A 57,671-nucleotide genomic window follows, 5' to 3' on the forward strand; every position below is an offset into this window, starting at 1 on the left:
CGAGGCTATAAACCTTGCGGCAGCGGGAGGCATCTTCGTCCCGGCGAGCAGTGTCCTTTCCATGCGGCACCTGATGGATTCGGGCAGCCGCGACAGACAGCCTTTGACAGGCATTTTCACACTCAGGCAGGCCGAGGTTGCCCAAGCGCTCCGGCGCGGCAAGGCGAACAAGATTATCGCCTACGAACTGAACCTGCGCGAAAGCACCGTGAAGGTCCACATCCGAAATATCATGAAGAAGCTGAAGGCGACCAACCGCACGGAAGTCGCCTACAAGGTCAACGATCTCCTCGCCGAGGGAACTCTGGCTGAAGAGTGGACCAGGCATAACACTGCCCGCCTTGGGTGAATTCCGCGGGCTGTGTTCGAGGTCTTCGGCACGATCGGCAGTATTGCCTAGCTGACTGTGCGGGTTAATTGCTACCGCGGAATCGGCTGCTCAATCTGCGATCTAAGCAGGCTCGGGGAAGGTGTGTCTGCCTACCCATCCTATGGCCTCCTCGATCGTATCGAAATTCTTGTGCTGCCCGCTCAGCAGCCCGAACCCCGTCTCGAGGAACCATTTGCCTTTCGTGGAGTAGGCTTCCTCGTCGATCTGGGTGAGGACCGCCACCAGTTGGTCACGTTTCCTATTCGGGATCTCGTATTCGATCGCGAAAGACGTTCTGGGTCGGTTGGTTGACCTCCCGTTGGTCCTCGGGATCAACCCGGGATCTGCATCCGTCGGCCACTGCTTATCGATCGGCTAGGGGCGGGGAAGTAGCTGTCTTCGAAATCAGCGGGTTCGAATGTGGACGAGTTTAATCGGAAGGGCCTCGGCCGAAGCCCGTGCCGCTTATCCAACGCTACCGCTAGGCTTTGGCAAGTGACCGCACAAGCCCGAATGACGATATGTCAGGACGGGAAAGCGGGTCTATCGGATGATGATTATTAGTGGTACCCCTTTTGTGCTTCAAGTAGATCTTGCAGATGGTGAGACTGCTGAGTTGCCATCTTTTCGTTCCCCGACGAGCCATTGCCAGAGGGGGGCGTAAGCATACCATGGTTCATCGCCCAAACTGCAGCCTGTGTCCGGTTGCGGACCCGAATCTTTCGAAGGATGGCCTTGACGTGTACCTTCACTGTAGCTTCGGCGATGTTAATCTCGCGCGCGATGGCTTTGTTAGATTCCCCTTCGATCAAGCGCCATAAAATACATCTTTCCCGATTTGACAAAATTACTTGTTCTCGATCCTCATTCTCCACTTTAACAGCCACGTGTGTTAACTCGTCAGTTACCGTGTCATGTTTCAGACCATGCCTTACGTCTTGAAGAAACGTCGAAGTTTCTGCAGGTAGCACCATCTGCCCTAGCATAACCAATTCGAGAGCTTTGATGAAAGTGTCGTAAGCAGCAGCTTTTGTCAAATACCCGTCAGCCCCCGCACGAAGAGCTGAAACTATATCGGTCGTTCGACAGTAATCGGCTAGCGCAACGACATGGCAGGTCGGGTAAATCGCTTTAAAGTCTGCAATTTGTGCGAATTCAGCATCCGCATCAATACCGCCGACATCTATGATGAGCAAGATGGGTCGGTGCTGGGGTAACGGCTTCTGCAGAAGATCGTGAACACAAGCCGCAGAGAAAAGAATACGAAAATTTGCTGCATCCAGGATTCGACTAAGGCCTTCTCGGAGTAACTCGCTCGGCCCGACAAGCACTGTGATAAAAGATTGCCTTGTCATCATGGCCTTCTCGCTCTGCGCGATTAAGATACACGCATCGATTAGGGCGCTCCACGCACCACCGCACAGTTTCTTTTTTTACCTTACGCTTGGAAGCCCTACCCCAAAATACCCTCTTAAGGCGTAGGGCAGCATCGTCGAGGCCTATCCGGATTCTCAAGCTACGGCCTTTTGGGGAAGGCACGAGCCCGGCTTTCAGCCGCTCCGGTAGCGGAATGATCGTGTTTGCAACTAGGAGCCGTAAATGGTGATCGGCTCGTTCTTCCAGGACCTGGATGATGAAGTTGGAAACGGCCCATCCTGCGAATGCATGTCGGAGCCGCAGGCGGTTCGAGACGCTGCGTCGGTAAACCAAGAGTTCCTCTTCGTTGCTTTCGATCGCTTTTGTCCCGTTTGCCATCAAAGAAGTTCTCCTGCAGCGCAGCAACCTGGCTATTGGACGAGTTCTCCCAAGGCCGCGCTTTATCCGGAAGGAGTGCCCACAAAGGGATAGTTGTGCCGCTGGCGGCGAAGCCTCACGATAAGGCAGAGCCTTGCCCGTCGACCCTCGACCAGTTCGGGACGGGACGGGAGGGCTTGAAAATGAAAGCCATATGCCATGGCCATGGATACAGAATACAATTCCGGGCCCGTCCCTTTCCCGTCACAGGCGGCCCCCCGCAGGGGAATAAAGGCCGTCCTGCTTGTCTTCGGGCTGTGCGGGGTCGCCGCCCTGGGAGGGGCCGCGGTCAGAAACGGGGGGGCCATGGAGGCTTCCAGAGCCATGGTACAAAAGGTCAAGGATGCCTCCGGAGCAGTGGTGCAGAAGGTCGAGGATGCCTCCGGCGCCATGATGCAGAAGGTCGAGGATGCCTCCGGAGCAGTGGTGCAAAAGGTCGAGGATGTCTCCGGAGCCGTAGTGCAGAAGGTGTCTGCTGCTATCTATAGCTGGCAAGAACATCCGGTCCAAGCCACGGCCGAACCCTCCCGCGGGATCGTGTCGAGACCGGATGCGTCGACCATGGCATCGGTCGAACGGAGCGCCGTCCCTGCGGTCCCCACTAGTGCCGAGCCCCCCAAAACCCTCAGGACGGGACCGGATGCGTCGACTATGGCGTCGGTCGAACGGAGCGCCGTCCCTGCCCTCCCCACCAGTGCCGAGCGCCCCAAAACCCTCGGCAAGGCGCCAGACGTGCCAACCGGAGCCCTCTTCGGCGTCGGCGATCGCCTCAAGGCCGTGTTCTACGAGCGCGTCGACGTCGAGGAAGACAAGTGGGGGCGCGCGTCCTCGGCCTTGCACGGCATCCTCCAGCGTCCGGAACTGAGCGGCGAATATATTGTCCAAGAGGACGGGACGATTTCAGTGCCCTTGCTTGGCTCCATTCCGGTCGCCAACCGGTCGACGCAACAGGTACAGGCCGAACTGGCGGAAACCTTCAATCAACTGCTGGGCCGCAAAGGACTGGTCAACATCCTGCCGCTGGAGCGCCCGCCCATTTACGTGCTGGGCCCGGTCAAGAATCCAGGCTCGTTCAAGTACGCGGCCGGCATGACGATCCTGCACGCGATCGCGCTGGCCGGCGGACTCGACCGGGCCGAGAGCGAGCCGTGGCAGAAGATCGAAGCCGTGCGTGAGACCCAGAAGCGGAGCGGGGCGATCGATGCCATGTTGAAGTTGCTCGCGCGCGCGGCGGTGCTGAAGGCCGAGCGCGACGGTACGGAACCCACTATCCCGCGCCAGTTGCTGGAGCTGGCCGGCGCGACCGAAGCTGCCAACCTCGTGAACGAGCAGAGCGACCGGCGCAAGGCCGTCGCCACGGCCCGCAAGGATCGCGAGCGCGCGACCATGCGCGCGCTGGAGGCGGCCAAGCAGGATGTTGCCGCTTATGCGCGCATGGAGTCGTTCGACGAACTCATCAAGCTGCGCCAGGAGCGCGTCGACAGCATGCGCACGCTCGTGGACCGCAAAGTTCTCAGCATGACGGTGATGGATCAGATCCAGAGTGAGTTGTCCGACGCGCAACAGCGTCGGCAGGACGCCCGCAACCAGTACGCGAGCGCCAAGCAGCGCCTCGCTTGGCTAGAGTCTGAGGTGTTGCGGACCCGGGCCGACCTCAGAAACGATCTGGAGGTCGAGATCGAGACCACGGAGACCCAGATCGCGGCCAATGTGCGCGAGTTGAACGCCAGCGAAGGCGTCCTGTACACGTTGCCGGTGACCCGCGCGCAGTTTGCGAAGGACGCAAACAGCGCAACTTATCAAATCGTGCGGCAATCGGCAGCCGGGCCGGTCAGCATCGAGTCCGATGGGATGACCCTGTTGCAGCCAGGCGACCTCGTCAACATCAGCGTGGGCGCTAGCGAGCCAAGAGAGCCGGCCGGTTCGCCGGTCCCGACCTTGCCGCTGACCGGCGAGAGCTTGCCGGCCGCGCGCAGACCTGGCGATGGTCTTGGAACGTCGCTTCTCGAGAATGGCATTCAACAATAGCGCTGCTATCCTGCGAGAAAATCGCGGCTATGCTCTCTCATGGCCGGGAGACCCGGCATGAAGACGCTGTCGATACTGCCAAGCTCAGCCTGCTCCTCAACGAACTGCGCTTGCCGCCATCAAGCGAAGTTGTGGGATCGAGATCCCCATCATATCGAGAATATCGAGACCAATCCAGCCCATCCGACGAATACGCCATAAAAGCGTTGTATCGGACGCCAGTGATCGGTTGTAAAATGCTTCACCAAGCGACCATTCATCACAGGCAACTTTGACGGGATCACTATAGTATGTCTGAATTTTCTCGATCCCCATTCCGGGCGTGGCTAACCATGTCGGAATATGATGGCATAACCGATCAACGTCGGTTAGCACTTTATTGAGACCGGTACCCGCCGCCGGATCGCTGGTAGCAAAACTGTCACCAGCCAATACCAGACCAGGTTGCTGTTCATGATTCTGCGCGGCGTAAAGATCAACGGGTCGAATCTGAATATCGCTTGACACGACAGCATCACCAAGGAGACGCTTCAATCGGGGCATTACCGAATACAATGCAGATAATGGCGATGTGCGCACTTCCTGACACCACGGATGGCGTATATCACCATGGTAGACGAACGCATTGGCGCGCATTCTTGAACCAATCGGAAACATGCTCACATAACCCATAGGCCCTGGCTTTTCCGCAGAATACGTTAAAGCTTGAAATTTGAAACCAGCTTTAGAGGTGAGATCAAAACCAACACTGATCGAGTGGCATTTGCTGATCTCGGATCGCGTGATCGCACCCCGGACGACATTGTTTAAGCCGGTCGCTACCACAATCAATCGGGTCGACCATGTGTCACCATTTGACAGGGTAATTTGCTGCCGGTCGGAACTCGTCGTTATTTTGGTCACTTTAGCGCAGATGAATTGGACACTATCTGGAATCTGGCGGCGAATAACATTTACCAAATCCTCATAAGCCACCCCATATTCGCAGGGCTCGCCGTGTTTCCCTTGCTTTTTACCAATGACATAACCGCGACGGGCCACCCATATCTCAGTCATCGGTGTCGCAGCCGCCAATACGGCATCCACCAGCCCGGTTTTTTTGAGCAAGTCGACTTGATCGCCATCGAGTTTTTCGCAGCGAAACTCCACCGGATAGACTTGATGGATATCAACAAGGATGGTCGAAATCCCCATCCGGCCAAGCATCGCAGCGGCTAACGAGCCGGCGGTACCACCCCCGAGGACCGCTACATCAATATTATTCAATTCCCGCTCCTTCGCCCACCACTTCATTGACAACACGATCATGACGGCGAACCAAACGGTGTCGAAGAAAATTCAAGACTCCGTCTTTTGCTGCAAAACCAAACCAGGGGCGCTTATTCATCACGCGACCAAACCGCGCAATCCACAGTTCGGTGAACAGCGTTGACGCGGCAACAATCCCCTCCATCAACCGGCCAGTCTCGCGAAGCAACTTGAACTGCTTCTCCTCAATCTTCTCGCAGCGAAAATCCTCCGGATAGGGATGATGCGCGTCGATCAGGACGACCAAGCATCCGGCTCGCCCGAGCGTCGCGGCGGCGATGGAGCCTCCCAAGCCGCCGCCGACAGTCCCAATATCTACTCGATACATCATAGTCTCCCGCAAAGTAATCGCATTATACTATACTTTTTCTAGAAGCTCGATGATTGTATCCCGCTCCAAGATCAAAAACTCGTGAACGGTCGGTCAGATAAACATGCGACGCAAGGATCGTCTTGTCTTACGAAGAACCTGCCGCAGCGGCGGCTTTAACAACGTCGTTTGATTATACCATGTATCCACATAATGGAGCGCCATTCGCTCCGCAATTACAATACGACCGCGCAAAGTTCTGCTATCAAAATGGAAAAACAAAGGCAGGTTGATATCTGACCATGAAAGCTTATAGGGTTCGTCGCCGATCGTAAAATCGAATTTCTGCATCTTCTGGCCAATGGCATATTGCATCATTTCCTGAATATGCTGACGCCCGGGACTGTATTTGGCGAACTCGTCCTCATAACTCGACATCACCAGTGAATAACTGGAGTTGAACCGGAGACCGAGACCCGTCGCCACCGGAATCCCAGCCACATCCAGCCGCGTGACATGGATGACCTCGCGCAAGCGAGGATTGGCGACAATCGCCAAGTAAAATTCGCGAAAACCCGGACGTGCGAACATATCATGAACACCCATTCGGGCATAGCTGCTCCGTTTTTGTTCGATCAACTTTGTAATGGTGCACTCGATCTCGGCCTGCTCTTGCACGTCTACAAAGCGAATCGCCCCGCCACCTTGCTTGGCGAGGTTTTTGGCCTTGCGCCGGTGGGTATGCAGCGTCGAATTCGAAAACTTTGACGCATAAAACCGATCCCAGTTCGCTTCCGGGAGGGTTGCGACATGTCCGCCGCAATTAGCCAACAAGACTGGCAAGTCGAGAAAGGGATTAGGTTGAGAGCCGACAACACTGGGCATATTGTAAAATTCAACAGCGTCGAAACGAAGTTGAGGATAGTCTTGAATCGCCCGAATTATGTCTTTCCACAGCCGGCCGAATTGCCCAGGTTTCACGTGATCGCTAAAATTTATCGCCAGGATGGGCGAATTATAATCGCACAATTCCGATCCTAACCAGACCAGCCGGCGGATCAGACCATGGCGTTCGATCGCCAATGGCAGAATAAAAACCGCCACGCCGGTATCGTCGAGACCCAGCACGATCACCGGAATCAGTTTCTCTTTGGAGCCGATGTGGCGATACCATTCCATCTGCCAATCAAACAATTGGAATACGGTACAATCCGCATGCTGCTCTAATGTTCTCCACTGAGCTTCCACCGCGTCCATATCGGTGAAAATTTGCAGAGCAATATTCGCGGTCGTCATTGGGGTGTCCAATGTAACAGAGGTTTTAGCCAGTCCTGCTGCTAGAGAATGTTCTGCTTGAAATCCCAAACCCAGCGCCATGATCGATGTCTCCTCAAGTCTGGAGCGGCGGCGCAGTCGGCCGTTCGTGCTGCGCGGGGCCGGCGGCAGAATCCAGTTTCACCGCAAAGGCCAAAATCAGGGCGGCACATGCACCCTCGATGCTGACGGCGAGCGTCCAGCCTAGGACCAGGCCTTGAAGTCCACCAAGCTTCGCCCCCGCGACCACGAAGCACAGCTCCAGCAATCCGCCAAGCGCGAACCAGCGAGATGCCTTGCGCATCCTGTCGCCCAACCGCGCCAGCGTACAGGCATGAAATTTGAGCGTTGATCCCAACAGGCTGAAGCCGAGGAAGCGCAGGCTCGAACCGGCGATCTCAGGATACGCTGGATTGAAGACCGCAAGGATCTGCTGCGAATAGGTGAAGACTATGACGGCGCAGACCAGCGAGAAGAGCAATGACGCCGTCACCGATACAAGGACATCGTGTCTGGATTGTTTCGGGCATGCCCTGATCACGGGGAACAGGACCGTGGCCATGGCTGCGGGAATCAATGACGCCATAGAGACCAGCATCCACAACGCCACGAAGGCGGCATTTGTGGTGGGCGACAGGAGAACCAGCACAAGGTAGGGCATGATGACGCTCGGGGCCTGCACGGCCACATCGAGCGCGTAATGGTCGACCACCTTGCGTCGGAGAATATGGAGCAGCTGAAAATCGGGGGCCCCAACAAGACGACGCGCGCCGCCCCGGGTCAAGAGATCGACGCCGACAAAGGACGCCAGCAGGCCGGCCACCCAGGTCAGAAGAAGCGCGGCACTGGACGTGTGGCCGGCGGCCGCAGCGCAGGCGATCAGCAGCAGCTTGAATGTGGAGAACAGCACTTGCCGGATCATCCTGCCGGTGCTGCGCAGGTTGCCGACGAAGGCCTGGTCGACCATCATGGCGAGAACCGTCAGGCCGCAGCCGAGGACGAATGCAACTCTTTGGAGCCAGCCGCCGATCGACTCGGTCGAGCTGTTGAGGTACGCATCTCCGAAGACAAATACCACGGCCAGGCCGACCCCCAGCACCACCCCGATGGACGCTGCAGCGGCCACGAGGCCGCGGTCCCTGCCTGGATGCCGTACGATTTCACCCATCAGCAGGGTCCCGAGCCCGCCCTCCCCCAGCAGGCCGACGAACGCCATCACGGACAGGAGGGCGGCGGCCTTGCCGATCACTTCCGGCGGAAACAGCCGCGCCGCGAGCCACCAATAGACAAACCCGAGACCGGCCGTTGCAATCGTTCCGATCGCCAGAGCGCTGGAATTCAGCACGAGCGCGGCGCTCTTTCGAAGCTCTCGTCGGGCGCGAATAATGGCCGTCCTGACGAGGTCTACCGGCAAGATGGCTCTCCCGAACCTTGCTGCGCCGGCACCGCTGCCCTGCTGGCGGCTGGGCGCAGGACGTCCCGGTAGACCTGCTCGATCCGGGTCACGACCGCTCCGGCCTTGAGGCGGCCGACCCTGGCGAGGCTTGTCGCCTCCAGGCGGGCGAGCAAGGCGCGGTTCTCCAGAAGGGTCTGCATTGCGTGGGAAAGGGCGTGCGCATCACCGGGCGGCACGAGAAGCCCAGTCTCGCCATGATCGACTAGATCCGGCATGCCGCCGACGCCGGTTGCAACGACCGCCTTGCCGGACGCCATCGCTTCCATGATGACCGTCGCGCAGGCTTCGGGCCCGACCGACGGCAGTACGCCGTACAGTGAGCGCCGCCAAGCATGCATGATGGCGGAATGCGGCCATGTGCTGAAGACGCGGACGTTCGGCGGAAACTCTGTTGGCGTATCGGCGACTCGGCGCCCGATCAGGACCAGCTGCGGCGCCCGCTCCAGGCCGGCATAGGCTTGCAGGAGAACGTCAATGCCCTTGAGGCGCATCATGTCACCGACGAACAGGATGAATTCATCCCGGGGTAGCTCCCGCAGGCAGGGATCTTCCGGGCCAAGTACCCCGACATCGTCGGGCACGAAGTTGGGGATGACCTCGTAGGGGGCGCTGCCTTCGGTCAGTCCGGTGTGACGCGCCACCGCGTGGCTCACCGCGATGAAGCGGTCCACCGCGCGCCGAGCGGCGAAGCTCGACGCCCAATTGCCCAAGGTGGTCGCGGCTGCCTTCACCGCCCCGTAATGCCTTGTAGCGCAGGGCAGGCACTTGGCCGGCGCTGGGCCACTGCAGAGATTGGCGCCCAAGTGCATGAAGTTCTTCTTGGCGCAGACAAGACCGTAATCGTGGAGCGTAACCACGAGGCGTGCCCCACTCAGACCTTTGAGCGGCAGGAAGGACGCGTAGATCCAGTTGTGGGCGTGGACGATGTCCGGCTCCTCCCGGGCGACCAGCCGCTTCAGGGCAAGCACCAGTTCGGGATCCGGAAAGGGCGGTGCATGGCGGCGCTCGGGATCGCTGTGGAGGCTCGACAGACGCTGGAGCGTGCCGCGCAGGCGATGCACGCGGACCGCGCCGTCCAGCTCGGTTTCGGGCGATCCGGGATGCATCAAGGTCCCGACGCTCACGTGATGGCCCCGCTGCGCCAACGCCGCGCCGAGGTTGCGGATGTGCCGCTCCTCTCCCCCGATCACCGGAGGATAGAACTGCGACAGTAGCAGGATGCGCATGGTCAGGCCCCGTTTCAGATGTGCGGCACCAGCGTCGAAACGCTGCGGTAGAGTCGGTTGTCTTCCGGCCGATAGAGCCGGGCATCCGCCTTCTGCGGGGTGGCCAAAACGGGCACCGGGATCTCCCGCGCCCAGCTCTCGCCCGGCGCGATGGTGAGCGATCGGAAGATGGCGAACGGTTGCCCGTCGAGGGTGATTTCCAGGTCCAACAGCTGAGTTTGAGTCTCGGCGCTCCTGATGCCGACGGTGATCCGGCCGGACTCGCCACTGGCCGACGACAACAACCAGAACGCGGTGTATTTGAATTCCCGGTAGGCCGCTTCGTCCCGGACGGCCAGCGCATAGGCTCCGGTCGCCACAAGCAGCGCTAGCATGAACGCGGCCCCCTGCCAGAGCCGGACCCGCGCCGGAGCCGGCCAGGCTGGCAGATCGGGAGTGTCGCGGCGGCCGGCGGCCACCAGTGCCGCGGCTGCCGTCACGCCCCACAACCACAGCGCCCAGCCGAGCGGCGTAAGGGAGCCCGCGGCGTTCAGGGCAAAGCCCCCGGCGATGCCGGCGGCGAGGCTTGCGCCGACCGCGTAGACGAAGTGTTGCAACGCGGAGCCCGTCCTCACGCCAATGGCCCGCAGCACCGTGTGGCCCGAGACGAGGAACACCATGGGCGCGCCCAGGGCAGTACGGATGAGCAAACTGTCGCTGACCGCAACAGCTGCCACCGCGGCCCCCGCCCACAGGCACGCGGCCAGAAGGTCCAGCTTGCTACAAATTCTCATGCAATCCCCTCACGTCATAGATGACGATCCAGCCGTTGTCGTAGATGCGGGTGACGCCCTTGATGTCATTGAACTTAAGCAGCTCTGCGCCCGAGAGCGGCGTTCCCCGCCGTTGCCACGGCTCGAAGTAGAAGCCGAGCACCGGCGGGGCAGTGGACAGACGCAGGTCCACCAGCAGGAAATCGATATCGCTTCTCACCAAGGCCCAAAAGTCGTCAGGCCCCAATGTCTCGTTCTCGAACACCCGCGAGGGAGGCACGCCTTCGACGATCTTTACTCTCACGTCCTGCCGCCCGTAGCTTGCGAGCAGCAGGCGATTTATGCGGTCGGATGTGAAGCGGTTGCCGGCCCCGAGCCAAACTTTGGTCCACAGCGCCGTTTCGATCCCCATGGATTCGATCGATTGCTGGTCGGCCGCCACCCTGTAGCGTCCACGTAAAGGTTCGATCGTAGCGCTCGTGACACCGCCCAGGACGATGACCGCCAGAGCAACGGCCGGTGCGATGCGGCGCCACCCGCGTAGCGTGCGGCCCTCCCAAAAGTGGACGACGCTCACCCCGACGACCAGCCCGACGGCGATGAATACGAACGTTCCCATGCGGTTGCCGATTTCCCATCCGCCGATGGTCAGCCGGAAAGCCACCGAGATCGGGAAGCCGAAGGCCAGCAGGCTGAGAAAAACGACGCGGCTGTCGCGCCATCGCCTCCCGAGAACATCCTGAAGCGGACGCCAACCCGTCCGCGCGTCGCTCGGCGTCGCCATGGCCAGCGACCGAAAGAATCCTGTCGCCAGCCCAAGTGCCAACAGCAGGATTGCGAGCAGCGTGGTCAGCCGCATGGCGAGGGGCTGCGGTGGCGCGCCGAGCTGGTCCGAGTTTGGGGCGCCCGTGATCTTTCCGAGCAATGTCTTGAAGCCAGTTTCGATGATGGGTCCGAGATAACCTGCGAGATGGTTGCCCCGCGCCTCCATCCACAGGATTGGCAGGGCGATTGCCAGCATCCCCGTGAAGCCCACTGCGATCCTCGCTTCGCTCCGCATGGAGGCGTCCCGGCGCAAGGCCTCGAGGAATGCCACCGCTCCGAGATAGATGGCGGCGTAGAAGGCCGCGAGGTGATGCGTGACCGAAAGGCTCATCAACAGCAGGGCGATCAGCCCAAGCGCCTTCAGCCGCTCTCGTCCGACGAGGTCCTTCGATGCTGCCTCGACGGCGAAGATCAGCACGCACAGCACGATGCCGAGGCTCTCGTATGAGAACATCGACTCGAACAGGACGAAGGTTGAGCAGCCCATATAGGCCAGACAGGCGATGGCCGCGATTCGCGGCGATCCGGTGATGCTTTCGAAGAACAGAAACAGGGCACCGATGAACGTGCCCTTGAGGACGGCCAACAGTAGCGTCCCCGCCACAAACAATGGCAATCCCGTCAGATTGACGGTCGCCGTCGAAACGATTTCCAGGGCGGGATACGTTGGCCCGATCGGGAGAAGCGGGTTCGACAGAAATAGCCGCCGTGCCGTCATAAGATCGTCGGCTGCGATCCAGTGCAAGAACTCGTCGTGGCCGATGAAGCTCGTCGGGGAATAGACTACCTTGCAGTAGAAAAGGGCTTCGGCAAGCAGGAACAGGAGGAAGACGCGCTCGCCCCTGGCTGTTGTCGGCCAAGCTATGCGAAGGCTGGTCGGAGCGACCAGGAGAACGATACCGGGCCAGAAGAGCAGCGGCGCCACGTCATAGCCCCGGCGCCCGGCGGCGTGCCCGGCCACGACCAGGAGCAGAGCCGTAGCGACCGTCAGGCACAGAACCGCGATCCATCCGGAGTTGGCCCGTTGCGGCGGGGTATCGGCGCTGCCCCCGCGAAGGTCGGGACCGATAACGGCCGAGACGAACCTTATCCCGGCCTGGAGCGGGTTGATTCTGCTTCCCGCGGTGAAATGAGCCGCCATCATCAGCATCATGCCCTCGTCGCAGGGGGCCACGATGTCACGCCGCCGGAGGGCAAGCGGACCGTGGATCGGCTGCTCAGGACCTCACAGTAAACGTCGTTCAGCGCTTGAGCGCAGGCATCCCAGTCCGGCAAAACCAAATCCGGGACCTCCCGATGGGCCCTCAGCTCCTCGGCCATGGCGGCGGCCAGCTCTTTCGGACCGGCGTTGGGCGGAATCGCCCTGCACAGGCCCTTGGCGGCCAGCTCCCGCAGCCCGGACGTGTCGCTGACAAGGACCGGACGGCGCAGCGACAGGGCTTCCATGACGGCAACCGGATGGGCTTCGTAGTCGCTGAACAGCACGAACAGCGCGGCGCTCGCCAGAAGGTCTGCCATTTTCTGCCGCTCGGATCCGGGGATAGCTTCGATAGTGACCCGCTTCTCGAGGCCGAGCGTCGCGACGAGGCGCCGCAATTCTCCCTCGTACGGGCCTGTTCCGACGATGTGCAGTCGCACGTCCGGTACCCTGTGGATCAGTTCGGGCAAGGCCCCAATCACCCGGTGATGGCCCTTATAGCGCTCCAGCCTGCCGCCCGAGACGATCAGGTGTGGATCGACCTTGATGCCGGGGCTCCCGGCTGGCATCGCGGCGCCGTTCGGGATAACGACAAACCGTTCCCGCGGCACGCCCATCCTCACGCTGAAGAAGTCGGCTTCGAATTCGGAGACGCCTATCAGCCGCGCGGCCCGGGCCACCAGCGGCCGGAGCAGCGCGTGCTGTGTGCCGCGCACGGCGTTGCGCAGCCGGGAGGAATGCCCGCCGCTGTGGAAGGTCAGGATGAACGGCAGGTCCCCGCGGACGGCCGCGAGCAGCCCGATCGGCGCCACGAAGGTGTTGTAACCTTGGAAATGGATCAGATCCCAAGCCCCGCGCCGGATCGCGGTATAAATGCCGGGCGCAGCATAAAGGTCCAGCTCCCTCGGCCAGGCCCGCACGCGCCGCACGCGCATGCCGCGCATCTCCTCCTCAACCGGCAACTCCCCCGAGGGATCGGTGGTGAGCACGTCGACCGAGTGGCCACGCGCCACCAAGCGGGCACCGACTTCCTGGATGTGAGTTTCGATGCCGCCTATGAGAGGATAGCAGCGGGCGGCAACCATCAGGATTCGCATCGGGTTTGTCCACCGCCATCACAGGCTGTCGCGCCCCGCCTGTGCTGTGGGTGCACCCTCTCGCGCAGGATGGTTTTCAGGACGCGCCAGCCGTCCGGGAGGGCGCGCAGATGGCTCACACCGCTGATGCGCGGAGCCTCGAAACTCGCCACCTCGACGATATTGAGGTGGTTCTTCAAGGCTCGCACGTTGATGAGGGTCTCGATCTCGAACCCGTCGCAATCGCAGTTCAGCGTGGCGACGTGCTTGCTCCAGAAGGCTATGTATCCGTAGCATAGATCGGAGAACCAACCGCCATAGAGCAGCCGCACGAACAGGGTCAGCCCCCTGTTGCCGAACATCCGGAACAGCGACATGTCACCGGTGCCGGCGCCCTGGATAAAGCGTGAACCCTTAACGAGATCCGCGCCGGCCATCAGCGCACTGACAAAAACGATCGCCTCCTCCGGGACCATGGAGCCATCGGCGTCCAGCATGACGATGATGTCGCCTGTGGCGGCCAGGAATCCCGCTTGCAGTGCAGCGCCCTTGCCCCGACGGGGCTCCATGACAACCTTCACGTCCTCGCGCAGGCGACGCGCGACCGCGACCGTATCGTCAGTCGAATGACCATCCACAATAATGATCTCATGCGCCCAGTTGGGGATGCGCGGCAGAAGCCAAGGGAGGTTCTCGGCTTCATTGAGCGTCGGGACGACGAAGCTGACTCGGGGCAGAGTCAGCGATCGCCGCAGCGCGAAATTAATCAGGTCGGGCGGCGATGTGGCACCGACGGGGGCGAGAATGCTGGAGAGACCGGCGTTCATGGCAGCGCTTCGAGGTCGTACGATGGGACCCATCCGGGGGGCATATTGTGCTTCCATGACCCCATGAGCTCCCCGAAAATCCGGTGCTCCACATCGCGCGCGCGCAAATGCGCGGCCAGCAACAAGCCGTCGCGACCAGCTCCAATGACCGCCACATCCACGGATGTGCTTGATCCAACCATATGCGGACTCCCGGCCATAATGAAACGAAGATGAAATGAAAGAAGATGGTACGCTTTCAGCCCCTAATTGCCCCCTAATCTTAGATTGCCCCCTAATCTTAGTTTGTTGTGCAAGCATTACTGATGCAGATCTGAAATGGAAGGGCGATAGATGATTAGGAAAAGGCAATAGATGGTTAGCTCTTTTGGGGTATCCCTTAAGGTTATTTCCAGTCCATACCACCTGCGCGGATAGCACGGCAGCGCCACTGATCATCTTCAGCAGCTGTGCTGGCGGCGTTGCCAAACCCGATTAGACCTCTGGGCCACCTTCAACGCCAGCGAGGACATCCATCGACCCGCGGCCGGCACTAGTTCACAAGCGACAATTTCTACTGAGCGAGCCGTGCGGAAGGCAGCGAAGGTCGTCGGCGCGAAGAAATGAACGTCCATCGCAACGCTGACATTGCCACTGGCCAGAAGCTGCGATGTGCAGGTGGGGCTCGCTCCTTCACTCGGCCGTGATATCCCAGCTTATTCTGTGCCCGAGAAAGGTCGGGCGCGCCACGGCCCTTCGCAGGCGGGGTACCTTGCGCTCGACCACCTGGGCTACGGGTGGGCTGACCCGGACGAGACCGGCCAAGAGAGGGACTGCCCACCCGGTCCCGAGACCGGCGCGTCAGGTACCGGCAAACGATAGGAGGTCGTGACCTCTCGCAAACCCCGGATATGCCCGAACAGGTCGATCACCTCCAAGCCAGACCGGCGGTTGTAGGTGTGACACCCCAACGCTCCGGACCAAATGCGACCGACCGGGGTCTGGGCAAACTCCGACGCCCCGAGCGCATCGATCTGGCAGAACGTCACCGCGCCGCCATAAACGCGCGCGCAATCTTGGACCGGGCGTAGCGTGCGTCCGCCGTGTCGGATGACGGCGCCAGCGGGGCGGCTGAGCCTGGCATCGATCAGGACGGGGTTGGCGGCATGGGGCGTCCAAGATCCGGTCAGGCTCTCGGCACGGTAGAGGCTGAGGACATCCCAGGACGTGGACCTCAACAGCCTTGGGCTGACGAAAAACCAAAACCCGCCCGCATGCCAGAGCGGCGTGGTATCGTAGCCCTCAATGCCTTCCATGAGGCAGGCCTCCCGCGTCCACCGGTAAGGGAATTCCACTGCCCGGTAGAGGCTGACATTTCTGGCCGCCCCCGATTCGGGGATCATCCAGATCTGCCCATCCTGCTCGAACACGAACGGGTACGAGAGGTGATGCGGTTCCTCCACGACGATCCGGGATGCGCCGGCTGTCCCGTCCCGGTTCACTGTCACGACCGCAATGCACCCCCGGTTCTTCGAGTAGAGGTACTGTTCGACAAAAATGAAATCCTGCCCCTGGTGCCGGAACGGGAATGGGTCGGCAAGGTAGCTGTCGGCATTTCCGGTGAGCACCCGGAAGGCTGCTTCGCCTTTGTCGAGCAGGCTCGCCGATTCATCGAAGCGCCAGCCAATCCCCCACATCCTGCCGCCCCTCGCCAGGACGTCCAAAAGCCCGATCGCCTTCGATGCAACCGTGCCGGTCGCTCTTGCAAGCGCCGAAAGCGCGCCAAACGAAGGCACTGCCATCCGTGGACCGGGGATACCGGACGCGGCTGAACCGGTTTCCTCGCACAGGGCTTTGAGGATCAGCGGCACAGCGCAGGAAAGGGCGCTGTCGAGCCTCGCTGCCAACACTTCACGGTCTCCACTGGCCGGACGCGCCGTCCACGGCCGCAACGGGCGCGCCGTGTCATGCAGGTCGACGAGTAGATCCTGACGATTCAACCAGGCTGCCACGATTCCGATCTCGCCGGGTGCGCCGTTGAAAACCGGGGTGAGCACGCGGCGCGCCGCCGGCAGCGATTCCGCCCCGCTCAGATCGATCACCACATCCACTTGGTCGGCCTGAGGCGGCGGCAGGCACCGCAGCGCCGCCTCGACGGGGTCGATGGCGCCGTTCCCACGAAAGCCATAGACCAGTCGTTCGAGTTCGAGCAGCAGACGGCAGATTAACGGCAGCGGGCGGCTACCGGCTGCCAAAGCGCAGGAGACTTCGTTGCCGGGCACCTCAGCGAGCGCTTCTGCCAGCCAGAGGTGCCACCGCAGTAGCCGGGACGGATCGAGACTCAGGCATATGCGCATTGTTGTTCTCACGGCGATTTCAAAAAGGACGCCAGCTCACAGCTTTGACGAGACCACCTCAGGCGATCCGCCTACACTGGACTCCGCCGCTGGCCGGCGAGCCAAAGGCGGCAGATGGAAAGCCGCAACGCGAGGATGGTTTCCACCTACTGCGGTTTCGGGGACTCGCCATGTGGGGAGCCGAACACTTGATTGGGAGATGCCTGACAGCACGGTCCATACTCGAGCGGCTGGAAGCGGCCAAGCACCACTATGCCCGAACAACGCCGGGCAGTGCGAGGTCAGAGGAGGTAATCCTTCGGGGTTCTTGTGCTATGCCTCCGGCAAGGGTCATGTGGAGGGATGATTATCGAATGGCAACGGGCGAAATACGGACTGCGCAGGGCGTGGTTGTGTGCGCTTGTGTTCGCGTTCGTATCCGTTCCGGCAGTCGCGTGCGCCGCGGACGATGCGTCGGCAACGTCCTTCATCGAGACTTCCGGAACGCACTTCACGTTGGACGGCAGGCCGTTCTTCGTGACCGGCGTGAACAACCACTATTTGACCTACGGGTCGCAGGATGAGGTCACCCGCGTTCTCGACGACGCGGTGGCGATGGGCGCGAATGTGGTCCGCACCTTCCTCCAGCCGGTGATCGGGTCGCTCGACGGAAGCAAGCCCACCATCTGGGATTGGCGGCTTGAAGGCGAAGCCAGCAATCTCGCGGTCAAGGGCACATACCTGCTCCACTGGGATCCGAGTCAAAACAGGATGGCGATCAATGACGGCGCCAACGGCATGCAGAAGGTTGATTTCCTCATAGCCGAGGCCGGCAAGCGACGCCTGAGGCTGATCATCGCCCTCCTGGATTTCTGGGCCTTCACAGGCGGCGCCCAGCAGATGCGGGCCTGGTATGGGAGCCGGGACGTCCCAGGCGTGCAGAGCCAATACAACGCCGACCTCAGCAAAGAGAAGTCGGAGTTTTTCTTCCAGGATCCGCGCACGAAGCGCGACTACAGGACCTGGATCCGCCACGTCGTGCAACGTGTCAACCCGCTCACAGGGCTCGCCTACCGGGACGACCCGACCATCATGGCCTGGGAGCTGATGAACGAAGGCAATGCCCAGCCTGAAGCTTTGCGGTTGGCCTGGACTGGCGAAATGTCGGCTTACGTCAAGTCCCTCGATTCCAATCACCTTGTCAGCTCAGGGCATGCCAACATTCTCGACCCGAAGCTAGCCGATTTGACGATCCCGACTCTCGATTTCGGGACCTGGCACGGCTACCCGCTCTATAACAAGCTGACGGTCCAGCAATTCAACGAGATGATCCCCGAGTTCTGCCAGCTGGCCGCCCGCGCCAAGAAGCCGGTGCTTCTGGAGGAATTCGGCTATGCCCGCTCCAATCAGAACGTGGCTGCAGCTTACGCCATGTGGCTCGACACGCTGACGCGTGATCGCAACTGCGCCGGCTGGATGGTGTGGCGGCTGGTATCCCGGCAGGACAGCGGACGTTATCCCGTCGACGAACACGACCAGTTCGATATCCGCAACGACGGAAGCGCGATTTGGAACATTCTCAAAGCCGCGACGGCCCGGGCGGCGCAGACCCGCGAGACCCGCCGGGCCTCAGAAACCATCCGGGAAGTCCCATGACCGAAGTCTCCGTCGTGATCTGCGCGCGCACGCTCGACCGCTGGGACGAGTTGAAGCGTGCGGTCGGGTCCGCCAGCACCCAAACGCGCGCCCCGCGCGATATCGTCGTAACAGCCGCAATTCAACAGGCCCGCGAAAGGAACCAGCAGCCATGATCGATGCGTCGGTTGTCATCTGCGCCTACACACTCGATCGCTGGGACGATTTGAACGCGGCTATCGCGTCGGTGCGCAACCAGACCAGCCCTGCCCGCGAGATCATTCTCGTCGTCGACAACAATAAGGCTCTCTTGAAGCGAGCCCGGCGCGAGATCGAGGGTATCGTCGTCATACCTAACAATAACGTGCGTGGACTGTGCGGCGGTCGCGTCACGGGTGCCGGATTGGCAACCGCACCGGTCGTGGCATTTCTCGACGACGATGCGATCGCCGATGAGCGCTGGCTAGAAGAGTTGCTGGTGCCCTACGCCGATCCGCGCGTGCTTGGCGTCGGCGGACGCATTGAGCCTCTATGGCGCAAACCTCGGCCCTGGTGGTTCCCGCCTGAATTCAACTGGATCATCGGCTGCACCTATCGCGGAATGCGGGTACGAAATGGTGGCGAAGTGCGTAATGTGATAGGCGCGAACATGTCAGTGCGCGCCGAAGTGCTGCATGGCTGCGGCGGGTTTGCCGGTCAAATGGGACGCATCGGCGGCGGTAGGGGCTCAGCCAATACATGCGACGACACCGAGTTTTGTATCCGCGCCACAAAAAAAATTGGAGGCGTATGGATATACAAACCCGAGGCCAGCGTTCGCCATGTGGTTACAGCGGAACGCACGACCTGGAAGTATTTCCTCCATCGGTGCCGCATGGAGGGGACCTCCAAAGCGGCACTCGTAGGCTTAGCGGGGACTAAGGACGGGCTGGATTCCGAGCGGCTTTACGTCCTTACTCTGGGGCGCTCCATCCTCGAATACGCAGCGACTGGCAAGATCGGTCAGGCGCTCGCCATCTTTGTCGGATTGGCGACTACTTCAATTGCTTACACGCAGGCACGGGCACGGGCCGCCATCTCGCAGGGTCCAAAGATAGCCACGGAACAAAAGGGCGTCACGTCCAGGACGTGACTCTCGCCGCTACTGGCACAATGCAGCGTCAGCCTATTCATTTCGCAAGGAGATTCACATGCCACGGATTTATGAGAGTCGCAAACGCGTTTTGGTCACCGGAGGAGCCGGCTTTCTGGGCTCCCACCTAATAGATCGACTGCTCTCCGATGGTCATGAGATTCTCTGCGTCGACAATCTCTTCACGGGAACCAAGTACAATATTGAACATCTACACGCGAACCCGCGCTTTGAATTTCTGCGCCACGATATCACGTTTCCCTTATACGTCGAAGTCGACGAAATCTACAACTTGGCCTGCCCTGCATCGCCCATCCAATACCAGCACGATCCGGTGCAGACCACAAAAACGTCGGTGCAAGGCGCGATCAATATGTTGGGCCTCGCCAAGCGGCTCAAAATCCGAATTCTGCAGGCTTCAACAAGTGAGGTCTATGGCGACCCTGCGGTTCATCCTCAAACCGAGGATTATTGGGGCAATGTGAACCCCATTGGTCCTCGGTCCTGCTATGATGAGGGAAAGCGTTGCGCCGAAACGTTATTTTTCGATTATCACCGACAGTGCGGCCTTGAAATCAAGATTGCGCGCATCTTCAACACATACGGCCCCCGGATGCATCGGGCTGACGGTCGAGTTGTTTCCAATTTCATTGTTCAGGCACTCAGCGGCGAGCCGATTACGCTTTACGGTGACGGCAACCAGACTCGTTCATTCTGCTACGTTGATGACCTAATAGATGGTCTTGTACGCCTCATGGACAGTCGAGCTTCATTCACGGGACCAGTCAATTTTGGAAATGATGGGGAATTCACCATTCGAGAGCTTGCGGAACTGGTGCTCGCTGAAACCGGCTCGTCGTCAAAGCTCGTCAATTTGCCGTTACCCCGCGACGATCCAAGACAACGCCGACCCGATATATCCCTCGCCAAAGCCGAATTGGGCTGGCAACCGACCATGGCACTGAAAGGCGGGCTGAAGCCAACCGTTGCATTTTTTCGCAGCGACCAGGCACGCCGATCACGATCGCAGGAGGAGCCACAAGTGATCGCTTTCGAAGAGCGGAAACAACGGTTCCATTCCATTGCTGGCGACTTCCTTTCATCTGGATAACCACTCGCACATCGTGAGCTTCGGCATTCCGACTGTCGACCGAATCTCCGGCGCCCCGAAGCTGCGTCGCGACGGTCTATGCCCCTAGATGTTTAGTCCGGCATCTGGTGGAGCGGATTGAGTGTGAAGCGCTCGGGCTGAGTGGCCCATGACTTACAGATGAACTCGTAGGGTTTGAGACCCTTGAGGGCCTTGAGTCTTCGGCCGAGTTGTAGGCCGCGATGAAGTCGGCGAGATGCCGGCGGAGTTGGTCGTGTTTCTCGTAGTAGAAGCGTTTGACGGTGGCGTCCTTGATGGTCCATGGATGCTTGGCCTTGGTCGTGCGGTGCTCGATGTCGTTCCTGGCGCAGGCCAGTTCGAAGGCATGGCCCAGAAGCGTTTGCGATCGCCTCCTTGATCAGCGGCACTGCCGACCCTCCGGCGCCGGGGGTGGTGAACTGAATGCCGTTGTCGGTGAGCACGGTGTGGATCTTGTAAGGGACGGCCGCGATCAGCCGCAGCAGGAAGTCTCTCGAGATGCCGGTGGTGGCCTTTCGTGCAGTTCGACGAAGGCGAACTGCGAGGTGCGGACGATGGCGACGAACATGTCCAGCTTGCCCTGTTGGGTCCTCACCTCGGCAATGTCGATGTGGAAGTAACCGCTCGGGTAGCTCTTGAACTTCTTCTTCGCCGGCTTGTCGCCTTCGACATTCCGGCAGGCGGGCGGCTGATGCCATGGCGCTGCAGACAGCGGTGCAATGAAGATCGTGTCAAATGGGGGATGGTCGGCTGGAGCGCATAGAGGCAATCATCCAGCGGTAGCAACGTATAGCGCCTGAAAGCGACCATGACGGCCTCCTCCTCGACCGAGAGCACCGTCGATCGCGGCGCTTTCGACCAGTCGGAAGATCGGCGACCGAAGTCCGCGTCTTCCACTTCGTCACGGTCTTTTGGTTTGATCCCGTAGCGCCAGGCCAGCGTCCTCAGGCTCTCTTGACTATGCTGTATCGCTCGACGGACCGCCTCTATCGTCGTGGCGCTCCCATGCAGAACCTGGCCCATAGCGCATCCTTTGATTCGGAACACAAGGATGCCCCATCAAAGCCTGGGATCAAACATCTCCCTTGCCGCCACTTGGAGTCGGTTGTTCTGACGCGCGCCTAACACCACCTCAGCTAGTGAGGACCATCAGTGAGGCGCCGCCGAGTAAGCGCACCGACAGGTCCTCTCCGGCAATAGTCCGGACAATGCGCCGCGCGGCGTTACCGAGGATGGCTGTCGTGGTTCGCCATTCGGGATGGATCTGCAGGATATCTTCCGCCGTCCTAGTGTACTGTGCGTCAATAATCTTGAAGCCCGTGTCGCGCAGAGTCGCTAGAGCTGTTGCCTGATCAAAGTAATGCAGGTGACCGACCTCCTTGCGTTGCTTAAGGTGCTGACCGCGCAGAAGGCCGACGATACTAATGTCGAGAGGAATATGAAATGCATAGTATTTCGAACGTCCTCTGAGCCTTCGAAGAAAGCCCATATAGTCATCTACGTGCTCGAAAACATCGATGCACAAAAGAAGATCGTAGTTTTCGTTGGTTTGCAGGAAGTCACTGCAGTGAAAGCTTAGGTTGTTTCTTTCTCGCTGTTTGGCCAAATTTATAGCATAGGGAGCGATATCGTAGCCGATGGCCGTTGAGTCACGGAAGATATCGTGCTGAAGGAGGGCTTTCAGAACGCCTCCCGTCCCGCAACCTGTGTCGACGATTTTCTGGCAACTGATATTGTTGGCGCGCACGATCTTGGCGATGCTGGCGGCCTTGACACCGCCGTCTTCGTCATGCCAGGTCGGATTGGCAGCGGCATAATCTTTTCCGGTATAGAGGTCATTACTTGACATCATCTCTGCCCATCTCAGTGTGCTTGAGCCAGATTAAGTTGCCTCTTCGAATGCTTCGACCTAATAATTGCTTGTGACTTTGAATGAAAACAACCAGCTCTCTGCATGGCCCTAAGGCCAGCTCCAGAACGGGAATCCTAAATCGTCGCTGTTGATCGAACTTCACATTTTGGGAATGAACGAATCTTAGGTCGGCAACGGTCCGCCTTGAGGTCGCTCCAGAGTTCTAGAGTTCCTCCCTTGCCCCGGGCTGCACGCAGGGTGCGAACCGCGCACCTCAGAAAGTGGGCGCAACCGGATAAAAACAAAACCTAGTCATTACAAATGTAACGACACTCTCGATGCCGTCAAGCCGCCGGCTGCGAAGCTTCCGGGGGGCACCTTAAAGCACCCGGCCCATCTGAGGTAGCTCATAAGAAAGAACCAAACTCTTCGCGTTCCACAGCGACGCTTGCTGGTAGAATGTTGTCGCCGATCAGGGACAAGCGATGCCGCATTATCGGCTCTGCATTCTGAAGGAACACGGCCAATTCATGGGTGCGCAACCTAGCCTGCATATATGACGATGCAGCGAAAGAGCACGCTAACCGGTTGGCACTTGGCCACGAGGTGGAGCCTTGGCGACTGGTTGCGCGGTTCAAATTCGGGGCCGTCCTGCGGCGAGAAAGCTCCCTCGCGCCTAGGGCCATGTATCAGCCATTTCAACAAGCCGCGTAAGCGATCGTACTTCCCTTGGATGCGGTTGCAGGTTTTGGCGCTGTTCGATGCGTTGCGATTGAACAGCCTGTCCGGTGCTGTAGGGTACGCTCGATAACGGTGCCAGCCTTCCACCTTCGATCATTGAAAACGGATGATGCGGACATCGCCGCCGTGCCGCCGGCGACGTCGCTCAGCAACACGTGTAGAGACTGGAGCTTAGTCGAACCGCAACAGCGGACCTGGGCCGGCGCATCGGCCGCGCAAATGGCCGGTCGAACATCCGGGCCGGCAGCTCCGGCCCAGGCCCGACGGCCCATCCGCCACGCAGCCCGTCCGTGCTTTTCGACGACCTCTATGCGAACGACCCGCTCGAACCACAGGCCCCCAAAACAGCGACATTTTAACCGACGGACACGGTTTTCGAAGGACGTCCGGAAGGCTGTTTCGGTGTGGTTGTTCGACGCACCGGATATATTAGAAGCTGTTAATAAGTTTTCGCCTAGCCTCATTCTCGCCGCAAATGGTCGCTTGGCTTGCGTACATCGTCCACGAATGATCCATTCACGTGGTACAAGACGATGTGTGTATAAATCATAGAGCGGAAATGCCTGCGTTTTACTTAGGGCGCGGGTGGAATGAAAACAAGAAAAACGCATCAAACTAAGGATTTACGGTGCTTTTACTGAACGGCAAGCTTGGCGGTGTCTCCGCCAAAGAGCTGCGCTCGACTTCAATTCGGCTGCGGCTCGAACCGTTGAACACCTTGCGCGCGCGCCCACCGATTCAAGGGAGGGCCTGATGGGCATTCCCGTCGACAACTCACCTTCGATGGCGAGTTCAGCGTTAAGCTCGCTCGACAATAATGTCGGGGCGAGGACTTCCAAATCTCCGCTACTTTGAAATCCGTTCGCGGTGCCCAATAGCGGGCATGCGATATGTCGCGCGCCTTGGCGATGCGCGGCGTGGGATTCCTGTTTTCAACGCCAAAGAAGGATCACGGAATGGCTCTTTCCGCACCCACAGGCTTTGCCTCTAGCGACCTCGTCTTCGAGGATAACTTCTCCGGTACGGCACTCGACAGCGATTGGCATACCTACATCACCAGCAATGCCGCCAACGGCTGGCCGTGGGACAGCAATGGATCGGGCGGAAGTGGGATGGGCAACCGGTTTAATGCCGAATACAATATGCCGAGCCAAGATAAGGTGGGCAACGGGCTGTTGAATCTCACGGCAATTAAACAGCCCGTCAACGGCGTGGCTCAGGGGTCGGCATATACATTCCCTGTCACGTCCGGCGTCGTCAGCAGCTATGGCAACTTCGAATTCAATGGCGGCTACCTTCAGATCAGCATGAAGGCGCCGAGCGGCGACGGCGCTTGGCCAGCCCTCTGGCTGATGCCCGGCAAAGGCGCCAGCAGCGGCGACAATTTTGAGATCGATATACAGGAGGGTGGATTCACCGGTTCGGGACCGGCAAACCAAGCGCTCTCCTACCACCTCCACGGGCCGTCAGGGCTAGCCGGTGGCGTCGTCGACAGCGGCGTCGACCTCACGGCCGGCTTCCACACATACGGCATCAACTGGGATCCTGGTAAGTCGATCACCTGGTATCTCGACGGGAAGCAGATGGCGCAAGTGACCAGCGCACAGGCGCAGATTCCCAATCAACCGATGGAGCTGATCATGAGCAATCAGGTCGCGAATTCGAACGCGGCCGGATGGCACACGGCTCTCAATAGTTCGACTCCCTCGTCGATGCAGATGCAAGTCGATGAGATCCAGCTGTATCAGAAGGCAGGCAGCGGCGACACCGTTACAGGTGCCAACGTCACTCCCCCAACCACTGGCGCGATCGGGACCGAGACTGGGTCTGGGACCGGGACTGTCCTTCCTCCCGGCGGCACCAACGATGGCACTTTGTACGGCACCAGCGGCGCCGATGTACTTCGGGAAACCGGCGCCCACACGATGATCGGCTATGGCGGCAACGATGACTACTACGTCGATAATGCTGGCGACAAGGTGGTCGAGTCTTCTGGCCAAGGTCAAGACAGGGTGTGGGCTTCCGTGAGCTATGCTCTCTCGGCCGGCTTGTCGATTGAAGTCCTTGGCACCACAAAGGACGCCGGCACCACGGCAATCAACCTGACCGGCAACGGGTTGGCCCAAACCATCCAGGGCAATGCCGGCGCCAACGTCATCAACGGCCGCGGCGGTGCCGATAAGCTGAGCGGCTTTGGCGGCAACGACACTTTCGTCTTCAATAGCGCCCTTGGTAACGGCAATGTCGACAGGATAACCGACTTCAACCAGGACAAGATCCACCTCGACGACGCCATTTTTGCCGGGCTTCATTTGGGAGGGCTTCCATCCGCGGCTTTCTTTGCTGGTACAGCCGCGCATGACAGTTCCGACCACATCATCTACAACAGTTCGACTGGAGCGCTCTCCTTCGACAGCGACGGGGCCGGCGGCGCATCTCAAACACAGTTCGCCACGCTTTCCCCACATCTCTCGCTGACCGCAGCCTCATTCTATGTGACCTGAAGGACCTACGCGGGGAAATAACATCCCGCGAGGGGCTGTCGTGGCCAAACAAGGACTGGATAAACAGCACCTCAAAGCCATGTTCCCGAACCGAAGGTCAGCGTAGCAAAAGGCGAGAGCCCGGTTTTCGGAGGGTCAAACAAAAGCGATGGAGTTCCATCCCGATGCCATCGGGATGGAACAGGCTCTATTTGTGAGCTGTCTGTAGGTTGTCCAATGCGGTGGCCAAGCGCCACCAGAGTAGGCCGGCTCTGATGATGGCAACCTGTTGTCACGCAAAGAATGGTCGCCTGATGACCCATGGCCAGCATCTTGCCGATCGTTAGCGCTGACTTGCGGAACCGCTCCTGTGGTCGGGCAGCGGCATATGGATAGCCCCTACCTGAAGAACGCCGCCGCCTCGTCATCATCATCGTCCTCGAGCGGCGGTGACCACTCCAGTTTGCAAAAATCGGCGGGCGTGGCACCCACTGAGCCGAGGCAAAGCCGTAACAATTTCATGCGACTGGTCCCGAGATCGCCGCCCGTCAAATCGCCCGGCCAGAAGGGAGGCAATCGAGAGAATGCCCCTGTGCGATCGGTTCAACCATGGCAAGGAATCCGCAAACTCCCACCAGGCCTCTTGCTCTGGATCTAACCAAATAGAGCGGATCCCCAATCGGGTCGGCATATTCTGGTGGTTGATTGCTGCCCGTCCGGGAACACTCAGGATGCTTAAGCGAATAGCCCGTCATGTTGGCTTTTTCTAAAGGTACGCGCGGTCTGGCCGTTGTGTGACCCCCATATTTTCAATTGGAAAAATGTGCGCGATGGGCCCGGAGCGGTTTTTAAAAAAGGCGTTGCGCTAGAGATGTGACCCGGCCCCCGCGTCATGGCGGAACCGTCATTGACTGACCGCGTTGATTGTCTCCAGAGAAGGAGACCGATCGATGTTCAGGTTGCTGCTGTTAGGCTAATCGGCTATCTCGTTTACCGCTACGGGCGCGAGATACTCGAGGAGACATCAGACGACGTGCCCGGCGCACCGAGGCGGCGCAGAGAGTCTTGATCGGCATTGTCATTCACCGGCTCGAGGTCTGGCCGCAGGGTGTAGAATTCGCGCCACGATAGGCGCTTACCGCGGAATGGTCGGTCGCTGTCGCTGGGTATGGTTGCTGCCATTGATGCTCCCTTCTGTCGCTATGTCTGGCCTTCATGCTGCTTCCTTCCAATGCAGAGAGCGAATGGCGTTGTTGTCATCATTTTCGCGAGGGAGATTGTCGTTCAACTCGTCGGGGTATCGGCACCACCTCTCGATTCCTCCTCATCTTTGCCAGTCCAGAAATCGACTAGAACACGGCGAAATTCGATTTCACCCTCATCGTTCACGCCGAGTTGGCGAAGCATCTCGGCAAACTTGTCCCTCGCCATCCTGTGCCCGTATGTCTCTTTTCTCGCCCTCTCTGGCGTCGTGGGCCGCTGATGGCCCATTGGCGTGGGCCGGTTCATCCTGCTCATCAGCTGGCCCGGTATCGTGGGCCGGTGCGGAAATTTGCCTTGGGTTGCCAATTCCAGGACATTGATGACGGGAACATAGCGGCTGGCGCCTTTGCCCTTTCCCCGCCGTTGGAAGGTGCGTACAACCCAACCCGTGTCCATAAGGGCGCTGCACGGCATTGCGCGACGGCACAACGGCATCGGCGGGCGCGCGTTGCTTCAGGCGGTCGATATCTGCTCATCCCCGATTTCCACAGGTTGGGACCGTAGCATATCAGTTCCAACGCTTATATTCCCTAGTGGAAACCATAGGAGTCTCTGTTGGAGCAGAAACGCACGATCGCCCCCTTTATTGGTGGCATGTATGGCAGCCTTGTTGCCCTCGCGTTGGCGTTCGGTTTCCGCTTCCTGATGATTCCCGATCCCGATCCGACCTCGCAAGCAACTATAGTCCTTTCAGGACTGGCCTTCTCGATCTGTTTCAGCCTGACCTTCCTGCGCGAGCATCGACGCCAAATCGCCGCCGCGAGAGAATTTCTAAGCGGGCCAAGATCGTATCAGGACTAATCTTTGCGTTCTGCAACGCAAAGCCCAAACCTCTCCAGATAGCGTCCGGGGCATCTGAAAAATTCAGTCGAACCAACCTGATGCAACAGGGCGATGCTGGCCGGCCGGCATCTCCTGCTCGCCGGCCATTCTAATGCCATTCGATTAAAATGCCCCTGTGTATATTAGCAATCGCTCAATTTGGCGCGTCGACAATGTCAGGGCGGCGGGTTAAAACCAAATGGGTGATGTCATGCGAAGCGACTTCGCCGCTGCGCGCGAGCTCTTGGAGTGTGCCCAAAACCGGCTCTGCGGCATGGACGAAACGAGCCAGCGCGTCAGCGAGGCGCTGGATTCCCTGATCGAGGAAATAGCCATCGCGGAATTCCGCAAGGCGCCATTGACCGTCGTGCCGTTTCCCCGTGCGCGACCACCCAAGCATGCCCGGTAGAATTGCGATCGTGCTAAATGTTGATGGGAAGTCAGCGCCTGAGTGGCAGGCGCCTTATCGCCTCTATGACACACTCGCGACTTGACCAGATGCGACCGTCTTGGTGAACGTGTTCCTCACCCTGACTGACTTGTAGACGTAGGCGACCCAAATCCCGGTCAGTACAAAAGAGGCTATGGGCGCTGCTAGTGCACCGCCCGCGAGCATTTGGCTCATCGGGACGCCAAGAACCGCCGAAATCCACACCGTATCCAGAACAAACACGATTGGTATTGCAAACCACTGGTATAGGAATAGCTGCTTGAAGCGGTATCTCCGCCACAGCATTGCAACGAACACAACCACCTGGAGCACTAGAAACGCCAGCAAGAGGGCAACCTCGCCGTAGACCGCCAGGCTGCCATTTGGCAGCGCCATGAGTTGTTGGTAGCCGTCACTCGACGAACCCAATGCGACGAGTGCCTGAAGGATCGCAAGCAGCATTAGCCAGCCTCCAAACCCCAAGGCCCGCTGGATTCTGTGAGGGTTTGGTCGCAGACAGAACAGCGACAAAGACAGGCACGCCAATCAGCAGAAACAGTATTGCCCAGTGGCAGATCGAAACACCCATTTACCCCTCCCTCTTTTCACACTCTTAGGCTGTATCGTCTTTTTTGAACAACTCAAGAGTCTAATGAACCGGTGCCTTTGGCCAGAAATCCGTTCTTCCTGACCGGTCCTGAGACGGTTACCCGCTTCAAACCGCAATCGCCGCCACCAATATCCGGTTCTGCCTTCGTATTGCCGCGCGCAATTCGGCGATCCTCGCCTCATCACGCTTCACGAACTCAATGAACATCATGTTCATGTTGTTAAACACCAGCTCGCCCAAGGCCTGCCCGTCGATATCGCGGCGCACCAGGCCGAGCGCCTGTAACCTCGCGATCAGCGCGCGGATCTGCTCGGTCAGTGCCCGGTCAAGCGCGGTATAAGCCTGGCCGAACGGGCTGTCGGGCAGTTGCGTCGAGATCGCCATCGCCTGCCGCCACATCTCCTTGCTGAGATAATGCAGCGAATGCTCGATATAGATGCCGAGCAGCGTATCGAGCGCATCGCCGACATTGGCCGGCGGATTGGCGACGACGCCCTGCCCGGCATTGAGCACCTCGTTGACCTCCATCGAGACGATGGCGCCAAGAATGTCGCCCTTGTTCTGGTAGTAATTGTAGATCGTGCCGACCGAGACCTCGGCCTGCGCGGCGATGGTCTCGATCTTGGCGCCTTCGTAGCCGGCATCGCGGAAAAGCTCCGCGGCCGCCTCGATGATGCGGCGGTGCCGATCCGCCTTTTGCCTTGCCCGCAATCCGCTCATATCGGCTATTTGCCATAAAAACAGAATTGACTCAATTTTAGAATTGGTTCAATTTTTTGCCAGAAGCCAAAAAGGCAAGGGAGAACACTCGATGTCCATCAATCTGAAGGCTACGAATCCAACTACCAAGAACCCGCTTTCCGTCCTGAAGAGCCGTTTTCACGCCGCGTGTGCCGCGACAGCACTGCTGCTGGTGATGGGCAGCTTCGCTCAGGCTGCGGATCTCAACGCCCTGATCTGGTGCGATCACGCTGATCCGGCGCTTCTGCAGCCCTTCGAGGAGGCCAACGGTGTCAAGGTCAATGTCAAGGAGTTCGAAGGCACCGGCGCCGGCATGGCCATCGTCGAACAGTCGCAGCCGGGCGACTGGGATGTGATGGTGATCGACAGCATCGACGTACCGCGCGGCGTCGAAAAAAGCCTGTTCGAGCCGTTGCCGGAAGACAAACTGCCGCTGGCCGACCTCTTTCCCCAGGTGAAGATGGACAGCTCCACCGTGGTAGACGGCAAGCGCTACGCCATCACCGAAAAATTCGGCTACAACACGATCGGCTATAACAAGACCAAGGTCGATCCGGCCGACATGCAGTTGATGGCTGCGCTGACCAGCGATAAGTACAAGGGCAAGATCGCCATCTACGACTACTATCTGCCGGTCATTGGCATGGCCGCACTGGCAATCGGCAAGAAGACCGCCGAGCTGACCGAAGCCGACCTTCCCGCCATCAAGGAAGAGTTGCTGAAGATGAAGGCCAACGCCAAGCTGGTCGGCGAGGTGACTGCCAGCCAGACCGCGCTGGCAACCGGCGAGGTCGACATTCTGGTCGGCGGCGGCGAATGGGTGACGGCCGGGCTGGCCAAGGAGAACCCTGCCCTCGATTTCTCAATCCCGAAAGAAGGTGCTGTGCTGTGGTCGCAGTCGCTGGCGATGTTCAAGGATTCCAAAAACAAGGATATGGCGCTGAAATTCATCCAGTACATCATGAGCCCTGAAGGCCAGGCGCGGCTCTCCACCTCGGCCTGCTATTGGGGCATGCCGGCGAATACCAAGGCGGCTCTGACCGATGAGCAGAAGAAGATCCTGCGCTTCGACGAGCAGCCGGATTTCCTGGCCCGCGCCCAGCCATATCCGGCGCCGAATGCCGATCTCGACAAGAAGATGCAGGACGTCTGGACCGAAATGCTGCAGGCGCAATGACCGGTCGCCGGTCATGAACTCTGCCACGAACAGTGGACGTGCCCTGCCCTGGGCGCTGGTCACGCCGGCGCTCGCCTGGACGCTGCTGTTCTTCGTGCTGCCTTTCCTGGCCATGGCGCTTTCCAGCCTGACGGCGCATGATGGCGGCGGCTTCACCCTGTCAAACTACAGCCAGTTCTTCAACAATTCGGCCTATTGGCAGGCGATGGTGAACTCGCTGCAGGTCACCGCCATCGTCACCCTGATCTCGGTGCTGCTCGCCTACCCCTTCGCCTGGATCCTGGCCGAACAGGTGCCGGAGCGCTGGCAGCGGCTGGCGCTGATGTTGGCGGTGCTGCCGTTCTGGACCTCCTATGTCGTGCGCTCCTACTCCTGGCTGCTGGTGCTGGCGCAGAACGGCGTGATCAACGGTGCGCTGACCGGCTCAGGCCTGTTTGCGGAACCGGTGCAACTGGCCAACACACGGCTGGCCACGATCATCGGCTTCGTCCATTTCTTCGTCATGCTTTTGACGCTGACGATCTTCGCCAATCTGAAGCAGCTCAGTCCCAGCTACCGCAAAGCTGCCGCCGATCTCGGCGCCGGGCCGGTGCGCACGTTCCTGCATGTGGTCCTGCCGCTGACGTTGCCCGGCATCATGGTCGGCGCTTTTCTCACCTTCGTGCTGTGCATCGGCGACTACATCACACCGCAGATCCTCGGCGGCAACAACGAACTTTTGATGCCGCAGCTGGTGATGATGCAGATCGGCCGGCGCGGCGACTTTCCGCTCGCCTCGGCGCTGTCGATCATTCTGATGGCCGTGGTTACCATTGCCTATCTCGCCTGCGCCCGCTGGCTGAAGATCGAGCGGGCCTGACCATGCGCTCATCCACTGTGGCCAAAGCCATTCGCATCCTGTCCGGCCTCTACGCCATAGCCATCTATGGCTTCATTTTCCTGCCGGTGGTCGTGCTGGTGCTGTTTTCGCTGCAGGCGACGTCGTTTCCGATCCCGCCCTTCACCGGGCCGTCGCTGCGCTGGTACGACGCCGTGCTCGCCGACACCCGGCTGACTTCGGCGCTGGTCAATTCGCTTCTAGTCGCAGCCATCTCCTCAGCTGTCGCCGTCACGCTGGGTTTCCTCTCCGCCTGGGGTTTTGCACGCTTCGTCCTGCCCGGCTCAGGCCTGCTGCGCGGGCTGATCACGCTGCCGCTGACGGTGAGCTATCTCATCATCGGCATGGGACTGCTGGTGCTGTTCAACTGGGCCGGCGTGCCAAAATCGCTGCTTGCCGCCGGCACCGGCCATGTCGTGATCAACCTGCCGCTGTGCTTTGCCATCATCTACAGCCAGATGGGCGACCACCAGATCAACATCGAGCGCGCCGCGCGCGACCTCGGCGCGCCCGAGTGGAAGGTGCTGCTGCTGATCACAGTGCCGGTGATGGCGCCGGCGATCTTCGCCGGTTTCTTCCTGTCGATGACCTTCTCCTGGGACGAATTCGTGATTTCCTTCCTGCTGACGCGTTTCGACACGACGCTGCCGGTCGAGATCTGGAACCTGCTGCGCTCAGGCCTCAATCCCAAGACCAACGCCGTCGGCTCGCTGGTCTTCGCCGTCTCCATCGTGCTGGTGGTAATGTTCGAACTGATGCTGTTGCGGAGAAAGCCGGCATGACCGCGCCGCTGGTCGATATATGCTCTGTCTCGCATCGCTTCGGTCAGCAGACGGTGCTGAAGAACGTGTCGCTGCAAATCGAGCCGGGCAGCTACACGATCCTGCTCGGGCCGTCGGGCTCGGGCAAGACGACGCTGCTGTCCATTCTCGGCGGCTTCGTCACGCCGAGCGAAGGCAAAGTGCTGATTCGCGGCGAGGACTGCACCGCCGTGCCACCTGCCAAACGCCCGACGACCACGGTGTTCCAGGACTATGCGCTGTTTCCGCATATGAGCGTCGGCGGCAATGTCGGCTTCGGCCTGCGCATGCAAGGCATCGATGCCGCGACGCGGAACTCGCGGGCGCGCGAGGCACTGGCGCTGGTCGGGCTGGCCACCGCTTTCGACAAGAAGCCGCACCAGCTTTCCGGCGGCCAGCGGCAGCGAGTCGCATTGGCCCGCGCCCTGGTGGTCGAGCCGGCCGTGCTGCTGCTCGATGAGCCGCTCGGCGCGCTCGACCTCAAATTGCGCCGGCAGATGCAGGACGAGCTAAAAGCGATCCAGAAGCGGGTCGGCACCGCCTTCATCCATGTCACCCACGACCAGGAAGAGGCAATGGCACTGGCCGACCATTGCGTGGTGATGAATGATGGGCGCATCGAGGACGAAGGGCCGCCAGAGCGCGTCTATGCGCGGCCGGCGACGCGCTTTTCCGCGACCTTCATGGGCGAAAGCACGCTGATATCCGGAGCGGTGACGGCGGCTAAGGACGGAACAATCACTGTCGCTACGCAGGTCGGACCGCTTTCGCTGACCGGCGCATTGCCGGCCGGGACGACTGTCGCCCTCGCCGTCCGTCCGGAACACCTTGTTCTCGGCGCGGCCGACGGCGCTGTTGGGCTCGGCACGGCCAAGGTGAGCGACGTTGTGTTTCAAGGCAGCTTCAAGCGCGTGCTCGCCGTTTCTGCGCAGGACCCGGCGCTGCACTTCATCGCCAAGGTTGCCGCCGCTGCGGCCGTCCAGCCAGGCGACATCGTTGCCGTTTCGTGCGACGCTGGCGACATCATCCTTCTGGCGAGTTGAGCCATGGGCGCGCTTTCGGTCATCGACGCTCCGAATTGGTATGAAACCATCCGCATGGGCGATGGCGTGACGGTGATCCACGAGCCGTGGATCAAGCCGTTCTTCCGCTGCAACATCTGGCATGTACGCGGTCGCGACCGCGATCTTCTGTTCGACACCGGCCTCGGCCATTTCAGCCTGCGGCGCCACGTGCCGCTGGTGACGGAGCGAAGGATCATTTGCGTTGCCAGCCACACGCATTTCGACCATATCGGCTGCCATCACGAATTTCCGGACCGCTGCGTGCATCAGGCCGAGGCAGAAATCCTCGCCGATCCGCGCAATGAATGGACGGTTGCCGACCGCTACGCTACCGACGCAATGTTCGATGGAATGCCGCTAGGCTGGGACGGGGCGCGCTACCGGATCCTGCCGGCGCCGGCCGATCGCTTGCTCGGGCAAGGCGATGTCGTCGATCTCGGCGACCGTGCCTTCGAGGTAATCCACACCCCGGGTCATTCGCCCGGCGGCATTGCGCTCTACGAGAGGAAGACCGGCATCCTGCTTTCCGGCGACATCGTCTATGACGGCCCGCTGATCGACGATGTCTATCATTCCGCCGTCGACGACTTTGTCGAAACGCTGCTACGGATACGCGAGCTCGATGTCGCGGTCGTGCATGGCGGTCACTTCCCGAGCTTCGGCAAGGTACGCTACCACCAGCTTATCGACGAGTATCTCGCACAAAAGCGGCAGGCCGGCTGTCATCTGCTGCAGGCGCGATAAGCACCGGTGTATCGCATCGCGAGAAGTGCTTGGGCGAAGTTCACAACGCCCTTTGCGGACACGGCGTGCCGGCGGCATCGCCGCAGCGTGAAGCCGTGGGTTGGGGTCTCAAACTCGTCTCTTCCGACTGGCGCACCAGTTGGGCAAAGGCAAGAGCAAAACTTCCCAGCATCAGGACGATGATAATCAGGCGTGTTACCGGCAATAGATCGGTCCGACTGGCTGGCCCCCACGCCGCCCATCCACTGCCGGCTAACATGATCTGTCCGGCTTTACGAGAGTTTAATCCCCGTCTTAACCATCACATTCGCTTGTCACCCGATACGATGCGCGAGCGCCTGACCAGCGCTCTTCCCGGCGCTGTGTCTAGGGCAGCCCATGCCTCCCTTTGCAGATTTGCCGTCCCATGCTAACCCGGCGCTGGCGCGGCCCAAGCAACCGGTCGCCACCAACCGGTCGCCATCCACATCGCCAATGGGGAGCCATGAGCAAAGCCGCCAGCCGTTTCGCCTTCGTCTCGTCCGACACCGCCGACGCCAAGGCGGCGCTGGAGAGCCTTTCGGAGCGCTATGGCCAGACGTCCATCGAGGATGCAGAGATCGTCGTCGCCCTCGGCGGCGACGGATTCCTGTTGCAGACCTTGCGCGACACGATGAGCACGGGAAAAAAAGTCTACGGCATGAACCGTGGCACCATTGGCTTCCTGATGAACGAGTATCGCGCCAGCGGTTTGACGGGGCGCATCGCGGCGGCCGTTGCCGAAACGATCCGTCCGCTGGAGATGCAGGCAGTGACGGCAGAGGGCGAAACGATTTCAGCGCTGGCGATCAATGAGGTTGCGCTGTGGCGCCAGTCCTACCAGACGGCCAAGATCCGGATCACAGTCGACGGGCAAGTGCGGCTCGAGGAATTGAACTGCGATGGCGTGATGATCGCGACGCCGGCCGGCTCGACCGCCTACAATCTGTCCGCGCACGGGCCGATCCTGCCGCTCGACGCGCCGCTGCTGGCGCTGACCCCGGTCAGTCCGTTTCGCCCGCGCCGCTGGCGCGGCGCGCTGCTTTCCAACAAGGCGACGGTTCGTTTCGACATTCTGGAGGCGGAAAAGCGGCCGGTGAACGCCGCCGCCGACCACACCGAAGTGAAGGCCGTAACCTCGGTGACGGTGCGAGAATCGCCAACGGTGACGGCGACGCTGCTGTTCGATCCGAGCCACTCGTGGAACGAGCGTATTCTTGCCGAACAGTTCCGTTACTGAGCCGGTACAGCGACGGGCAGCTCGATTAAGCATCGCGATTAAGGTTACGACTTCACAATCCCACCATTCCCCGCCCGTTTCTGTTGACAAATCGTGGGCTTGCGCCTACCTGCAATACCAATCTTGCAGGCGCGCGGCGCTTGCCGCGACTGCTTATGTTGCGCCCCCGAACCAGCCAAAGACAGCCAAACTTGTCCTCAGACGCCCAGATCGCTCAAGAAGCGTTGACCTTCACAGACCTCGGCCTGTCGCCGAAGGTCCTTTCCGCAGTCACCGATGCCGGTTACACCGAACCGACGCCGATCCAGGCCGGCGCCATACCGCACGCGTTGCTCGGCAAGGATATTTTGGGCATCGCCCAGACCGGCACCGGCAAGACGGCCTCGTTCGTGCTGCCGATGCTGACCCGGCTTGAAAAGGGCCGGGCCCGCGCCCGCATGCCGCGCACGCTGATCCTCGAGCCGACGCGCGAGCTTGCCGCGCAGGTCGAAGAGAATTTCATCAGATACGGCAAGAACCACAAGCTCAACATCGCGCTGCTGATCGGCGGCGTGTCGTTCGACGAGCAGGACAAGAAACTGGAGCGCGGCGCCGACGTGCTGATCGCGACGCCCGGCCGCCTGCTCGACCACCGCGAGCGCGGAAAGCTTCTGCTCAACGGCGTCGAGATCCTCGTCATCGATGAGGCCGATCGCATGCTCGATATGGGCTTCATTCCCGACATCGAGCGCATCTGCGAGATGATCCCGTTCACGAGGCAGACGCTGTTCTTCTCGGCGACGATGCCGCCTGAGATCACCAAGCTCACCGAGAAATTCCTGCACGCGCCAGTGCGCGTCGAGGTTTCGAAAGCCGCGTCCGCCGCCACAAACATCATCCAGCGGCTGGTGAAATCCGGCTCGAAACCCTGGGACAAGCGCGAGACGCTGCGCAATCTGATAAGGGCCGAGGATGCGGAGCTGAAGAACGCCATCATCTTCTGCAACCGCAAGATCGAGGTCTCGGAGCTTTTCCGCTCGCTGCTGAAATATGATTTCGACGCCGGCGCGCTGCATGGCGACATGGACCAGCGCGCGCGCATGCAGATGCTGGCCAATTTCCGTGACGGCAAACTGCGCTACCTCGTTGCGTCGGACGTTGCGGCGCGCGGCCTCGACATCCCCGATGTCAGCCACGTCTTCAATTACGACGTGCCGATCCATGCCGAGGACTATGTCCACCGCATCGGCCGCACCGGCCGCGCCGGACGCTCGGGCAAATCCTTCACCATCGCCACCAAGTCCGACACCAAATACATCGACGCGATCGAACGGCTGATCGGCAACAAGATCGAGTGGCATGACGGCGATCTCTCGACGGTCGTCGCCAGCGAGGGTGGAGAGGACGATGCTCCCCGCCGTGGCCGCGGCGCCCCGCGCCGCGCCGGCCGCAAGGACGATGACCGCAAGGACAGGGGCGAACGCAAGCCACGCGAACGCCACGCCAAGCAAAGCGAAGCTGCAGCACCGGCTGTGGCGCGCGAGGAACAGCCAGTGGCGGCCGAGACCGCGGTCGCCGATGCCGGTGAGCGACGCGCGCGCAAGGAAGCGATCCGCTCGGAAAATAGCGAGCGCCAAGCTTCGCCCGAACGTAAGGCTTCGCCCGATCGCAATCGCAACGAACAGCGTGCGCCGGAACGTGGCGACACCAGGCCGCAGCGCGACGGCAATCGCCCTGCCCGCCATCGCCAGGAAGACAATGACGCGACCGTCGGATTCGGCGACGACATGCCCGCCTTCATGCGCATCGTCGCCAAGGTCTGATCAAATACCAGTTCGCCTTTAAATCCAGAATACCTAAACGGAAACGGCCCCTTGCGGGGCCGTCTTCATGTTCGGGTTCGTATCTGAACATGATCTTTTCGAACCCGAAGGTCCGGGATCATGGTCCAGCTCAGGTGAGCGGTGAAAGCTGGATTTCGACGCGGCGGTTCTGAGCACGGCCGGCGGCCGTCGCATTGGAAGCGATCGGACGCGTCTTGCCGAAGCCGGTGACGGCGAAGCGGCGGGAATCGACGCCCTGCCCGGACAGATAGTTGGCAACGGCCAGCGCGCGGCGCTGCGACAGGTCGAAATTGTGTTCGTCGCCACCGGTCGAGTCGGTGTGGCCGAACACGTCGACGGTGGTCTGCCGGAACTTGTTCAGCACAAGTGCGACCGAATTCAGCACTTGATAGAAGCCGGGCTTCACCGCGTCCTGGTCGACGTTGAAGGTGATGTCGGACGGCATGTTGAGGATGATCTGGTCGCCGGTGCGGGTGACGCTGACGCCGGAGCCCTGAAGCTGCCGGCGCAGTTCGGCCTCGTTCTGGTCCATCGTGGCGCCGATGGCGCCGCCGGCGAGCGCGCCGACGCCAGCGCCGATCAGCGCATTACGGCGATCGTTGCCGCCGGCAAGCAGGCCGAGCCCCGCACCAGCCAGCGCGCCGATACCGGCGCCGGCCGCAGTGTTGGAAACTTTCTGCTCTCCGGTGTACGGATCGGTTGTGGTGCAGGCACTCACGAGCACAGCCGTCGCCACGGCGACGAGCACAGTCTTTTTCATCGGGTAGTCCCTCTCCAAGCGTCGCGCCGACGGCGCGCCATATCAGCCCTTCCGGGGTCGTTGTAACATGAAATGCGGCGAAAAGCGGAACGGGAAAAGCGGCTGCCTATGGCTTTTCCCGGGTGAATTCCACGGCCGCAATATTGCGCGATTTTGATCGGCTACCAGAGATTATCGGTTACCAGAGATTTTTGCCGTCGATGACAACGACCTCGACCTGGCCGAGGTCGAAATCGTCGAACAGACGCGAGTTCACGCTGATCTTCGGGTTGTCGAAATCCGGCTTGCCGGTCGACCAGTCCGGCGTTTCGGTGAAGGTGCCGCAGCCGCAGGTGGCGCAGAAACCGTGTTTTACCGTTTTCGAGCCCCATTGGTAGAAAGACACATTCTTGAGCGAGCTGGTGAGCTTGAATTGCCACGGCGTGTAATGGGCCCACAACGAGCCGCGTTTCGAGCAGAAGGAGCAGGTGCATTGCGTTACGGTTTGCGGCGCTTCCGAAACTTCGAACGTCGTCGCCCTGCAGTGGCAGCTTGCCTTTATGGTCATGAACGCCTCCCTCACGATTGCCTGCCGCCCGCACGGCAAGACAAACATAGAGAGACGTTCCCGACAACTGCCTGTCAGCAGGTGCCTGCGTCGGACGCGTGGCGCGCTTCAATCTTTTTGATGCCTGTCGTTATCCCAAAACCGCTGCGCATCCCGGGTCAGGCCCTTGGGCAAGCTTTTGGGCGACAAGCATTAAAACGAAGACGGTGGCACGAACAGGCAGATGGTCTTTCCGTCGTTGGCGCCGGCGACCGAGCACCAGTGATATTCGCCATCGGGCGAATTCTTGATCCGCGCATCGCTGTAGGCCACGACCTCACCTGTCCCCTTGATGACATAGCCCTCCGGACGTTCGCTGATCGACGTCTGCGAGACCGCGCGGCAATCGTAACCAGAACAACAGGAGAAAGGGTAACTCCAGCCTTGCGGCCTCGCTGCAGTCGGCGTGGCGTCGTGCGCCAAAGCCGGTGCTGCAAATGCAATGATGGCGGCCGTCTGAGCCACCACCGCAATCATTGAATTCAGGACGCGGCGCGCCGTCTGGACGGCTGAGGCCGATCGGGTCTTGAGAGCAGGCATGGGCGCAATTCCTATCAACGAGTTATCAAGCTTTTCGCTTGCCCGTTCCCAGAACGTGTCTTCCCAGTGGCCGGATCGTCAGGTCGCAGATACGCCGCGTCCGGCCATAAATGCTTTTTTCCCCCAGCCTTCGGATGCTGGGCCGATTCCTTTGTTGGCGCAAGAAATTGCTGTGCAAACCGAGCGCCGACATCTGCAGCCGGAACCAGCCTGCCGGGGTTGACGACAGTGACTTCATCAACCCCGGCAGATGGGATCGCAGATAACGAGATTCAGCTCGCAGTGGTTCCGGGCTAGGCGCCGGCAGGCCTGCAACATCTAGCCCGAAGGAAGAACTCGTTGTGCAAAATTCGATGAAAAAACAAAGCCGTAAAGCGACCGCTCAATTAGAATGAGAGCCTGTTACTCTAGCGTGATGTTCCTGCTGCTTCGGCGGTTAGGAGCTTCAGTCGATATCGGCCACCACTTCGCCGGCGCCGCCCTCGATGCGCTGCGACAGCGAGGCCTCCATGAAATCGTCGAGGTCGCCGTCCAGCACGCTCGACGGGCTTGTGCTCTCGACGCCAGTGCGCAGATCCTTCACCAGCTGATAGGGCTGCAGAACGTAGGAGCGGATCTGGTGGCCCCAGCCGATATCGCTCTTCGACGCTTCGGTGGCGTTCGCCACCGCCTCGCGCTTCTTCAGCTCTTCCTCGTAGAGCCGCGAGCGCAGCATCTCCCAGGCCTTCGCCTTGTTCTTGTGCTGGGAGCGTTCGGCCTGGCAGGCGACCGCGATGCCGGTGGCGAGATGGGTGATGCGAACCGCCGAATCGGTGGTGTTGACGTGCTGACCGCCCGATCCGGACGAACGATAGGTGTCGATGCGGACATCCGATTCGGAAACGTCGATCTCGATCGTATCGTCGATCACGGGATAGACCCAAACGCTGGCAAAGGACGTGTGGCGGCGCGCATTGCTGTCGTAGGGCGAAATACGCACGAGACGGTGAACGCCGGATTCCGTCTTCAGCCAACCATAGGCATTGTGGCCCTTGATCAGCAGTGTGGCGGACTTGATGCCGGCCTCTTCGCCGTCATGCACTTCGAGCACCTCGACCTTGAAGCGCCGCCGCTCGGCCCAACGCGTGTACATGCGCAGAAGCATCGAGGCCCAGTCCTGGCTTTCGGTGCCTCCGGCGCCGGCATGGACTTCGAGATAACTGTCGTTGGCATCCGCCTCGCCCGAAAGCAGCGTCTCGATCTGGCGGGCCTTTGCTTCGCCGCGCATCGAGCGGATCGCCGCTTCCGCCTCGGCGACGACGCTCTCGTCGCCCTCTTCCTCTCCAAGCTCGATCAGGCCGATATTGTCCTCCAGCGCCTGGGTGAGGCCTTTGACCGCGGCGATGCCTTCCTCGAGGCCCTGGCGCTCACGCATCAGCTTCTGCGCCTCCAGCGGTTCGTTCCAGAGGCTGGAATCCTCGGCACGCACATTCAGGTATTCAAGCCGCTTTAAGGCTTGATCCCAGTCAAAGATGCCTCCTCAGCAGGGTTATCGCCTGCCTGATTTCGTCGACAATGTTCTGCGTTTCCGAGCGCATGGCTGGTCGTTCTGTCCTGTGCTGAAATGGGGCCCTGTTGCTTAAACAGAGCTGGGCTGGCGCGATACATAGGGACGGCACCGCCACCTGTAAAGCGAAATGGGCCGGCTTGAAAGCCGGCCCAGAACACCATGTCCTATGTCAATATAGCCCGCCGCCGCCGGACTGGATGGCTTGGTTGGCCTGTGGCGATAGCGCGCCGCCGGAGGCGTTGGAGCCGTCCGCACCCATGCCGATCACCCAATAGCTGTCGGCGGGGCCGGTGCCCGGCTTGAAAGCTTCGATAAAGGCGCCAGGGTCGCCTGGGTTGGCAGCCATGCCGGTCTTGCGATTGATGGCGATCAGCTTCATGCCTTCGGGAACCTGGAAATCGACATTGGGCGTGCCGTCCAGCGCCACGCGCATGAAGTCCTTGAAGATCGGCGCGGCGAGGCCGCCGCCGGTCGCGCCCTTGCCAAGACCTTTCGGCTGATCGTAGCCCATATAGAGGCCGACAACGAGATTGGGCGTATAGCCGATGAACCAGGTATCCTTCTCGTCGTTTGTCGTTCCGGTCTTGCCGGCGATGTGGCGGCCGAGTTCGGCGACCGTGGCGCCGGTACCGCGCTCGACGACGCCCTCCATCATCGAGGTGATCTGATAGGCAGTCATCGGATCGAGCACCTGCTCGGAATTGTCGATCAGTTCCGGCTCAGGCTGGTTCTGCCATTCGGCGGCGTTGCAATTTTCGCAGCCGCGTTCGTCCTGCCTGTACACCGTCTTGCCGTAGCGATCCTGGATGCGGTCGATCAGCGTCGGCTTGATCGACTTGCCACCGTTGGCCATGATCGAATAAGCCGACACCATGCGCATCACGGTGGTCTCGCCCGAACCCAGCGCCATCGGCAGATATGGCGCCAGACGGTCATAGACGCCGAAGCGCTCGGCATATTCGGCGACCAGCTTCATGCCCATGTCGTTGGCCAGCCGCACAGTCATCAGATTGCGCGACCTCTCGATGCCGGACCGCAAGGTCGCCGGGCCAGCTGTCCTTCCATCGTAGTTCTTCGGCGTCCAGGTCGTGTTGCCGCTCTTGATGGTGATCGGGCCGTCCATGATCACCGAAGCCGGCGTATAGCCATTGTCGAGGGCGGCCGAATAGACGATCGGCTTGAACGACGAACCCGGCTGCCGCATGGCCTGCGTGGCACGGTTGAATTCGGATTGCGAGTAGGAGAACCCGCCGACCATGGCCAGAACACGGCCGGTATGCGGATCCATGGCGATCATGCCACCTTCCACTTCGGGGGCCTGGCGCAGGATATAGGCCCCGTCCGTACCCTCTTTCTTCTGCACGAAGATAACGTCGCCCGGCTTCAGCACGTCCGCCGGCGATTTGGCCTTGACGGTCTTGCCGTCGACCACATGGCGCATGGCGAAGCTCATGTCGTCGCGGCTGACGGTGCCTTCGATGCGATCCTTGACGAGTTCGCCCGAGATCTGCCGGGTCGGCCGAAGGCCGATGGACAGGCCGCTCTCCGAGCTATCGAGCACGACGGCGAGCGACCATTCGGGCACGTCGTCCAGTCCCTTGACTTCGCTCAAAGGCACGCCCCAGTCGCCGGATACGCTGATGGTCTTCACCGGCCCGCGATAGCCGCGCAGCGTATCGAACTTCATCAGGCCGTTCTGCATGGCTTTGCGGGCGATGAGCTGCATCTTGGGATCGAGCGTCGTACGGACGGACAGGCCGCCCTCGTAGAGCGCATTCTCGCCGTAGCGCGCGCTGATCTGGCGACGCACTTCCTCGGTGAAGTATTCGCCGGCGAACAGATAGGTGCCGGAGCGGCGTGGCTTGACGCCGAGCGGCTCGGCCTTGGCCTTGGCGCCTTCCTCCTGCGTGACGTAGCCGTTGTCGACCATCTGGTCGATGACCCAGTTGCGGCGCTCGATGGCGCGATCGGCATATTTGAAGGGGTGATAGTTGGAGGGACCCTTCGGCAAAGCCGCCAGATAGGCCGCCTCCGCCACGGTGAGTTCATTCACCGCCTTGTCGAAATAGGTGAGCGCTGCGCCGGCGACGCCATAAGCGCCGAGCCCGAAGAAAATCTCGTTAAGGTAGAGCTCGAGAATACGATCCTTCGAATAGGCCTGTTCTATGCGGAAGGCGAGGATCATCTCCTTGATCTTGCGCTCGTAGGTCTGGTCCGAGGACAACAGGAAGTTTTTCGCCACCTGCTGGGTGATCGTCGAGGCGCCGACCTGGCGCTTGCCCGAGCCGAAATTCTGCAGATTGACCATGACTGCGCGGCCAAGACCGGTCACGTCGATGCCGGGGTGATTGTAGAAATTCTTGTCCTCGGCAGACAGGAAGGCCGCCTTGACACGATCCGGCACCGCCTGGATCGGCAAATACAGGCGCCGCTCGCGCGCATATTCGGCCATCAGCGCACCGTCGGACGCATGGATGCGGGTCGTCACCGGCGGTTCATACTTGGCCAGCACCTCGTAGTCGGGCAGATCCTTCGACAAATGGCTGATATAGATCGCCACGCCCGCCGCGACCAAAAGGGCCAGCGCCGTGCCGATGCCGAAGAAATAGCCAATGAGACGAATCATGCCCGCTCCAGTCCTTGGTTCGGGAATTTCCTAAACGAAGCCGCCTTTCGCGCAAGCTTTCGAGACGATCCCGACCGGTAATCGAAAACCCATGTCGCCACCATGTGGGCAAAATGCGGCAGCCTGGAATTTCGGCTTCGAATGGCCAAAATATAAGTGCAAAGTGTTGTCGTCGTGCAACGCTGCCTCTGGTTGTGGCGAGGGCCGGCCTCTCAGCCTCCGGTTCCGGCTCCGGCCTTGGTTGAAGCGAACAGGGCGATCGCATTGGTTATGCTCTGGGCCGCCTTGCCGCGCCAATCGGCGCTGAGCAGTTGCGCCTCGTCCTTGGCGTTCGACAGATAGCCGAGTTCGACCAGCACGGAGGGGACATCCGGCGCCTTCAACACTTTGAAGCTGGCCGAACGCTGCGGATTGTTGATGAGGCCGACACTGGTGGAAAGCTGGCCGACCAAAGTCTGGGCGAAACTCATCGAGAAACTATGCGTCTCGCGGCGAATCAGGTCGATCAGGATGTCGGTCACTTCCTTGTTGTCGTCCTTGATTTCCATGCCGGCGAATTGGTCGGAAAGGTTTTCACGGTCGGCGAGCGCCTGCGCTTCCGGGTCGGAAGCCTTGTCGGAGACCGTGTAGACGGTTGCGCCGCGAAGGCCCTTGACCCTGATCGTGTCGGCGTGGATCGAAATGAGCAGATCGGCCTCGTGCTGGCGGGCTATGCGCACGCGGTCGTCCAGCCGCAGGAATTGATCTGTCTCGCGCGTCATAAACACGTCGTATTTGCCGACTGCGGCAAGTCTTTCCCGCAATTCGGTGGCGAAGGCGAGCGTGACGTTCTTCTCGACCGTGCCGTTCAGGCCCTCGGCGCCGCCGTCGATGCCGCCATGGCCTGGATCGATGACGACGGTGAAGCGATGGCCTGGATTGGAGACCGGGCCGGTGCCGACCCTGCCACCTTTGTCGGAGGAGACCGTCGAGCCGGTGGTCAGCGCCTGATTGGCAAGAGCGGCGTCGAACTCCCGCACGGACGCCGCCGACATATCGATAGCGATGCGGTAGCCGCTGCTGTCATCGTTCTTGAGCACGTCGAGCCTGTCGACGGCGAACGGGCCCTTGCCGGTGAGAATCAACCGCGACACCCCCTCGCCGAGATCGCCGTAGCGCACGCTCCTGACCAGGCCGCGCGCCTTCACATCCTTGGCATTGATGGCGAATTTCGTGCTTGGCAGGTCGACGACCAGACGGTGGGGGCCGCGCAGCAGAAACCATTTGACGTCGGGTTCGCGATCGAAATTCATGACGATGCGCATCTTGGTGGCGTCACCCGCCATTTTGTAGCTCGTCACCGCGAGCGGTGCGTCGGCAGCAAAGGAAACCGGCGAAAAGGGCAGGCAAGCGACAACCACCAACAGCAGACAAGCAGCGCGGAAGTAGGGAGCGTAGAAGAAAGTGCCTCCGGCGCGACCACTCCTGTGCGTGAAGACTGCCAGTCCCATCTCTTTCCAGTCGCTCCGGTTTGGCGCCAGGCGCCCAATCTTGTTTGTCGGAGTGTCGGCGTCTTGTCGAATGCCGGTTAGGCCGCGAACTCAATTAACGATTGGTATCCAGAGAAGGTTAACCAAGCCTTTTCATGCAAAGGCTTAAGCTGTGCTTCCGTTGCGGAACTGCTTTTTGCCGGCATCGGAAATCGGGGTTGCCTTCCAACCCGCCAAATCATAAAAGCGATGGTGGATCACTGCAATCCTGGAACCGTCCTTCTCCGCAGCTTCCTGCTACAGCTCAGATGAACGACGGCTCCTTTCGCTTCAGACGAAAAAGGTATCAGGTGATCGCGACGAATTTCGCAGGTGCGAGCCCGTGGCGGGGGAAGCGCCTGCGTGAGGAAAACGGCCGGGATTGTCCCGCGCCGGCTCTGTATGAGCAAACAAGCTGGTCCGGTTTTCCCGGGCTTTGGTTCAAAAAGGTTCTGCTGGTTACGATGGCTTCAAGCGCAATCATGGAAAGGTCCGCAGCAAACCGCGCCATTATGGCTGCGGGCGGCACCGCCATGGCGCTCAGGCAGCGGCCGGCGGACATTCAATTGCCCGGCACCCATGTTCATCCACACTCACAGCGGCGGGCGTTGCCCCGCAAGCTGCGGCTGACGGCTGCCGGGGGGAAACGAAATAATGCCCAACAAGATGCTGATAGACGCCTCCCACCCGGAGGAAACACGTGTTGTCGTCGTTCGCGGTAACCGTATTGAAGAATTCGACTTTGAATCCCAGGACAAGAAGCAACTCAAAGGAAATATCTACCTCGCCCGCGTAACGCGCGTCGAACCTTCGCTTCAGGCAGCCTTTGTCGAATATGGCGGCAACCGTCACGGTTTCCTCGCCTTCAGTGAAATTCATCCCGACTACTACCAGATTCCGGTCGCCGACCGTCAGGCGCTGCTGCGCGCAGAAGCGCAGGAGGCTGAAGACGAGGACGATGAGGATGGCGAAGGCGACGACCGCCAGAGCCGCGATCGCGGCCGGCGTGGACGCAGGCGCGGCGGCAAGAGCCGCGACCGGGGCGAGCACAAGCGTGATGCAGGTGCGGCCGATTCTGACGATTCTGTCGAGTCCAATGACAGCGGTTCCAATGAGGGCGGCGAACACGGCGAGGATGCGGTCGCGGATGACGCCGATGCCGTTTCGGAAAATGTCGACACGCCGTCCGATACTTCGGAACATGGCGAGTATGTAGCCGGTCATACTGAGGCGAGTCATAATGAGACGAGCCATAACGAGACTGGGCCTTCCGCAGGCGGTCCAAATTCCCTCGCCGCCAGCATCGAAGCGGATGTGATTTCCGAAGCCGTGCCGCAGGCGGAGACGGCCGGCGAAGCCACGTCCACCGACAATGATCGCGGCATGCTGGAAGAGGTGCAGTCCTCGCATCCGGAGGACCATGAGGTCGAATCGGTCGGCGCCGAGGATGCGCTGGAAGAAGCGCGCAACCGCCGCAAGCCGGTGCGCCGCCAGTACAAGATCCAGGAAGTGATCAAGCGCCGCCAGATCCTCCTGGTGCAGGTCGTGAAAGAAGAGCGCGGCAACAAGGGCGCAGCGCTCACCACCTACCTGTCGCTTGCCGGCCGCTATTCGGTGCTGATGCCGAACACGGCGCGCGGCGGCGGCATCTCGCGCAAGATCACCAACGCACAGGACCGCAAGCGGCTGAAGGAGGTCGTCGCCGATCTCGAAGTGCCGCAGGGCATGGGCGTCATCCTGCGCACAGCCGGCGAAAGCCGTACCAAAGCCGAGATCAAGCGCGACTACGAATATCTGATGCGGCTTTGGGAAAACGTCCGCAATCTGACGCTGCAGTCCACGGCCCCTGCCCTGGTCTACGAAGAAGGCAGCCTGATCAAGCGCTCGGTGCGCGACCTCTACAACAAGGACATCGACGAGATCCTGGTCTCCGGCGAAGAGGGCTATCGCGAGGCCAAGGACTTCATGCGCATGCTGATGCCGAGCCACGCCAAGGTCGTACAGCCGTTCCGCGACACGACGCCGATCTTCGTGCGCAATGGCATCGAGGCGCAGCTCGACCGCATGCTGCAGCCGCAGGTGACGCTGAAGAGCGGCGGCTACATCATCATCAACCAGACCGAGGCGCTGGTCGCCATCGACGTCAATTCGGGCCGCTCCACCAAGGAGCACTCGATCGAGGACACAGCGCTTCACACCAATCTGGAAGCGGCCGAGGAAGTCGCACGGCAGCTGAGGCTGCGCGATCTCGCCGGCCTGATCGTCATCGACTTCATCGACATGGAGGAGAACCGCAACAACCGCTCCGTCGAGAAGCGGCTGAAGGATCACCTCAAGAACGATCGCGCCCGCATCCAGGTCGGCCGCATCTCGCATTTCGGTCTGATGGAGATGTCGCGCCAGCGCATCCGTGCCAGCGTGCTGGAATCGACGATGAAGCCTTGCCCGCATTGCGGCGGTACCGGCCATGTGCGGTCCGATTCGTCTGTCGCGCTGATGGTTGTGCGGGCGATCGAGGAATTCCTCCTCAAGGATTCGCGCAGCCACATCACGGTGCGGACGCCGGCGGCGACCGCGCTCTATGTGCTCAACCACAAGCGCGGCACGCTGGTGGAACTCGAAAGCCGCTTCGGCCTGACCATCACCGTCGAAGCCGACGACACGGTCGGCGCCCAGCACTATGCGATCTTCCGCGGCGCGCTGGCTGAAAAGCCTGAAGGCTTCGTCGAGGTGCGCACATTGCCCGCCTATGTCGAGCCGGAAGAGCCCGCCGACGAAACCGTCATTGAGGAGGAGGAAGACGAGGCCGTTGCACCGGCGGAGCAACCGCGCCAAGCTCAGCAGCCGCAGCAGCCAAGGCCAAGCGAGGATGGCGAAGGCCGCGACCGCAAGCGCCGCAAGCGCCGCAGACGGCGCGGCGGCAAGGATCGCGACCGCGAGCATGGCGCCCCCGTGGAAGGCGCGTCCCTCTCGGCCACAGCCGATGGCCTCTCCGAAGCCTCAAGCTATGAAGGCGCTGAAGCAGACCACGAGCACCAGGTCGGCGTCACCGAGGCGGTGGAAGCGGCGGATGACAGTCAAGAGCCTGATGAACGTCGGGGGCCGGATGAAGGTCAGGGCAAGAAGCGCCGGCGCGGCAAGCGCGGCGGCAAGCGCAATCGCCGTGAAGACGGCGAAGGCGAGGTCGATGCAGGCACTGCAGAATCGGCTGACGGCCCCGAAGGCGAAGTCTTGGAGGGCGTAACCGTCTCCAGCGAGCCGGTAGCAGCAATGCCGGTCGAAGAGCCTGTGGACCTTGCTCCGGCCAATGACGACATGCCGAGCGCCGAAAAGCCGAAGAAGCCGCGCCGCGCCGCCAAGCCGAAGAAGGCTGCGGCGGACGTCGTCGTCGAGACGCCGGTAGCCGAGCCGGAAACCTCTGCCGAGGCTCCCGCACCTGTTCCGGAGGAAACAGCCGTGGCCACCGTCGACGAAAAACCGACGGTCCGCCCATCGCGACGCAAGCCTGTACCGGTAGATGCGCCGGTTGAGCCGATCGTGTCTTCGACCGTTGCCGAAGAGGAAAAGACCGAGGAAAAGCCGAAGCGTGCCGGCTGGTGGCAGCGGAAAGGCTTCTTCTAAGCTTTTCGGTGGTTTAGCCTGATCTTTTGACCAAAGAATCCCGCGCTGTCTTGTCGACAGCGCGGGATTTTTCTTATCTGAAGCGCCACAAGCTTTATGGCGCGAAGACCGACCAGTTCATCATCTTCGCCAGCCTTTCCAGTGCAATCGACCCCAGCCTGGAATTGCCGTTGGCGTTGAGGCCGGGCGACCATACGGCGAGCGAGGCCACGCCCGGCACGATCGCCAGAATGCCGCCGCCGACGCCGCTCTTGCCGGGGATGCCGACGCGAAAGGCGAAATCGCCGGAGCCGTCATAATGACCGCAGGTCAGCATCATCGCGCCGATGCGGCGGGCGCGCTCGGCTGACACCACGGAATGGCCGGTCGCCGGGTTCTTGCCGCCGTTGGCGAGGAAGCGACCGGCCAACGCCAGTTGCCGGCAGCTCATCGCGATGGCGCAATGGTGGAAATAGACGCCCAGCGCCAGATCCGGCGCGTGGTTGAGATTGCCGAAGGATTTCATATAGTTGGCAAGCGCCAAATTCCGAAAACCGGTAGCGCGTTCCGAAGCCGCGACCTCGCGGTCGATGATGATGGTCTCGTCGTCGGCCAGGAACTGGATGAAGCGCAGGATCTCGCCGATCGCCTCGCGCGGCTGATGGCCGGCGAGCAGAATGTCGGAAATGACGATGGCGCCGGCATTGATGAACGGATTGCGCGGAATGCCATTCTCATGCTCGAGCTGGACGATCGAGTTGAACGGGTTGCCCGAAGGCTCGCGCCCGACACGCTGCCACAGCGCGTCGCCGACATTGCCGAGCGCCAATGTCAGCGTGAACACCTTCGAAATGCTCTGGATCGAAAACGGCTCATCGGCGTCGCCCGCCATCAGCACGCGACCGTCCTTGGTCACGGCGGCAATGCCGAACTTATTCGGATCGACTTTGCCGAGTTGCGGAATATAGGTCGCGACTTCGCCGCGATCCGTGCGCTCCGCCATTTCGGCGGCAATTTCAGTCAAAGCCTGTTCGAGTTCCGGCATGGCGCTACTTCAGCCAGCGTTCGAGGCGCATCATCGCCTCGACCATCTCATCGTGGCTGCCGGCGTAGGAAAAGCGCATGGTTCGATGGCCTTGGAGCGGATCGAAATCGCGGCCGGGCGTCGCCGCCACATGCGCCTCGGCCAGCATCTTGCGCGCAAAGGCCATGCTGTCGTTGGTGTGCCTGGTGACATCGCAGAAGGCGTAGAACGCCCCGTCCATCGGTGCCGCCAGCGCAAAGCCGAGTTCGGGCAGGCGTTTCATCAAAAGCTCGCGATTCCACGCATAGCGCGCCTTCACCGCCTCCAATTCCCCGGTCGCCTTGAATGCCTCGATCGCGGCGATCTGGGACAGTTCCGGCGGTGAGATATAAAGACTCTGGGCGACCCGCTCGACCGGCCGCACCAATGGTTGCGGCAGCACCATCCAGCCGATCCGCCAACCGGTCATGCAGTAATATTTCGAGAAGGAATTGATCACCGTCACGTCCTGGCCGTAGGCAAGCGCCGTCATGTCCGGCGCAGCGTAAGCCAGCCGGTGATAGATCTCGTCGGAGATCACGGCGATGCCGAGCTCTTGCGCCGTCGTCACCAGCGCCGACAGCTCGTCGGCGGGGATAACCGCGCCGGTCGGATTGGCCGGACTGGCGAACAACACGCCCTTCAGCTTCTTTTCGCGATGCGCGGCCTTCAGATGTTCGGCGTGGAGATAGGCATCACCGTTGAGCTCGATCTCGACGATCTCGATACCGAGCGCGGCCATGATGTTGCGATAGGCCGGATAGCCAGGCGCGGCGATGGCGACACGATCGCCTGGATCGAACATTGCCAGAAAGGCCAGGTTGAAGGCGGCCGACGATCCGGTGGTGACGGCGATCCGGCCGGGTGAAACGGCAAGCCCGTAGTGGTCAGCATAGTGCTGCGCGATCGCCTCGCGCAGGCCCGCAAGACCCAATGCATCGGTGTAGCCGATGCGCCCCATCTTCAATGCGTTCGTCGCCGCTTGCCTGACCCCGGTCGGCGCTGGGTCGGACGGCTGGCCAACGGCCATGGAAACAACCGGCACGCCCTTTGCCTTCAGCCGATTCGCTTCCGCCAGAATGTCCATGGCGTGGAACGGCTCAACGTCGCCGCGACGCGAAAGCGATACAACCATTTGACCTCATTCCTTGCCGGCTGCGGGCGCCGAGCTCTGGCGTCCGCGCCGCACAAATGCCCGATTGATGTGAGGATCACAAGTTCGGTAAAGTTTCAGTGCCGACTTTTCATCCTCCGCCCGCTCGTCTACCAGTGGACCTGCCATGTTGAGCCGACCCAAATCGACGATAGCCAGGGCAGCACGCGCCTTCGCGACGCTTTCGCTTGCCGCGACGGTCGCTGTGACCAGCACCGTCAGCGCCTTCGCGCAAAACGTGCCGGTGGTGCGCGATGCCGAGATCGAAGCACTGGTGCGCGATTATGCGCGGCCGATCTTCCGGGCCGCGGGCCTGCCGGAAGACGGCGTCGACATCGTGCTGGTCAACGACCAGAGTTTCAACGCTTTCGTTGCCGGATCCCGCATGTTCATCAACACCGGTGCCCTGATGTCGGCGGAGACGCCCAACGAGATCATCGGCGTCATCGCCCATGAAGCCGGCCACATTGCCGGCGGGCACCAGCAAAAATTGCGCAACCAGCTCGAACGCGCCAAGACGATGGCCATCATCGCGACGCTGCTTGGCGCAGGTGCTATCGTCGCCGGCGCCACCACCAAAAGCCGTGGCCTCGCCGGCGCCGGCATGGGGGTTGCAGCTGGCGGCGGCGAGATGGCGCAGCGCAGCATCCTCGCCTATCAGCGCACCGAAGAGATGACCGCCGACCGCTCGGCGATAACCTATCTCAACGCGACCGGCCAGTCCGGCCTGGGCATGCTGAAGACTTTCGGCCGCTTTCAGAGCGCGCTCTCGCTGTCAGGGGCGCAGGTCGACCCCTACCGGATCAGCCATCCGCTGCCGCGGGAGCGCATTGCCAATCTCGAAGTGCTGGTCAAACAGAGCCCTTATGTCGAGAAGGTCGATCCGCCGGCACTGCAGCAGCGGCACGACATGATGCGCATCAAGATCGCCGCCTATATGGGGGGCAAGGCCGCCGCATCGCGGCTGATGCGCAAGAACCCGGACAGCCTCGCCTCGCAATATGGCGACGCGCAGACGAGCTATCTTTTCGGCGATCTGGCCGGGGCGCTCGCCAAGACCAACGCGCTGATCAAGGCACAGCCGAAAAACCCCTATTTTCAGGAATTGCGCGGCGACATCCTGATGAAGGCGAACAGACCGAAGGCTGCCGCCGAAGCCTATGCCAAGGCGGTCAGCCTCGATCCGGCACGATCGGGGTTGCTGTCGGTCTCCTACGGCCAGGCGCTGATGGCCATTGGCACGCCCGATTCCCTGGAGAAAGCGGTGGTGCAGATCAACAAGGGCCTCGGGCGCGACCGGGAAAACGCCGTCGGTTACCGCCATCTGGCGCAGGCCTATGGCGAACTCGGCAACATCCCGGCCGCGGATCTTGCAACCGCCGAAGGCCATTTCTATTCCGGCGCCTACAAGGATGCCAAGATCTTCGCAATGCGCGCGCAGATGAAAATGAAGCGCGGCGAGCCGGGCTGGATCCGTGCGCAGGACATCATAAACTACGCACCATCAGGCAAGAAAAAATGAACCTTCCGGCCGTGCGCGGCGACATGTAGTGGACCAATCGGGTCGTGCCGGAAACCAGGCAAGAGGATTAGGGATGATGAACAAGGCAATTCTGCTGGGCACCACGGGAGTGGCGGTCGCTCTCGCCATGCTGGGTTTCGGGTTCGTGACCGGAAGTGCGCAGACGGCAAAGGCCGATGCCGTGCAGATCGCCCAGGCGGCGCCCGCCGACACCAAGATCGACCGGGCCGAAGTCGAAGGCATCATCCGCGACTATCTCCTGAAGAACCCGGAAGTGCTGCTGGAGGCTCAGGAAGCGCTCGAGGCCAAGCAGAAGGAGGCGCAGCGCGTCGCCAGTCTCGCCATCATCAAAAATGCCAAGGACCAGATCTTCAACTCGGCCTTCGACGGCGTCGTCGGCAATCCGAACGGCAAGGTCACCATCGTCGAGTTCTACGATTACAATTGCGGCTACTGCAAACGCGCCATGGAGGACATGCAGACGCTGACGACAGCCGATTCGGACCTGCGCTTCGTGCTCAAGGAGTTCCCGATCCTCGGCCCGGATTCGCAGAAGGCGAGCGTCGTCTCGATGGCCTTCCACCTGATGATGCCGGAGAAATACGGCGAGTTCCACAACGCGCTGCTCGGCGCCAAGGGACGCGCCACCGAAGCGGCGGCCATCAAGGTAGCGCTTTCGCTCGGCGCCGACGAAGCGACGCTGCGCGAGAAGATGAAGGACCCGTCGATCGCCGAGGCCCTCTCCGAGACCTATGACCTTGCCAACAAGCTGGCCATCACCGGAACGCCTTCCTATGTGGTCGGCAACGAGGTGGTGTTCGGGGCGCTCGGCCAGGAAGTGCTGGCGGAGAAGATCGAGGCGGCCAAGGCCGCACTCTGATCGCCCGCTGGCTTTCGGCGCAAGCCATTTTCCGCCTGTTGTGGACAGCGAAAGAACCCACTTGCGCTCTTTTCGCAGGCGTCTAAGCCCATTATAGAGGACCGGCGCGCCGACTGATGCCGGCGCTGATGTGGTGGATTTGAAGTTCCTGCTGCCTTGGTGGCATCAGCGTTCAGGAACTTCAAATCCACCACATCAGAAATGTATAAATTGCCAGTGTGGCTTTGAATCCGAAATTCGTTCAAAGCGCTGCTCCAAGGTATTGCGAATTTCGGATTCAAAATCACACTGGGAAAGGTCGGCATTTTGAAAACGGTTTTCGTCCTGAACGGTCCCAACCTTAACGCGCTCGGCAAGCGCGAGCCAGGCATCTATGGCGGCAAGACGCTTGCCGCGATCGCCGACGATTGCAAGCTGGCAGGTGCGGCACTTGGGCTCGAGATCGATTTCCGTCAGTCGAATCATGAGGGCGACCTCGTCGACTGGATACAGGAAGCCGCCGACAAGGCTGTCGGCATCGTCATAAATCCGGGCGCCTACAGCCACACCTCGATCGCCATTCACGACGCCATCCGCTCCGTCGCGCCATTACCCGTCGCCGAAGTTCATCTTTCCAACATCCATGCGCGGGAATCATTCCGCCACGTCTCCATGGTCTCGCCGGTCGCCGTCGGCATGATCTGCGGGTTCGGGCCGCTCGGCTACACACTGGCGCTGCAGGCGCTGGCCGCACGCCTATGACCGGCCAACAAACAGAAGGCTCGAAAATGTCGATAAAGAAGAATGGTGTTGACCAGCAGCTTATCCGCGATCTGGCGGGCATACTGAACGACACCAACCTCACCGAGATCGAGGTCGAGCTGGGCGACTTGAAGGTGCGTGTCTCGCGACAGGCGCCGGCCGTCCATGCGGTCGCCGCACCGCAGCCCGCCTATGCGCCGCCGGCAGCGCAGCCGGCTGCCGCAGCCGCGCCGGCAGCGGCCGACGTGTCCAAGAATGCGGTGGCCTCCCCCATGGTCGGCACCGCCTACCTGGCGCCGTCGCCCGACGCCAAGGCGTTCATCGAGGTCGGCCAGCAGGTCAAGGAAGGCCAGACGCTGCTGATCATCGAGGCGATGAAAACGATGAACCAGATCCCCTCGCCTCGTGCCGGCACGGTGACGGCGATCCTGTTCGAGGATGCGCAGCCGGTCGAATATGGCATGCCGCTCGTCGTGATCGAGTAGAGCCGGGAACAGCCGAAAAATGTTCCAGAAAATCCTCATCGCCAATCGCGGCGAAATCGCTCTGAGAGTGCTGCGCGCCTGCAAGGAGCTTGGCATCCAGACGGTGGTGGTGCATTCGACCGCCGACGCCGACGCCATGCATGTGCGGCTCGCCGACGAGAGCGTCTGCATCGGCCCGCCGCCGTCGCGCGACAGCTATCTCAACATCCACCAGATCGTCGCGGCCTGCGAGATCACCGGCGCCGACGCGGTGCATCCGGGCTACGGATTCCTGTCGGAGAATGCCAAATTCGCCGATATCCTCGCCGCGCACAACATCACCTTTATCGGTCCGTCCGGCGATCACATCCGCATCATGGGCGACAAGATCGAGGCCAAGCGCACTGCAAAGCGTCTTGGCATTCCGGTGGTGCCCGGCTCCGACGGTGCGGTCACCCAGGAAAAGGACGCCAAACGCATCGCCGCCGAGATCGGCTATCCCGTGATCATCAAGGCGTCGGCCGGCGGCGGCGGACGCGGCATGAAGGTGGCGCGCAGCGAAGCCGATCTTGTGGTCGCGCTGCAGACGGCGCGCTCGGAAGCCGGGGCCGCTTTTGGCGACGACGCCGTCTATATCGAGAAGTATCTCGAAAAGCCGCGCCACATCGAGGTCCAGGTGTTCGGCGACGGTGCCGGCCGCGGCGTGCATTTCGGCGAACGCGACTGTTCGCTGCAGCGCCGTCACCAGAAGGTCTGGGAAGAGGCGCCCTCGCCGGCGCTCAATGCCGAGGAGCGCGCGCATATCGGCGGGGTCTGTGCGAGGGCGATCGCCGATCTCGGCTACTCCGGTGCCGGCACCATCGAGTTCCTCTATGAGAACGGCGAGTTCTATTTCATCGAGATGAACACGCGCCTGCAGGTCGAGCATCCGGTGACGGAGGCGATCACCGGTATCGACCTCGTGCATGAGCAGATCCGCGTCGCCTCGGGCGGCGGGCTTTCGGTGCGCCAGGAAGAGATCCGCTTTCAGGGCCATGCCATCGAATGCCGCATCAATGCCGAGGATCCGCGCACCTTCACGCCCTCGCCCGGCACGATCACCCACTTCCACACGCCGGGCGGCCTCGGCATCCGAGTCGATTCCGGCGTCTATTCCGGCTACAAAATCCCGCCCTACTACGACAGCCTGATCGGCAAGCTGATCGTGCACGGCCGCAACCGTGTCGAATGCATGATGCGGCTGCGGCGGGCGCTCGACGAATTCGTCGTCGACGGCATCAAGACGACGCTGCCGCTGTTTCGCGATCTCGTCGGCAATGCCGATATCGCCAATGGCGAGTATGACATCCACTGGCTGGAAAAATATCTGGCCAAAGAGGATTAGGTCGTGAACTAATAGAATATAATGTGGCGATGACCCGTCCCTACGCGCCAGGCTATCGCATCCCGACCGACCTGTTGCTCAAGGCCTACGCCTCGGGCGTCTTTCCGATGGCCGAAAGCGCCACCGATCCCGAAGTGTTTTGGGTGCGGCCGGAGACGCGCGGCATCATCCCGCTCGATGGTTTTCACACGCCCAAAAGCCTAAGGAAGGCGATCCGGAAAAACCTGTTCGACATCCGTTTCGATTTCGACTTCGAGGCGACCATCGATGGCTGCGCCGAGCGGCGCGAAGAACGCCGGTCGACCTGGATCAACGCGCCGATCCGCGAGGCTTATGTCGAACTTCACCGAATGGGCCATTGCCATTCGGTCGAAGCCTGGCGCGAGGGTCGGCTGGTCGGCGGCCTCTACGGCGTGTCGCTCGGCCGGGTATTCTTCGGCGAGAGCATGTTCGCCCGGGAAACGGACGCGTCGAAGATCTGCCTGGTGCATCTGGTTGAACGCCTGAAGGAAAGGCGCTTTGCGCTGCTCGACACGCAGTTCACCACCGAGCACCTCAAACGTTTCGGCGCGATCGACGTGCCGAGGGGCAAGTATGAAAAGATGCTGGCTGACGCGCTGAAGGGCGAAGCGGTCTTCTTTCCCTGACCATCCGTCCAATCAGTCTTTCGTCGCAACTTCCAGCGGCGTCTGCGCGTGGAACATCATCTTCCAGCCATTGACGCGATGGACATAGCCGGTGCTGACCAGCGCCGCATAAGGCTCGCCATTCTCGCGAGTGGCATGGGCCTCATAGGTCAGCACAACGATGTCGCTGCCCGGCTCGATGATGCCCTTGAGATCGATATCGAGATCGCGCCAGCGGTTCGGATCCGTCGCGGTTTCGGCCAGATCGGCGTTACTCATCGTTTGCGCCATCTGTGGGAAAGCCACCAGGCATTCGGTGTCGGCATTGGCTTTGAAATAGGCAGCGTCGCCGGTCCAGAACCCTCTTTCGAGATCGAGGAGTTCGTCCTTGTTGGCCATCATGGGAACATCTCCGTACCGCCAGCCATGACCAACGCACGGAGAATAAGGCGGTTCCGGAAGCTCAGTATGTGATCCCGAACAGGAGATCCCGCGTGCCTGGCGCTCTAATTGGATTTAGCAGCGTCGGGTGCCGGCACCTCCGACTTCTGCTTGCAGCCCTTCAGCCAGACATCATAGACCGCGTGCTCGACGGCGTTGAGGCCGGGGCTTTCGGCAAACATCCAGCCGGTGAAGATGCGACGGATCTTGCGATCCAGCGTGATCTCGTCGACCTCGACAAAGGAATCGGTCTTCGGCTCTTCGGTTTGCGGCCGCGAATAGCAGATGCGCGGCGTCACCTGCAAGGCACCGAACTGCACCGTCTCGTCGATATAAACATCGAAGGTGATGATGCGGCCGGTGATTTTGTCGATGCCGGCGAATTCGGCGACGGGATTGGTGATGCGTTCTGGTGCCGCAGGTGCCGCCGGCGCCACTGTCGCTTCCGGTTCCACCGGCGCCTCCGGCGCCGCCGGGTCCACTGGCGCCTCAAGCGTCTGTGCGGCGACCATGCTAAAAGCCGCAAAAGCGGCGGCGGCCACCGTCAGTCCGCCCATCGAGATTCGGCTGAAAATGCTCATGCAAGGGTCCGGTGGTTGGCGCCCGGGGTGATTCTGTCGCGCCCAAGGCTAGTCGCTGCTGTCAGATCGGCAAGCAGCTAAACGCCAATTGTGGCGATAAAGGACCGATCCGCCGCGACGAGCGGTTACGAACCCGGCGTCCAGGCGTCGTAATCGCCTGTCACCTGCGGGCGGTGCTGGTTGGTGAGCACAGAGCCCTTGGGGCGATAGGCGGCGGCACTTCCGGTGAGGTTCGGCTGATGCGGCTTCTGCCAGTCGCGTGGCTTG

The 57,671-nt window shown here is 60.9% G+C and carries 49 protein-coding genes and 1 pseudogene (2 of these 50 only partly in view); 23 read left to right on the forward strand and 27 right to left on the reverse strand.

Annotated elements, in window-relative coordinates:
• A protein-coding gene (locus tag ACWTU8_RS10415) for a response regulator transcription factor (RefSeq protein ID WP_095521550.1) crosses the window boundary here: on the forward strand, positions 1–349 show its 3' portion. 440 nt of this gene lie to the left of the window's left edge; only the last 349 of its 789 coding nucleotides appear in the window; the start codon falls outside the window, past its left edge; it ends in the stop codon at positions 347–349.
• Positions 350–451: 102 nt separating this feature from the next.
• Here the strand turns inward: ACWTU8_RS10415 and ACWTU8_RS10420 are convergent, their stop codons facing one another.
• Both ACWTU8_RS10420 and ACWTU8_RS10425 read right to left on the reverse strand, forming a co-directional pair.
• On the reverse strand, positions 452–613 hold the full coding sequence (locus tag ACWTU8_RS10420) for a hypothetical protein (protein ID WP_287339724.1): 162 nt from the start codon (positions 611–613) through the stop codon (positions 452–454).
• A 317-nt stretch (positions 614–930) separates the two neighbouring features.
• A complete protein-coding gene (locus tag ACWTU8_RS10425) occupies positions 931–1,728 on the reverse strand; it encodes a LuxR C-terminal-related transcriptional regulator (RefSeq protein ID WP_455848011.1) in 798 nt (265 codons plus the stop codon).
• A gap of 760 nt (positions 1,729–2,488) precedes the next feature.
• Here ACWTU8_RS10425 and ACWTU8_RS10430 point away from each other — a divergent pair.
• Positions 2,489–4,192, forward strand: coding sequence for a polysaccharide biosynthesis/export family protein (locus tag ACWTU8_RS10430; RefSeq protein ID WP_455848012.1), 1,704 nt, complete (start codon positions 2,489–2,491; stop codon positions 4,190–4,192).
• Between the two features lie 96 nt (positions 4,193–4,288).
• Here ACWTU8_RS10430 and ACWTU8_RS10435 read toward each other — a convergent pair whose 3' ends face one another.
• The 10 genes from ACWTU8_RS10435 to ACWTU8_RS10480 all read right to left on the reverse strand — a co-directional run bounded on the left by ACWTU8_RS10435 (position 4,289) and on the right by ACWTU8_RS10480 (position 16,820).
• Complete coding sequence (locus ACWTU8_RS10435) at positions 4,289–5,458, reverse strand: FAD-dependent oxidoreductase (RefSeq protein ID WP_455848013.1); 1,170 nt, start codon at positions 5,456–5,458, stop codon at positions 4,289–4,291.
• Complete coding sequence (locus ACWTU8_RS10440; RefSeq protein ID WP_455848014.1) at positions 5,451–5,831, reverse strand: FAD-dependent monooxygenase; 381 nt, start codon at positions 5,829–5,831, stop codon at positions 5,451–5,453. The genes ACWTU8_RS10435 and ACWTU8_RS10440 overlap by 8 nt, the downstream gene beginning before the upstream one ends.
• A gap of 93 nt (positions 5,832–5,924) precedes the next feature.
• Complete coding sequence (locus ACWTU8_RS10445) at positions 5,925–7,187, reverse strand: GNAT family N-acetyltransferase (RefSeq protein ID WP_455848015.1); 1,263 nt, start codon at positions 7,185–7,187, stop codon at positions 5,925–5,927.
• 13 nt (positions 7,188–7,200) lie between these two features.
• A complete protein-coding gene (locus ACWTU8_RS10450; protein ID WP_455848016.1) occupies positions 7,201–8,538 on the reverse strand; it encodes a hypothetical protein in 1,338 nt (445 codons plus the stop codon).
• Positions 8,529–9,806 (reverse strand): glycosyltransferase family 4 protein, encoded by a 1,278-nt coding sequence (locus tag ACWTU8_RS10455; protein WP_455848017.1) that lies wholly within the window; start codon positions 9,804–9,806, stop codon positions 8,529–8,531. The genes ACWTU8_RS10450 and ACWTU8_RS10455 overlap by 10 nt, the downstream gene beginning before the upstream one ends.
• A gap of 14 nt (positions 9,807–9,820) precedes the next feature.
• Positions 9,821–10,579, reverse strand: a complete 759-nt coding sequence (locus tag ACWTU8_RS10460) for a hypothetical protein (protein ID WP_455848018.1) — start codon at positions 10,577–10,579, stop codon at positions 9,821–9,823.
• Positions 10,566–12,557: a hypothetical protein gene (locus ACWTU8_RS10465; protein WP_455848019.1), complete on the reverse strand. Its 1,992-nt coding sequence runs from the start codon at positions 12,555–12,557 to the stop codon at positions 10,566–10,568. The genes ACWTU8_RS10460 and ACWTU8_RS10465 overlap by 14 nt, the downstream gene beginning before the upstream one ends.
• Positions 12,533–13,678, reverse strand: a complete 1,146-nt coding sequence (locus ACWTU8_RS10470) for a glycosyltransferase family 4 protein (protein ID WP_455848020.1) — start codon at positions 13,676–13,678, stop codon at positions 12,533–12,535. The genes ACWTU8_RS10465 and ACWTU8_RS10470 overlap by 25 nt, the downstream gene beginning before the upstream one ends.
• Entirely contained in the window at positions 13,666–14,484 is an 819-nt protein-coding gene (locus tag ACWTU8_RS10475; RefSeq protein ID WP_455848021.1) for a glycosyltransferase family 2 protein, read from the reverse strand. The genes ACWTU8_RS10470 and ACWTU8_RS10475 overlap by 13 nt, the downstream gene beginning before the upstream one ends.
• 770 nt (positions 14,485–15,254) lie before the next feature.
• A complete protein-coding gene (locus ACWTU8_RS10480) occupies positions 15,255–16,820 on the reverse strand; it encodes a glucosamine inositolphosphorylceramide transferase family protein (protein WP_455848022.1) in 1,566 nt (521 codons plus the stop codon).
• Between the two features lie 342 nt (positions 16,821–17,162).
• On the opposite strand from ACWTU8_RS10480, the gene ACWTU8_RS10485 reads away from it, so the two are divergent.
• From ACWTU8_RS10485 to ACWTU8_RS10500, 4 genes are read left to right on the forward strand one after another with little or no spacing between them, the layout of a single operon-like run.
• On the forward strand, positions 17,163–18,455 hold the full coding sequence (locus tag ACWTU8_RS10485) for a glycoside hydrolase 5 family protein (RefSeq protein ID WP_455848023.1): 1,293 nt from the start codon (positions 17,163–17,165) through the stop codon (positions 18,453–18,455).
• Positions 18,452–18,610, forward strand: a complete 159-nt coding sequence (locus tag ACWTU8_RS10490; RefSeq protein WP_164759731.1) for a hypothetical protein — start codon at positions 18,452–18,454, stop codon at positions 18,608–18,610. Before ACWTU8_RS10485 ends, ACWTU8_RS10490 begins: the two co-directional genes overlap by 4 nt.
• Entirely contained in the window at positions 18,607–19,566 is a 960-nt protein-coding gene (locus ACWTU8_RS10495) for a glycosyltransferase family 2 protein (RefSeq protein ID WP_455848024.1), read from the forward strand. Before ACWTU8_RS10490 ends, ACWTU8_RS10495 begins: the two co-directional genes overlap by 4 nt.
• 58 nt (positions 19,567–19,624) lie before the next feature.
• A complete protein-coding gene (locus ACWTU8_RS10500) occupies positions 19,625–20,677 on the forward strand; it encodes a UDP-glucuronic acid decarboxylase family protein (protein WP_095521564.1) in 1,053 nt (350 codons plus the stop codon).
• A 92-nt stretch (positions 20,678–20,769) separates the two neighbouring features.
• On the opposite strand, the pseudogene ACWTU8_RS10505 reads toward ACWTU8_RS10500, so the two are convergent.
• Positions 20,770–21,718, reverse strand: a pseudogene (locus tag ACWTU8_RS10505) (DDE-type integrase/transposase/recombinase).
• A 109-nt stretch (positions 21,719–21,827) separates the two neighbouring features.
• Positions 21,828–22,547, reverse strand: coding sequence for a class I SAM-dependent methyltransferase (locus ACWTU8_RS10510; protein ID WP_455841595.1), 720 nt, complete (start codon positions 22,545–22,547; stop codon positions 21,828–21,830).
• A 1,631-nt stretch (positions 22,548–24,178) separates the two neighbouring features.
• Here ACWTU8_RS10510 and ACWTU8_RS10515 point away from each other — a divergent pair.
• The 3 genes from ACWTU8_RS10515 (at position 24,179) to ACWTU8_RS10525 (ending at position 28,265) form a co-directional block, all read left to right on the forward strand.
• Positions 24,179–25,792 carry a family 16 glycosylhydrolase gene (locus ACWTU8_RS10515; RefSeq protein ID WP_455848025.1) on the forward strand — a complete coding sequence of 538 codons (1,614 nt, stop codon included), beginning with the start codon at positions 24,179–24,181 and terminating at the stop codon, positions 25,790–25,792.
• A gap of 1,797 nt (positions 25,793–27,589) precedes the next feature.
• Positions 27,590–27,835: a hypothetical protein gene (locus ACWTU8_RS10520; protein WP_455848026.1), complete on the forward strand. Its 246-nt coding sequence runs from the start codon at positions 27,590–27,592 to the stop codon at positions 27,833–27,835.
• Positions 27,836–28,130: 295 nt separating this feature from the next.
• Entirely contained in the window at positions 28,131–28,265 is a 135-nt protein-coding gene (locus ACWTU8_RS10525) for a hypothetical protein (RefSeq protein ID WP_455848027.1), read from the forward strand.
• Between the two features lie 63 nt (positions 28,266–28,328).
• Here the strand turns inward: ACWTU8_RS10525 and ACWTU8_RS10530 are convergent, their stop codons facing one another.
• Positions 28,329–28,748, reverse strand: coding sequence for a DUF2569 family protein (locus ACWTU8_RS10530; RefSeq protein ID WP_455848028.1), 420 nt, complete (start codon positions 28,746–28,748; stop codon positions 28,329–28,331).
• A 253-nt stretch (positions 28,749–29,001) separates the two neighbouring features.
• Positions 29,002–29,616, reverse strand: coding sequence for a TetR/AcrR family transcriptional regulator (locus tag ACWTU8_RS10535; RefSeq protein ID WP_095521567.1), 615 nt, complete (start codon positions 29,614–29,616; stop codon positions 29,002–29,004).
• 91 nt (positions 29,617–29,707) lie between these two features.
• On the opposite strand from ACWTU8_RS10535, the gene ACWTU8_RS10540 reads away from it, so the two are divergent.
• From ACWTU8_RS10540 to ACWTU8_RS10570, 7 genes are all read left to right on the forward strand, one after another.
• Positions 29,708–30,814 carry a polyamine ABC transporter substrate-binding protein gene (locus ACWTU8_RS10540; protein ID WP_455848029.1) on the forward strand — a complete coding sequence of 369 codons (1,107 nt, stop codon included), beginning with the start codon at positions 29,708–29,710 and terminating at the stop codon, positions 30,812–30,814.
• 13 nt (positions 30,815–30,827) lie between these two features.
• Positions 30,828–31,673 carry an ABC transporter permease gene (locus ACWTU8_RS10545; RefSeq protein ID WP_455848030.1) on the forward strand — a complete coding sequence of 282 codons (846 nt, stop codon included), beginning with the start codon at positions 30,828–30,830 and terminating at the stop codon, positions 31,671–31,673.
• 2 nt (positions 31,674–31,675) lie between these two features.
• Positions 31,676–32,473, forward strand: coding sequence for an ABC transporter permease (locus ACWTU8_RS10550; protein WP_065008221.1), 798 nt, complete (start codon positions 31,676–31,678; stop codon positions 32,471–32,473).
• Positions 32,470–33,534: an ABC transporter ATP-binding protein gene (locus ACWTU8_RS10555; protein ID WP_455848031.1), complete on the forward strand. Its 1,065-nt coding sequence runs from the start codon at positions 32,470–32,472 to the stop codon at positions 33,532–33,534. The genes ACWTU8_RS10550 and ACWTU8_RS10555 overlap by 4 nt, the downstream gene beginning before the upstream one ends.
• Positions 33,535–33,537: 3 nt before the next feature.
• Positions 33,538–34,299, forward strand: a complete 762-nt coding sequence (locus ACWTU8_RS10560; RefSeq protein ID WP_455848032.1) for an MBL fold metallo-hydrolase — start codon at positions 33,538–33,540, stop codon at positions 34,297–34,299.
• A 484-nt stretch (positions 34,300–34,783) separates the two neighbouring features.
• On the forward strand, positions 34,784–35,557 hold the full coding sequence (locus tag ACWTU8_RS10565) for an NAD kinase (protein WP_065008218.1): 774 nt from the start codon (positions 34,784–34,786) through the stop codon (positions 35,555–35,557).
• A gap of 191 nt (positions 35,558–35,748) precedes the next feature.
• Positions 35,749–37,359: a DEAD/DEAH box helicase gene (locus ACWTU8_RS10570; RefSeq protein ID WP_455848033.1), complete on the forward strand. Its 1,611-nt coding sequence runs from the start codon at positions 35,749–35,751 to the stop codon at positions 37,357–37,359.
• Positions 37,360–37,489: 130 nt separating this feature from the next.
• Here the strand turns inward: ACWTU8_RS10570 and ACWTU8_RS10575 are convergent, their stop codons facing one another.
• The 6 genes from ACWTU8_RS10575 to ACWTU8_RS10600 form a co-directional block, all read right to left on the reverse strand.
• The gene (locus tag ACWTU8_RS10575; RefSeq protein ID WP_065008303.1) at positions 37,490–38,140 is read right to left on the reverse strand and encodes an OmpA family protein; all 651 of its coding nucleotides are present in this window, start codon (positions 38,138–38,140) and stop codon (positions 37,490–37,492) included.
• Positions 38,141–38,318: 178 nt separating this feature from the next.
• Entirely contained in the window at positions 38,319–38,687 is a 369-nt protein-coding gene (locus ACWTU8_RS10580) for a GFA family protein (protein ID WP_455848034.1), read from the reverse strand.
• Between the two features lie 192 nt (positions 38,688–38,879).
• Complete coding sequence (locus ACWTU8_RS10585) at positions 38,880–39,266, reverse strand: hypothetical protein (RefSeq protein ID WP_455848035.1); 387 nt, start codon at positions 39,264–39,266, stop codon at positions 38,880–38,882.
• A gap of 445 nt (positions 39,267–39,711) precedes the next feature.
• Positions 39,712–40,843, reverse strand: a protein-coding gene (prfB, locus tag ACWTU8_RS10590; protein ID WP_127211857.1) for a peptide chain release factor 2 whose coding sequence is annotated in 2 segments (ribosomal slippage) — positions 39,712–40,776 and positions 40,778–40,843 — 1,131 coding nt in all. Because the reading frame shifts where the segments join, the coding sequence is not laid out codon by codon here.
• 141 nt (positions 40,844–40,984) lie between these two features.
• Positions 40,985–43,441, reverse strand: coding sequence for a penicillin-binding protein 1A (locus ACWTU8_RS10595; RefSeq protein ID WP_065008214.1), 2,457 nt, complete (start codon positions 43,439–43,441; stop codon positions 40,985–40,987).
• Positions 43,442–43,653: 212 nt separating this feature from the next.
• On the reverse strand, positions 43,654–44,931 hold the full coding sequence (locus tag ACWTU8_RS10600; protein WP_455848036.1) for an N-acetylmuramoyl-L-alanine amidase: 1,278 nt from the start codon (positions 44,929–44,931) through the stop codon (positions 43,654–43,656).
• A 672-nt stretch (positions 44,932–45,603) separates the two neighbouring features.
• Between ACWTU8_RS10600 and ACWTU8_RS10605 the strand changes: the two genes are divergently transcribed.
• Positions 45,604–48,570, forward strand: a complete 2,967-nt coding sequence (locus ACWTU8_RS10605) for an Rne/Rng family ribonuclease (protein WP_455848037.1) — start codon at positions 45,604–45,606, stop codon at positions 48,568–48,570.
• A gap of 94 nt (positions 48,571–48,664) precedes the next feature.
• On the opposite strand, the gene ACWTU8_RS10610 is transcribed toward ACWTU8_RS10605, so the two are convergent.
• The gene (locus ACWTU8_RS10610) at positions 48,665–49,594 is read right to left on the reverse strand and encodes a glutaminase (RefSeq protein WP_455848038.1); all 930 of its coding nucleotides are present in this window, start codon (positions 49,592–49,594) and stop codon (positions 48,665–48,667) included.
• Positions 49,595–49,598: 4 nt separating this feature from the next.
• Complete coding sequence (locus ACWTU8_RS10615; protein ID WP_455848039.1) at positions 49,599–50,747, reverse strand: pyridoxal phosphate-dependent aminotransferase; 1,149 nt, start codon at positions 50,745–50,747, stop codon at positions 49,599–49,601.
• 145 nt (positions 50,748–50,892) lie between these two features.
• On the opposite strand from ACWTU8_RS10615, the gene ACWTU8_RS10620 reads away from it, so the two are divergent.
• The 6 genes from ACWTU8_RS10620 (at position 50,893) to aat (ending at position 56,403) form a co-directional block, all read left to right on the forward strand.
• Positions 50,893–52,287 (forward strand): M48 family metalloprotease, encoded by a 1,395-nt coding sequence (locus tag ACWTU8_RS10620; protein WP_065008209.1) that lies wholly within the window; start codon positions 50,893–50,895, stop codon positions 52,285–52,287.
• Between the two features lie 76 nt (positions 52,288–52,363).
• Positions 52,364–53,167 (forward strand): DsbA family protein, encoded by an 804-nt coding sequence (locus ACWTU8_RS10625; protein ID WP_455848431.1) that lies wholly within the window; start codon positions 52,364–52,366, stop codon positions 53,165–53,167.
• 306 nt (positions 53,168–53,473) lie between these two features.
• A complete protein-coding gene (gene aroQ, locus ACWTU8_RS10630) occupies positions 53,474–53,908 on the forward strand; it encodes a type II 3-dehydroquinate dehydratase (RefSeq protein ID WP_029353818.1) in 435 nt (144 codons plus the stop codon).
• A 26-nt stretch (positions 53,909–53,934) separates the two neighbouring features.
• Positions 53,935–54,393: an acetyl-CoA carboxylase biotin carboxyl carrier protein gene (accB, locus tag ACWTU8_RS10635; protein ID WP_029353815.1), complete on the forward strand. Its 459-nt coding sequence runs from the start codon at positions 53,935–53,937 to the stop codon at positions 54,391–54,393.
• Positions 54,394–54,412: 19 nt separating this feature from the next.
• Positions 54,413–55,756, forward strand: a complete 1,344-nt coding sequence (accC, locus tag ACWTU8_RS10640) for an acetyl-CoA carboxylase biotin carboxylase subunit (protein WP_455848040.1) — start codon at positions 54,413–54,415, stop codon at positions 55,754–55,756.
• 29 nt (positions 55,757–55,785) lie between these two features.
• Positions 55,786–56,403: a leucyl/phenylalanyl-tRNA--protein transferase gene (gene aat, locus ACWTU8_RS10645; RefSeq protein ID WP_127211723.1), complete on the forward strand. Its 618-nt coding sequence runs from the start codon at positions 55,786–55,788 to the stop codon at positions 56,401–56,403.
• Between the two features lie 12 nt (positions 56,404–56,415).
• On the opposite strand, the gene ACWTU8_RS10650 is transcribed toward aat, so the two are convergent.
• From ACWTU8_RS10650 to ACWTU8_RS10660, 3 genes are all read right to left on the reverse strand, one after another.
• Entirely contained in the window at positions 56,416–56,784 is a 369-nt protein-coding gene (locus ACWTU8_RS10650) for a hypothetical protein (protein ID WP_095521583.1), read from the reverse strand.
• A gap of 104 nt (positions 56,785–56,888) precedes the next feature.
• Positions 56,889–57,404, reverse strand: coding sequence for a DUF2155 domain-containing protein (locus tag ACWTU8_RS10655; RefSeq protein ID WP_029353810.1), 516 nt, complete (start codon positions 57,402–57,404; stop codon positions 56,889–56,891).
• Between the two features lie 125 nt (positions 57,405–57,529).
• Positions 57,530–57,671, reverse strand: partial view of an NADH:ubiquinone oxidoreductase subunit NDUFA12 gene (locus ACWTU8_RS10660; protein ID WP_127319583.1) — the final stretch only. It continues 257 nt past the right edge of the window; the window shows 142 of its 399 coding nt (coding positions 258–399); its start codon lies off the right edge, out of view — the gene reads right to left on this strand; its stop codon occupies positions 57,530–57,532.

Source organism: Mesorhizobium sp. BHbdii (genome assembly GCF_053848045.1).

Coding starts and splice junctions, on each gene's coding strand:
- ACWTU8_RS10625 (WP_455848431.1), top strand. CDS start 52,364: ATGAACAAGGCAATTCTGCTGGGCACCACGGGAGTGGCGGTCGCTCTC.
- ACWTU8_RS10480 (WP_455848022.1), bottom strand. CDS start 16,820: ATGCGCATATGCCTGAGTCTCGATCCGTCCCGGCTACTGCGGTGGCAC.
- ACWTU8_RS10525 (WP_455848027.1), top strand. CDS start 28,131: ATGGACGAAACGAGCCAGCGCGTCAGCGAGGCGCTGGATTCCCTGATC.
- ACWTU8_RS10595 (WP_065008214.1), bottom strand. CDS start 43,441: ATGATTCGTCTCATTGGCTATTTCTTCGGCATCGGCACGGCGCTGGCC.
- ACWTU8_RS10600 (WP_455848036.1), bottom strand. CDS start 44,931: ATGGGACTGGCAGTCTTCACGCACAGGAGTGGTCGCGCCGGAGGCACT.
- ACWTU8_RS10585 (WP_455848035.1), bottom strand. CDS start 39,266: ATGCCTGCTCTCAAGACCCGATCGGCCTCAGCCGTCCAGACGGCGCGC.
- ACWTU8_RS10580 (WP_455848034.1), bottom strand. CDS start 38,687: ATGACCATAAAGGCAAGCTGCCACTGCAGGGCGACGACGTTCGAAGTT.
- ACWTU8_RS10610 (WP_455848038.1), bottom strand. CDS start 49,594: ATGCCGGAACTCGAACAGGCTTTGACTGAAATTGCCGCCGAAATGGCG.
- ACWTU8_RS10605 (WP_455848037.1), top strand. CDS start 45,604: ATGCCCAACAAGATGCTGATAGACGCCTCCCACCCGGAGGAAACACGT.
- ACWTU8_RS10575 (WP_065008303.1), bottom strand. CDS start 38,140: ATGAAAAAGACTGTGCTCGTCGCCGTGGCGACGGCTGTGCTCGTGAGT.
- ACWTU8_RS10485 (WP_455848023.1), top strand. CDS start 17,163: ATGATTATCGAATGGCAACGGGCGAAATACGGACTGCGCAGGGCGTGG.
- ACWTU8_RS10430 (WP_455848012.1), top strand. CDS start 2,489: ATGGTACAAAAGGTCAAGGATGCCTCCGGAGCAGTGGTGCAGAAGGTC.
- ACWTU8_RS10455 (WP_455848017.1), bottom strand. CDS start 9,806: ATGCGCATCCTGCTACTGTCGCAGTTCTATCCTCCGGTGATCGGGGGA.
- ACWTU8_RS10565 (WP_065008218.1), top strand. CDS start 34,784: ATGAGCAAAGCCGCCAGCCGTTTCGCCTTCGTCTCGTCCGACACCGCC.
- ACWTU8_RS10535 (WP_095521567.1), bottom strand. CDS start 29,616: ATGAGCGGATTGCGGGCAAGGCAAAAGGCGGATCGGCACCGCCGCATC.
- ACWTU8_RS10445 (WP_455848015.1), bottom strand. CDS start 7,187: ATGGCGCTGGGTTTGGGATTTCAAGCAGAACATTCTCTAGCAGCAGGA.
- ACWTU8_RS10615 (WP_455848039.1), bottom strand. CDS start 50,747: ATGGTTGTATCGCTTTCGCGTCGCGGCGACGTTGAGCCGTTCCACGCC.
- ACWTU8_RS10620 (WP_065008209.1), top strand. CDS start 50,893: ATGTTGAGCCGACCCAAATCGACGATAGCCAGGGCAGCACGCGCCTTC.
- accB (WP_029353815.1), top strand. CDS start 53,935: ATGTCGATAAAGAAGAATGGTGTTGACCAGCAGCTTATCCGCGATCTG.
- ACWTU8_RS10540 (WP_455848029.1), top strand. CDS start 29,708: ATGTCCATCAATCTGAAGGCTACGAATCCAACTACCAAGAACCCGCTT.
- ACWTU8_RS10560 (WP_455848032.1), top strand. CDS start 33,538: ATGGGCGCGCTTTCGGTCATCGACGCTCCGAATTGGTATGAAACCATC.
- ACWTU8_RS10475 (WP_455848021.1), bottom strand. CDS start 14,484: ATGAACGCCGGTCTCTCCAGCATTCTCGCCCCCGTCGGTGCCACATCG.
- ACWTU8_RS10510 (WP_455841595.1), bottom strand. CDS start 22,547: ATGATGTCAAGTAATGACCTCTATACCGGAAAAGATTATGCCGCTGCC.
- aat (WP_127211723.1), top strand. CDS start 55,786: ATGACCCGTCCCTACGCGCCAGGCTATCGCATCCCGACCGACCTGTTG.
- ACWTU8_RS10470 (WP_455848020.1), bottom strand. CDS start 13,678: ATGCGAATCCTGATGGTTGCCGCCCGCTGCTATCCTCTCATAGGCGGC.
- ACWTU8_RS10655 (WP_029353810.1), bottom strand. CDS start 57,404: ATGAGCATTTTCAGCCGAATCTCGATGGGCGGACTGACGGTGGCCGCC.
- ACWTU8_RS10425 (WP_455848011.1), bottom strand. CDS start 1,728: ATGATGACAAGGCAATCTTTTATCACAGTGCTTGTCGGGCCGAGCGAG.
- ACWTU8_RS10490 (WP_164759731.1), top strand. CDS start 18,452: ATGACCGAAGTCTCCGTCGTGATCTGCGCGCGCACGCTCGACCGCTGG.
- ACWTU8_RS10545 (WP_455848030.1), top strand. CDS start 30,828: ATGAACTCTGCCACGAACAGTGGACGTGCCCTGCCCTGGGCGCTGGTC.
- ACWTU8_RS10555 (WP_455848031.1), top strand. CDS start 32,470: ATGACCGCGCCGCTGGTCGATATATGCTCTGTCTCGCATCGCTTCGGT.
- ACWTU8_RS10530 (WP_455848028.1), bottom strand. CDS start 28,748: ATGCTGCTTGCGATCCTTCAGGCACTCGTCGCATTGGGTTCGTCGAGT.
- ACWTU8_RS10515 (WP_455848025.1), top strand. CDS start 24,179: ATGTCGCGCGCCTTGGCGATGCGCGGCGTGGGATTCCTGTTTTCAACG.
- ACWTU8_RS10650 (WP_095521583.1), bottom strand. CDS start 56,784: ATGATGGCCAACAAGGACGAACTCCTCGATCTCGAAAGAGGGTTCTGG.
- ACWTU8_RS10460 (WP_455848018.1), bottom strand. CDS start 10,579: ATGAGAATTTGTAGCAAGCTGGACCTTCTGGCCGCGTGCCTGTGGGCG.
- ACWTU8_RS10550 (WP_065008221.1), top strand. CDS start 31,676: ATGCGCTCATCCACTGTGGCCAAAGCCATTCGCATCCTGTCCGGCCTC.
- accC (WP_455848040.1), top strand. CDS start 54,413: ATGTTCCAGAAAATCCTCATCGCCAATCGCGGCGAAATCGCTCTGAGA.
- ACWTU8_RS10440 (WP_455848014.1), bottom strand. CDS start 5,831: ATGATGTATCGAGTAGATATTGGGACTGTCGGCGGCGGCTTGGGAGGC.
- ACWTU8_RS10495 (WP_455848024.1), top strand. CDS start 18,607: ATGATCGATGCGTCGGTTGTCATCTGCGCCTACACACTCGATCGCTGG.
- ACWTU8_RS10500 (WP_095521564.1), top strand. CDS start 19,625: ATGCCACGGATTTATGAGAGTCGCAAACGCGTTTTGGTCACCGGAGGA.